Source organism: Pseudomonas sp. Irchel s3a12, assembly GCF_900187485.1.
In the GTDB taxonomy this organism is placed as follows: Bacteria; Pseudomonadota; Gammaproteobacteria; order Pseudomonadales; family Pseudomonadaceae; genus Aquipseudomonas; species Aquipseudomonas neuropathica.
Genome location: NZ_FYDN01000019.1, coordinates 56,893 through 114,563, shown reverse-complemented (window position 1 = coordinate 114,563; position 57,671 = coordinate 56,893). Strand labels below are relative to the sequence as shown.

The following is a 57,671-nucleotide window of genomic DNA, read 5'->3' as shown; positions in this document are numbered from 1 at the left end:
CCGAGCTTTTCGGTGGTGGTAGCTTTCACGTTCACTTGATCCAACTCAACTTGAAGATCCGCCGCGATCAGCGCGCGCATCGATTCGATATGCGGCGCCATTTTTGGCGCCTGGGCAACGACGGTGTTGTCGACGTTGCCGACTTTCCAGCCTTTGGCATGGATCAGCGCGACCACATGACGCAGTAGCACACGGCTGTCGGCGCCCTTGAATTGCGGGTCAGTGTCCGGGAAGTGTTTGCCGATATCACCCAGCGCCGCGGCGCCGAGCAAGGCATCGCTCAAGGCGTGCAGCAGGACATCACCGTCGGAATGAGCGAGCAGCCCGAAGCTGTGTGCGATGCGCACGCCGCCCAGAGTAATGAAATCGCCTTCAGCGAAACGGTGCACATCATAGCCGTGGCCAATACGCATAAAAAAACGCCCCGATTTTTGTCAGGGCGTGATTCTACCTGCATTAGTCCCGAAGGGCTTGTGCGTGATGCTGCAAGTGGTCGTCTATGAAGCTTGAGATGAAGAAATAGCTGTGGTCGTAGCCCGGTTGCAAGCGCAATGTCAGCGGATGACCCGCTTGTTTTGCCGCTTGTTGCAAAGCTTCGGGTTTGAGCTGGGTGGCGAGGAAGTCATCGCGATCCCCTTGATCGACCAGCAGCGGCAGTTTTTCATCCGCCTCGGCAATCAGTGCGCAGGCATCCCACTCTTTCCATTTGGAACGGTCTTCGCCCAGGTAGCGCGAAAAGGCTTTCTGACCCCACGGGCAATCCATCGGGTTGTTGATTGGCGAGAACGCCGACACCGATTGATAGCGTCCCGGGTTACGCAGCGCGCAGACCAGCGCACCGTGACCGCCCATGGAGTGACCGCTGATGCTGCGTTTGTCCGAGGCGGGGAAATGCGCTTCGACCAGTGCAGGCAACTCATGCACGACATAGTCATGCATCCGATAGTGGCGCGACCAAGGTTCCTGCGTGGCATTCAGATAGAAACCGGCACCGAGGCCGAAATCCCACGCGCCATCCGGATCACCCGGCACATCCGGCCCACGAGGGCTGGTGTCCGGCGCAACGATGATCAGACCCAGTTCGGCAGCCATACGCATCGCGCCGGCCTTTTGCATGAAATTCTCGTCGGTGCAGGTCAGGCCTGACAGCCAGTACACCACCGGCAACTTGCCGCCCTGTTCCGCCTGCGGCGGCAGGTATACGGCGAACACCATGTCGCAACCGAGCACGTCTGAGCGATGGCGATAACGCTTGTGCCAACCGCCGAAACTCTTCTGACAGGAGATGTTTTCCAGACTCATGGGATTCTCCCAGCTGCAAGTGGCAAGCTTCGAGCTTCAAGAAAGGGCAAAAGCGCCTTTGCTTGCAGCTTGAAGCTTGTACTTGGCGCTGCTTTTAGAAATGAATGACGGTACGGATGCTCTTGCCTTCGTGCATCAGGTCGAAGGCCTTGTTGATGTCTTCCAGGCCCATGGTGTGGGTGATGAACGTATCCAGCGGGATCTCACCGCTCTGAGCCATGTCGACATAGCTTGGCAATTCGGTACGACCGCGCACGCCACCGAATGCCGAACCGCGCCAGACGCGACCGGTCACCAACTGGAATGGACGGGTAGCGATTTCCTGACCGGCACCGGCAACACCGATGATGACCGACTCGCCCCAACCTTTGTGGCAGCACTCAAGGGCGGCGCGCATCAATTGCACGTTGCCGATGCACTCGAAGGAGAAGTCGACACCGCCATCGGTCATGTCGACGATCACTTCCTGGATCGGACGATCGAAATCTTTCGGGTTTACGCAGTCGGTAGCGCCGAGTTGTTTGGCGATCTCGAACTTGGCCGGGTTGATGTCGATGGCGATGATTCGCGCAGCCTTGGCTTTCACCGCGCCAATGACTGCGGACAAACCAATGCCGCCCAGACCGAAGATGGCCACGGTGTCACCGGGTTTGACCTTGGCAGTGTTGAGTACCGCACCGATACCGGTGGTGACGCCGCAGCCCAGCAGGCAAACCTTTTCCAGCGGCGCATCTTTGGAGATCCTGGCCACGGAGATTTCCGGTAACACGGTGTATTCCGAGAATGTCGAAGTACCCATGTAGTGGAAAATGGTTTCGCCCTTGTAGGAAAAACGCGAAGTGCCGTCCGGCATCAAACCCTTGCCCTGAGTCGCGCGAATCGCCTGACACAGGTTGGTCTTACCCGACTTGCAGAATTTGCACTGGCCGCATTCCGGGGTGTACAGCGGAATGACGTGATCGCCCACCGCAACCGAGGTCACGCCTTCGCCGATCGCTTCGACGATGGCGCCGCCTTCGTGGCCGAGGATCGACGGGAAGATGCCTTCCGGGTCTGCACCGGACAGGGTGTAAGCGTCTGTGTGGCAAACCCCGGAAGCCACTACGCGCAGCAGGACTTCACCGGCCTTGGGCATGGCGACATCGACTTCTACGATTTCCAGCGGCTTCTTGGCCTCGAAGGCAACGGCGGCGCGCGACTTGATCATGCTGACTCTCCAGTGAATCCAATGAATAAAAAACCAGACAAGGAGTGTAATACATGGCTTTACGATGAATAATCAGGACAAAAGCAAAACATTATTGCCACACAGGGATAATCCCGATGTCCGAAAATCGCTGGGAAGGCATCGACGAGTTCGTCGCCGTCGCTGAATGCAGCCAGTTCACTGCAGCTGCCGAGCGTCTTGGAGTTTCGTCCTCGCACATCAGCCGACAAATCGTACGGCTGGAAGAAAGACTTCAGACGCGCCTGCTATATCGCAGCACACGCCGGGTGACGCTGACCGAGGCCGGGCAGACCTTTCTGCAACATTGCCAACGCTTGCAGGACGGTCGCGAGGAAGCATTGCGCGCCGTCGGCGATCTGACCAGCGAACCGAAAGGCATGCTGCGCATGACCTGCGCAGTAGCCTACGGCGAGCGTTTCATCGTGCCGCTGGTGACGCGGTTTATGGGCCTTTATCCGCAGTTGCGCATCGATATCGAATTGAGCAATCGCCAGCTCGATCTGGTGCATGAAGGCCTGGATCTGGCGATTCGCCTGGGTCGTTTGCAGGACTCGCGATTGGTCGCAACACGCCTGGCGCCACGGCGAATGTATCTGTGTGCGTCACCGTCCTACGTCGAGCGGTACGGTCGCCCACATAGCCTGTCGGAATTGAGTCGGCACAATTGCCTGATTGGCAGCTCGGACATCTGGCAGCTTGAGCAAAACGGACGGGAGTTTTCCCAGCGCGTGCAGGGCAACTGGCGCTGCAACAGCGGGCAAGCGGTGCTGGATGCGGCGTTGCAGGGGGTTGGGCTGTGTCAATTGCCGGATTATTACGTGCTGGAGCATTTGCACAGCGGCGCGCTAATTTCGTTGCTGGAGGCGCATCAGCCACCAAATACGGCGGTGTGGGCGCTATACCCGCAACAGCGGCACTTGTCGCCGAAGGTGCGCAAGTTGGTGGATTTTCTCAAGGAAGGATTGGCTGAGCGGCCGGAGTATCAGGAATGAGTGTTGCGTTGGCTGTAAATGCGCTATCGCGAGCAGGCTCACTCCTACAGGGGAACGCATTTCAAAATGTAGGAGTGAGCCTGCTCGCGATGGCGATTCAACAGGCACCACAAAAATTCAGCGGCGATTCGCCCAACGCTGACGCAACCACTCCAGATCTTCCGGCCGGGTCACCTTGAGGTTATCCGCCCGCCCTTCAATCAGACGAGGCTTAAGCCCCGCCCACTCCATCGCCGAAGCTTCATCAGTGATCACAGCATCCGCCACCAGACTGTCCGCCAACGCCCGATGCAACGCGCCGAGGCGAAACATCTGCGGCGTATACGCCTGCCAGATCACGCTGCGATCCACGGTCTCCAGCACACGACCGTGCTTGTCGACTCGCTTCAAGGTGTCGCGCGCCGGAACGGCGAGCAGGCCGCCGACCGGATCGTCCGCCAGTTCATCCAGTAACCTGTCGAGATCTTCGCGACTCAGATTCGGTCGTGCCGCATCGTGCACCAGCACCCAATCCTCATCATCGGCACCCTGCGCATGCAAATGCAGCAAAGCATTGAGCACCGAGCCGGAACGCTCGGCGCCGCCCTCGACGCGCTGAATACGCGAATCGCCAGCGCACGCCAGGTTCGGCCAATAAGGATCATCAACAGCAAGACTGACCACCAGGCCCTTAAGGCTTGGGTGATCGAGGAAACAGCCGAGGCTGTGTTCGAGAATTGTGCGTCCGCCCAGTTGCAGGTATTGCTTGGGACGGTCCGCGGCCATTCGGGCACCGATGCCCGCAGCAGGAATCACGGCCCAGAAGGCCGGCAGGGAATTGATCATTGGGCCAACTGGTAAAGGGTTTCGCCGTCCTTGACCATGCCCAGTTCGTGACGAGCCCGCTCTTCAACGGTCTCCATGCCCTTTTTCAACTCGCTGACTTCAGCGTCCATCACGCGATTGCGCTCCAGCAAACCTTCGTTCTCGGCGTGTTGATCAGCTATCTGCTGATTCAGCTCGGCGACTTGCGCCAGACTGCCATTGCCCACCCACAGGCGGTACTGCAAACCGGCCAGTAGCAAGAGCAAAACGAGAAACAACCAGTAAGGACTGCGCATCGAATATCAGGTATCCAGTGAAAAAAGACAGCCACGCCAAAACTTTGAAACATCTGATAGCACGAAGCCTGGAAGACCCAGGCTTGTGCTGTTAAGGCATCAGATTAGTGGCAAATCCATCGCTGTCACGACTTTTTCGACACAATCCGGTGTCCTTCCATCGATTTGTACTTAGCCGCGGAACTCGCTGCGACCGTTGTACTTGGCCTTGCCATTCAACTGCTCTTCGATACGCAGCAGTTGGTTGTACTTGGAAACGCGGTCGGAACGGCACAGGGAACCGGTCTTGATCTGGCCAGCCGAGGTGCCCACAGCCAGGTCGGCAATGGTCGAATCTTCGGTTTCGCCCGAACGGTGCGAGATCACTGCGGTGTAACCGGCAGCCTTGGCCATCTGGATGGCTTCCAGGGTTTCGGTCAGGGTGCCGATCTGGTTGAACTTGATCAGGATCGAGTTGGCGATCTTTTTATCGATGCCTTCTTTCAGGATCTTGGTGTTGGTTACGAACAGGTCGTCGCCCACCAGCTGAGTCTTCTCGCCGATCTTGTCGGTGAGGATCTTCCAGCCAGCCCAGTCGGACTCGTCCAGACCGTCTTCGATCGAGATGATCGGATAACGTTCGGTCAGGCCTTTGAGGTAATCGGCGAAACCTTCAGCGGTGAACACCTGGCCTTCGCCGGACAGGTTGTACTTGCCGTCTTCGTAGAATTCGCTAGCCGCGCAGTCCAGCGCCAGGGTCACGTCGGTGCCCAGCTTGTAACCGGCGTTGGCCACAGCTTCCGAGATCACTTTCAGCGCGTCTTCGTTGGACGCCAGGTTCGGTGCGAAACCGCCTTCGTCGCCAACGGCAGTGCTCAGGCCACGGGCCTTCAGCACAGCTTTCAAGTGATGGAAAATCTCGGTGCCCATGCGCAGACCTTCCGAGAACGACTTGGCGCCAACCGGCTGCACCATGAATTCCTGGATGTCGACGTTGTTATCGGCGTGCTCGCCACCGTTGATGATGTTCATCATCGGTACCGGCATCGAGTAAACACCCGGAGTGCCGTTGAGGTTGGCGATGTGTGCGTACAGCGGCAGGTCCTGATCCTGTGCAGCAGCCTTGGCCGCAGCCAGGGACACGGCGAGGATGGCGTTGGCGCCCAGGGTTGCCTTGTTTTCGGTACCGTCGAGCTTGATCATCGCGTGATCCAGGGCTTTCTGGTCACTTGGGTCGGTGCCCAGCAACAGATCGCGGATCGGACCGTTGATGTTGGCTACCGCTTTGAGCACGCCCTTGCCCAGGTAACGGCTCTTGTCGCCATCACGCAGCTCGAGTGCTTCACGCGAGCCAGTGGATGCACCGGACGGCGCGCAAGCGCTGCCGATGATGCCGTTGTCGAGAAGCACGTCCGCTTCCACGGTGGGATTGCCACGGGAGTCGAGAACTTCACGACCTTTGATGTCGACGATTTTTGCCATTGTTGTAAACACTCCAAAGTTGACGAAAACGACGCAGCTAGAGGAAATCTTTTTACCGTCGGCAAGGGGTGTGCAGCGGGCAGGCTTGCAGACGATAACGCTCATGCCCGAGGGCATGAGCGACAAATCGTGCGGTACTTTACCGGAGAATTGAGTGTTACGCGGTTTCTACCGTCGGAAAACTCTTCACCAGTTCGTCCAAAGCCTTGAGCTGGGCCAGGAATGGCTCCAGTTTGTCCAGACGCAAGGCGCAAGGGCCGTCGCATTTGGCATTGTCCGGATCCGGGTGCGCTTCGAGGAACAGACCTGCCAACGACTGGCTCATGCCCGCCTTGGCCAGATCCAGAACCTGGGCACGGCGACCGCCAGCGGAGTCGGCACGACCGCCAGGCATTTGCAGCGCGTGGGTCACGTCGAAGAATACCGGGTACTCGAACTGCTTCATGATGCCGAAGCCGAGCATGTCGACCACGAGGTTGTTGTAGCCGAAGCTCGAACCACGCTCGCAGAGGATCAATTGATCGTTACCCGCTTCCACGCACTTGTTCAGGATGTGTTTCATTTCCTGAGGCGCGAGGAACTGGGCTTTCTTGATGTTGATCACTGCATTGGTCTTGGCCATCGCGACGACCAGATCGGTCTGGCGCGACAGGAAGGCCGGCAGTTGAATGATGTCGCAGACCTCAGCGACGACCGCGGCCTGATCAGGCTCGTGGACGTCGGTGATGATCGGCACGCCAAAGGCTTGTTTGATGTCCTGGAAGATGCGCATGCCCTCTTCCAGGCCAGGACCACGATAAGAGGCCACAGAAGAACGGTTAGCCTTGTCGAAACTGGCCTTGAACACGTAAGGGATACCGAGTTTTTCGGTGACCTTTACGTACTCTTCGCAAACCTGCATGGCCATGTCACGGCTTTCCAGCACGTTCATGCCGCCGAACAGCACCATGGGTTTGTCGTTGGCAATTTCAATGTCGCCGACGCGGATGATCTTCTGTGCCATCGGGGTTACGCCTTTTTCTGGTGTTGAGCCAACGCTGCTTTGACAAAACCGCTGAACAGCGGATGGCCATCACGTGGTGTCGAGGTGAACTCAGGGTGGAACTGGCAAGCAACGAACCATGGGTGATCGGCCGCTTCAACCACTTCAACCAGCGCCGCATCAGCGGAGCGACCGGAAATTTTCAGGCCAGCTTCGATCAGCTGTGGCAGCAGGTTGTTGTTCACTTCGTAACGGTGACGGTGACGCTCGACGATCACGTCCTTGCCGTAGCAGTCGTGGACCTTGGAACCGGCTTCAAGCAGGCAGTCCTGAGCGCCAAGGCGCATGGTGCCGCCCAGGTCGGACGATTCGGTACGTACTTCAACGGCACCGGTCGCGTCTTCCCACTCGGTGATCAGACCGACCACCGGATGGCCGCTGGCGCGATCGAACTCGGTGGAGTTGGCGTCTTTCCAGCCCATCACGTTACGGGCGAACTCGATGACCGCCACTTGCATACCGAGGCAGATACCCAGGTATGGAACCTTGTTTTCGCGAGCGTACTGAACGGCAGTAATCTTGCCTTCCACGCCACGCAGACCGAAGCCGCCCGGTACGAGGATCGCGTCAACACCTTCGAGCAGCGCAGTGCCCTGGTTTTCGATATCTTCGGAATCGATGTAACGCAGGTTGACCTTGGTGCGGTTGCTGATGCCGGCGTGACTCATCGCTTCGATCAACGACTTGTAAGCGTCCAGCAGCTCCATGTACTTGCCGACCATGGCGATGGTCACTTCGTGTTCCGGATTCAGCTTGGCGTCAACCACCGCGTCCCACTCGGACAGATCCGCGCTGCCGCATTGCAGGCCGAAACGCTCAACGACGAAATCGTCCAGACCCTGCGAGTGCAGGATGCCCGGGATCTTGTAGATGGTGTCGGCGTCTTCCAGTGCGATCACCGCACGCTCTTCAACGTTGGTGAACTGAGCGATCTTGCGACGCGACGAGATGTCGATCGGGTGATCGGAACGGCACACCAGCACGTCTGGCTGCAGGCCGATCGAACGCAGTTCTTTTACCGAGTGCTGGGTTGGTTTGGTCTTGGTTTCGCCAGCGGTGGCGATGTACGGTACCAGTGTCAGGTGCATCAGCATCGCGCGCTTGGCGCCGACTTCGAAACGCAGTTGACGGATGGCTTCGAGGAACGGTTGCGACTCGATGTCACCGACGGTGCCACCGATTTCAACCATCGCCACGTCAGCGTCACCGGCACCCTTGATGATGCGGCGCTTGATTTCGTCGGTGATGTGCGGGATCACCTGGATGGTTGCACCCAGGTAGTCACCACGGCGCTCTTTGCGCAGCACGTGCTCGTAGACACGACCGGTGGTGAAGTTGTTGTTCTGGGTCATGGTCGTGCGGATGAACCGCTCGTAGTGCCCCAGGTCCAGGTCGGTCTCGGCGCCGTCGTGGGTGACGAACACTTCACCGTGCTGGAACGGGCTCATGGTGCCCGGATCGACGTTGATGTACGGATCCAGCTTCAGCATGGTGACCTTAAGTCCCCGCGCCTCCAGGATGGCTGCCAATGAAGCCGATGCAATGCCTTTCCCCAATGAAGAAACAACACCGCCCGTGACGAATATGTAGCGCGTCATGAAAAACCCTAGAAGTCTGCGTTAAAGCGGTACGAGCCGCCGGGGAAAGCGAAGGAAGGCCGAAGCCCCCGATCACCTGCATTAATCACAGTGCACCTTTCAAAAAAACCGCCGCGTTGGGACAGACCGGCAGGTGAAACACCGGTACGTTGCTCGCTACACATTTTTTGGAATCGCCCAGCAAAGACTGCTTGGTAATCGGCAACTCCTGCAATTCAGGCGAATCCACAGAAGTTGTATCAAGAAGGGAGCGTAGTCTACCGGAATGCTCCTTTCAGCTCAAACCTTGATCTTCGTCTGTTGGCAGCCAATGCAATTTCCAGCCGTCCTGTGCATGACCATCAAGTCCCGGCAGGTTCGCCACCGCGAGCAATTCATCGCCGCGAAACAGCAGCGGCAATCTGCCACGCATGAAGCCCGGGACCGCGCGCTCATTGAGCAGGCGCTTGAGGTCACGGTGGCCGCGATCCGCCAGTTGCATGACTTCACCGCCCTGACGATAGGCAATGCGCAAAGGCCCGACGGGAGTCTGCCCGCTGAACGTGACATGTCCGTTATCGGCCAAGCGTAGCGCTGACGCCGGACTCTGCCACTCGACGCCGATCATCGGCGTGCGTAGCCAGTTGCCACTCAGCCACCACAGACGCCCGGCGCTGCGATGAAGCTCGCCATCGGCCAGACGCCATACTGGTGAAGCATCGTGAGCGGCGTCGCACAGATTTTTCCAACCCGACCAGTGGTCGGTATCTGGCAGTTGCGTGAAGGGTTCGAGCCAATGGCTGATCGCGTTTCGTTGCCGGGCAGCAGACAGTGCGGCGAGCGGCGCCAGTTCCAGCGACGGTAAAACCAGCCATTCATAATCATGAGCAGTCGCGGCTTGCGCCAGATCGATCTGCGCCAACTCATCGAGCAGCCCCTGAGCTTCACGCAGATGCGCGGCGCTGCGGGCCATGTTCGCCTGCGCTTGCGGCCAGCGCTCGCTCAGCACCGGCATGACCTGATGGCGCAGGTAATTGCGCGAGAACTGTCGATCCTGATTTGACGGATCTTCGATCCAGCTTAACGAGTGAGCCTGCGCGTAACGTTCCAGCTCGGCTCGAGTGACATCCAGCAACGGGCGAATCAACATGCCCTGCCCCACTGGCCTTTGCTGCGGCATTCCCGACAATCCGCGCACTCCCGCACCACGCAGCAGCCGGAACAGCAGTGTTTCCGCCTGATCATCACGGTGCTGACCAGTGATTAACGCCTCATTAGCTTGGGTCAGCGCACTGAACACGGCGTAACGCGCATCCCGCGCCGCCCGCTCCAAACTCGCGCCTGGTTGCACCGTCACCTGCTCGATCAGCAACGGCACTCCCAGCGCATCACACACGGACTGGCAATGTTGCGGCCACGCATCAGCCGCAGCCTGAAGGCCGTGATGGATATGGATAGCGCTTAGCGCGGGGATGGATTCGGTTTTTGCCAGATCGGCAAGCAGGTGCAGCAGGACGGTGGAATCGAGACCACCGGAAAACGCGATACGCCAATGAGCGGCATTGCGCCAAGGCTCAAGGTTGTGCAAAAGCCGTGAAGGCAAATCAATCATGGACTGCCCCATATTTAACTCTTTGCCCCAAAACAAATGTAGGAGTGAGCCTGCTCGCGATAGCGGTGTGACAGCCAACACATTGGTTGAATGTTACGCCCTCATCGCGAGCAGGCTCACTCCTACAGGGGTATTGCGCTCGACTTAGAGACCGTAGCTCATCAGTCGATCATAACGGCGCTTCAGCAACGCTTCGTTATCGAACTTCTTCAGCATCGCCAGTTGCGAGCTCAGCTCGGCACGGATCGATGCAGCCGCAGCCGCCGGATCACGGTGCGCGCCGCCCAGAGGCTCGCCAATCACCTTGTCGACAATGCCCAGGCCTTTCAGACGCTCGGCGGTGATGCCCATTGCTTCAGCAGCATCCGGCGCTTTTTCGGCGGTTTTCCACAGAATCGAAGCGCAACCTTCCGGCGAGATTACCGCGTAGGTCGAGTACTGCAGCATGTTTAGCTGGTCGCAGACGCCAATGGCCAGTGCACCACCGGAACCACCCTCACCGATAACGGTGGCGATGATCGGGGTCTTCAGGCGCGACATCACGCGCAGGTTCCAGGCGATCGCTTCGCTCTGGTTACGCTCTTCAGCGTCGATGCCAGGATAGGCACCCGGGGTGTCGATGAAGGTCAGGATCGGCATTTTAAAACGCTCGGCCATCTCCATCAGACGGCAAGCCTTGCGGTAGCCTTCCGGACGCGGCATGCCGAAGTTACGGCGTACCTTCTCACGGACTTCACGACCCTTCTGGTGACCGATGATCATCACCGGCTGGTCTTCCAGACGGGCGATACCGCCAACGATGGCCGCGTCGTCAGAGAAGTGACGGTCACCGTGCAGTTCGTCGAACTCGGTGAAGATATGCTCGATGTAGTCGAGGGTGTACGGGCGTTTCGGGTGACGCGCCAGGCGTGCGATCTGCCAGCTGGTCAGCTTGCCGAAGATGTCTTCGGTCAGCGTTTTGCTCTTGTCCTGCAGGCGGGAGATCTCATCGCCGATATTCAGCGAATTGTCATTACCGACCAAGCGCAACTCTTCGATCTTGGCTTGCAGGTCGGCGATCGGCTGTTCGAAATCTAGAAAATTCGGGTTCATAGGCGTCCGTCTTGGGTCGTGTCCCAAATGAGCTTGGGCCGGCCGGTTGTCTATTCGCGCCCTACCTTAAGGGAGAGGCGCGCTGAGGTCGAGATTAAAAATTCAGGTTGCGGGCAAGCGCCATGATGGCACTTGCCGGTCAACGGTATTGGAGGAAGACGTTGTCTCGCCCGAACTGGTCACGCAGGGCTTGAATCAACGCATCCGCCGGATCGATCCGCCAGGTCTCGCCGAACTGCAGCAAGGTCTTCGCATCCGGGCTCGTGTACTCCATGGTGATCGGGCACGCGCCGCGATGACGCTTGAGCAAATCCCCCAACCAGCGTAGCTGATCGCCTTTCAGATCCTGGGTTTGCAGCTTCAGGCGCAGGCTTTCGGCCAGATTGGTGCGCGCGTCTTCCATGCTCATCACACGTTTGACCCGCAGGCGCAGGCCACCGGAGAAGTCATCGTTGCTGACTTCGCCTTCGACCACCACCATCGCGTCGGTCTGCAACAACGACTGCGCAGAATGGAACGCATCGGCAAACAGCGACGCCTCAATCCGCCCCGAACGGTCGTCGAGGGTGATGAAACCCATCTTGTCGCCCTTCTTGTTCTTCATCACCCGCAGGGCAATGATCATCCCCGCCACGGTTTGCGTATCGCGCGCCGGCTTCAGGTCGATGATGCGCTGACGGGCGAAACGGCGGATCTCGCCTTCGTATTCGTCGATCGGGTGACCGGTCAGGTACAGGCCCAAGGTGTCTTTCTCACCTTTGAGGCGCTCCTTGAGAGTCAGCTCCTTGGCCTTGCGGTGCGACGCATAAACGTCGGCGTCTTCCTCGACAAACAGCCCGCCAAACAGGTCGGCGTGACCAGAGTCGTGGGTACGCGCGGTCTGCTCGGCCGCCTTGATCGCCTCTTCCATCGCTGCCAGCAGCACGGCGCGGTTGCGGTCGATGTTGGCCTGATAAGCCTTCTGTTCGTCATGGAAGTACGGCCCCAGACGATCCAGCGCACCGCTGCGGATCAAGCCGTCGAGGGTACGTTTGTTGATGCGCTTGAGGTCGACCCGCGCGCAGAAATCGAACAGATCCTTGAACGGACCTTCCTGACGCGCCTCGGTGATCGCCTCAACCGGGCCTTCACCAACACCTTTGATCGCGCCCAGGCCGTAAACGATGCGGCCGTCGTCGTTCACCGTGAACTTGAACTCCGAAGTGTTCACGTCCGGCGCATCGAGGCGCAGCTTCATCGTGCGCACTTCCTCGATCAAGGTCACGACCTTGTCGGTGTTGTGCATGTCCGCAGAAAGTACCGCTGCCATGAACGGCGCCGGGTAGTGAGCTTTCAGCCACGCAGTCTGGTACGAGACCAGGCCGTAGGCGGCGGAGTGGGATTTGTTGAAGCCGTAACCGGCGAATTTTTCTACCAGGTCGAAAATGTTACCGGCAAGGTCGGCGTCGATGTTGTTGGTCGCGCAACCTTCAATGAAACCGCCGCGCTGCTTGGCCATTTCTTCGGGTTTTTTCTTACCCATCGCCCGACGGAGCATGTCCGCACCGCCAAGGGTGTAACCGGCCATGACCTGAGCAATCTGCATCACCTGTTCCTGATACAGGATGATGCCGTAAGTCGGTGCCAGAACCGGTTTCAAACCTTCGTACTGGTAATCCGAGTGCGGATACGCCAGTTCGGCGCGGCCGTGCTTACGGTTGATGAAGTCGTCCACCATGCCGGACTGCAGCGGGCCCGGACGGAACAGGGCCACCAGTGCGATCAAGTCTTCCAGGCAGTCGGGCTTGAGCTTTTTGATCAGCTCTTTCATGCCGCGCGATTCAAGCTGGAACACCGCGGTGGTTTCAGCTTTCTGCAACAGCGAGTACGTCGGTTTGTCGTCCAGCGGGATAAACGCGATATCCAGCGGCGGCTCGTTGACCTTGGCGCGATCACGGTTGATGGTTTTCAGCGCCCAGTCGATGATCGTCAGGGTCCGCAGACCGAGGAAGTCGAACTTCACCAGACCGGCCGCTTCAACGTCGTCCTTGTCGAACTGGGTCACCAGACCGTCACCGGCCTCATCGCAATAGATTGGCGAGAAGTCAGTCAGTTTGGTCGGCGCAATAACCACACCACCGGCGTGTTTACCAACGTTACGCACAACGCCTTCGAGCTTGCGCGCCATTTCCCAGATTTCCGCAGCTTCTTCATCAACCTTGATGAAGTCACGGAGGATTTCTTCCTGCTCGTAGGCTTTCTCCAGGGTCATGCCGACTTCGAACGGAATCATCTTCGACAGACGATCCGCCAGGCCGTAGGACTTGCCCTGCACCCGCGCTACGTCACGCACCACCGCTTTTGCGGCCATGGAACCGAAAGTGATGATCTGGCTTACCGCGTTGCGGCCGTACTTCTCGGCCACGTAGTCGATCACCCGGTCGCGACCGTCCATGCAGAAGTCGACGTCGAAGTCGGGCATGGATACCCGTTCCGGGTTAAGGAAACGTTCGAACAGCAGGTCGTATTCCAGCGGATCGAGGTCGGTGATCTTCTGTACATAAGCCACCAACGAACCGGCACCCGACCCACGGCCCGGACCTACCGGCACGCCGTTGTTCTTGGCCCACTGGATAAAGTCCATAACGATGAGGAAGTAACCGGGGAAACCCATCTGGATAATGATATCCAGCTCAAAATTCAGTCGGTCGACGTAGACCTGACGCTTGGCTTCGTAGTCTTCGGTGGTGTCCTTGGGCAGCAGCACCGACAAGCGTTCCTCCAGACCGTCGAAGGAGACTTTGCGGAAATACTCGTCGATGGTCATGCCATCGGGAATCGGGAAGTTGGGCAGGAAGTGAGTGCCCAGTTTCACTTCAATGTTGCAGCGCTTGGCGATCTCGACGGTGTTTTCAATCGCGTCGGGAATATCGCTGAACAGCTCGATCATTTCCTCGGCGCTTTTCAGGTATTGCTGATCGCTGTAATTCTTCGAGCGCCGTGGATCGTCGAGGGCACGGCCCTCACCGATGCACACGCGGGTTTCGTGGGCGGCGAAGTCTTCCTGCTTGATGAAACGCACATCGTTGGTCGCCACCAGCGGCGCGCCGAGCTTGTCGGCGAGGGCGACGGCGCCGTGCAATTGTTCTTCATCGTTGGGACGGTTGGTGCGCTGGATTTCCAGATAGAAACGATCCGGGAATACCGCCATCCATTCGCGCGCCAACGCTTCAGCTTCAGCCGGGTTGCCGCCGATCATGGCCATGCCGATCTCGCCTTCTTTGGCGGCGGACAGCATGATCAGGCCTTCGTTGGCTTCAGCAACCCACTCGCGCTCGACGATGATCATGCCGTTGCGCTGGCCTTCGATGAAGCCGCGCGAGATCAACTCGGTGAGGTTGCGATAGCCCTTGGCGTTCATCACCAACAGGCTGAGCCGGCTCAGCGGTGCGTCCGGGTCCTTGTTCGACAGCCACAGGTCGGCGCCGCAGATCGGCTTGATGCCCGCGCCCATGGTGTTTTTGTAGAATTTGACCAGGGAACACATGTTGTTCTGGTCGGTGACCGCGACCGCCGGCATGTTCATGGCCGTCAGTGCCTTGACCAGCGGCTTGATCCGCACCAGCCCGTCGACCAGGGAGTATTCAGTGTGCAGGCGTAGATGAACGAATGAAGCCGGCATAGTGATCCTGTCCAGTTACATAGAGACAACAAGGCCCGGATTGTACCGGGCCTCGAACAAAACATCAGCCTTGCGACTAAACCTGCGTCAGACCTTCCAGCGCTTCGTAAGCCAGACGCACCGGGGCGAACGAGCGCCGGTGAATCGGCGTCGGGCCAAGACGCGACAAGGCTTCCAGATGAACGGGCGTCGGGTAGCCTTTATGGCCACCGATGCCGTAACCCGGATAGATCAATTCGAAGGCAGCCATTTCGCGGTCGCGGCTGACCTTGGCCAGAATCGACGCAGCAGCAATCGCCGGCACCTTGCCGTCGCCCTGCACCACCGCTTCGGCGCGCATCGGCAGTTGCGGGCAGCGGTTGCCGTCGATCATCGCCAGTTTCGGCTGAATGTGCAGGCCGGCCACCGCGCGCTGCATGGCCAGCATGGTCGCGTGCAAGATGTTCAGCTCGTCGATTTCTTCGACTTCGGCGCGCGCAATACACCAGCTCAAGGACTTTTCGATGATTTCGTCGTAAAGCTTTTCGCGCTTGGCCTCAGTGAGTTTCTTCGAGTCGTTGAGACCGAGGATCGGCCGGTTCGGATCGAGGATCACCGCCGCCGTCACCACCGCACCGCACAACGGGCCACGACCGACTTCATCAACGCCGGCCACCAGCTCTTCAACTTCGGCGACCAGGGTGAAATCCAGGCCCATCTGCATGCTTGTCTTGCTCATCGCGTTTGACCGATCAGGTTAAGGACGGCGTCCGCCGCCTGATTGGAGGCATCCAGCCGTAACGTGCGGTGGATCTCGTCGAAACCACGGGTCTGTTCTTCGCCACCTTCGATCAGTGGCGACAGGGTCTGTGCCAGCGCGTCGACTGTCGCATCATCCTGCAACAATTCCGGGACCAGCAGGCGCTGGGCCAGAAGATTCGGCAAGGACACGTAAGGGCTCTTGACCATGCGTTTGAGAATCCAGAACGTCAACGGCGCCAAATGGTACGCCACCACCATCGGCCGCTTGTACAACAGCGCTTCGAGAGTGGCGGTGCCGGAGGCGATCAACACGGCATTGCACGCTGCCAAGGCCAGATGGGATTTGCCGTCGAGCAAGGTCACCGGCAGATCACGCCCAACGAGCAGTTCTTCAAGTTGCGCACGGCGTTCAGGATTGGCGCACGGGATGACGAAGCGCAAACCCGGGCGCATCGCACGCAGACGTTCGGCGGTGTCGAGGAACAATGCCCCCAGACGGGAGACTTCGCCGCCGCGACTGCCGGGCATCAACGCCACCAGCGGGCCGTCGGGCAGGCCCAGCTCGGCACGCGCCGCAGCGCGATCAGCTTCCAGCGGAATGGTATCGGCGAGGGTGTGACCGACGAACCGAACCGGCACGCCCTTTTCTTCGTAAAATTTTGCTTCGAACGGCAGCAACGTCAACATCAAGTCGCAGCCTTCGCGAATCTTCAGCACACGCTTCTGCCGCCACGCCCACACCGACGGGCTGACGTAATGCACGGTCTTGATCCCGGCCTGACGCAGCTTGAGTTCGATATTGAGGTTGAAGTCCGGCGCGTCGATACCGATGAAGACATCCGGTTTCTCGGCGACCAGCGTGGCGATCAGATCCTTGCGACGCTTGAGCAACTCACGCAAACGGCCGAGAACCTCCACCAGGCCCATGACCGACAAACGTTCCATGGGAAAGTAGGACATCAGACCTTCAGCCTGCATCAACGGGCCACCGACGCCGATGAACTCGACGGCCGGATGCTGAGCCTTGAGCGCGCGCATGAGGCCGGCACCGAGAATGTCACCGGAAGCTTCACCCGCCACCAGCGCAATACGCAGATTGGCCATGATCAGCGCGTGATACCGCGAGTCGACGACTGGATGGAGTCGCGGAATATCGCAACTTCCGGGTATTGCGCAGCAGGTTCAGCCAGTTCGGCCAGCGCCTGCTCAACCGTCAAACCTTGGCGATAGACGGTTTTGTAAGCGCGACGCAGGGTATGAATCGCGTCTTCGCTGAAACCACGACGGCGCATGCCTTCGAAGTTCATGCTGCGCGCTTCTGCGGGATTGCCGAACACGGTGACGAACGCAGGAACGTCCTTGCCGATCGCAGTGCCCATACCGGAAAAGCTGTGAGCGCCGATGTGGCAATACTGGTGAACCAGGGTGAATCCGGAAAGGATCGCCCAGTCATCCACGTGCACATGCCCGGCCAACGCGGTGTTGTTGACCAGAATGCAGTGATTGCCGATGACGCTGTCATGCCCGATGTGGGCATAAGCCATGATCAGGTTGTGATCGCCCAGCGTGGTTTCCGAACGGTCCTGCACGGTGCCACGGTGAATGGTCACGCCTTCACGGATGACATTGTGGTCACCGATCACCAGGCGAGTTTCTTCGCCTTTGTACTTCAGATCGGGCGTGTCTTCGCCTACCGAGGAAAACTGGTAGATGCGATTGTGCTTGCCGATGCGGGTCGGGCCTTTGAGGATTACATGCGGCCCGATCACGGTACCCTCGCCGATTTCCACACCTGCGCCGATGATCGACCACGGGCCGACCTCGACGCCATCAGCCAGAACGGCCGACGGATCGATGATTGCGCGAGGGTCAATCAAACTCATAGCTTGCGTTCCGCGCAGATGATTTCAGCCGAGCAGACCGGCTTGCCATCAACCGAGGCCTGGCATTCGAACTTCCAGATCTGACGCTTGCAGCTGATGAACTTGGCTTCGAGGATCAGTTGATCGCCCGGCAACACAGGCTGGCGGAAGCGCAGCTTGTCGGAACCGACGAAGTAGTAAAGCGTGCCGTCGGCAGGCTTCACATCAAGCATTTTGAAACCGAGGATCCCGGCAGCCTGAGCCATCGCTTCGATGATCAGTACGCCCGGCATGATTGGATGCGCAGGGAAGTGACCATTGAAGAACGGTTCATTGATGCTGACATTCTTGTAGGCGCGAATGCGCTTGCCCTCAGTGTCCAGTTCCACCACCCGGTCCACCAGCAGGAACGGGTAACGGTGAGGCAGGTATTCGCGAATCTCGTTGATGTCCATCATTTCGGGGGGAAGCCTATGTAAAGATTGGGAGCGCGACTGACGCGCACTCCTCTAGCAAATCAAGGAGGCAGTCTAGAGGCTGTGCACACTTGATATGGAAATGGTATCAGCCATCAGATGAAGCATTGCCGTCAGGGGTCACTTCCCCTACGCGCTTTTCCAGCTGTTTCAAACGCCGCGCGATGTCATCGAGCTGACGGATGCGGGCCGCGCTTTTGCGCCATTCGGCCGCCGGTTGCATGGCTGTGCCGGAAGAATAGGCACCCGGCTCGGTAATCGAGTGAGTCACCATGGTCATCCCGGTCAGGAAAACGTTGTCGCAAATATCAATATGGCCGACCAGGCCAACACCGCCGGCCAGCATACAATGCTTGCCGATTTTGGTGCTGCCGGAGATCCCGACGCAGGCCGCCATGGCAGTGTGATCACCGACCTGAACGTTGTGGGCGATCTGGATCTGGTTGTCGAGCTTCACGCCATTGCCAATGACGGTATCGGCCAGCGCGCCGCGATCGATGGCGGTATTCACGCCAATCTCGACATCGTCACCGATGGTCACGCCACCGATCTGGGCAATCTTCTGCCAGATGCCTTTTTCGTTGGCAAAGCCGAAGCCTTCACCACCGAGCACCGCACCGGACTGGATCACAACACGCTTGCCGATGCGCACGTCGTGATACAGCGTCACGCGTGGGGCGAGCCAGCCGCCTTCACCGATTTCGCTGCGGGCACCAACAACGCAATGTGCACCCAGTGTCACCTGCGCGCCAATTCGCGCACCGGCTTCGATCACCACAAAAGGGCCAATGCTGGCGCTTGGATCAACCACCGCGTCCGCCGCAATCACCGCTGACGGATGGATACCCGCAGAGGCTTTTGGCTTGGGATCGAACAGGTGGGAGATACGCGCGTAAGCCAGGTAAGGATCAGGCACCACCAACGCATTACCGGCAAAACCTTCGGCATCGGCCTCTTTGAGCAACAGTGCTGCCGCCTGCGAGCCCGTCAGGTATTTGCGATATTGAGGATTTGCCAGAAAGCTCAACTGAGCTGGGCCAGCCTCTTGCAAAGTGGCTAGCCCAGTAATTTGCTTCTCAGGGTCGCCACGCAGGGTGGCGCCGAGGAACTCGGCCAACTGGCCGAGCTTGATAGTCACGGTCATGGGTTACTTCAGCTGATTCATGCGCTCGATTACCTGGCGCGTGATGTCGTACTGAGGCTTGACATCGATCACTGCGCCACGCTCGAACACCAGGTCAAAACCACCTTTCTTGATGACTTCTTCCACTGCGCTATCCAGTTTCGGCTTCAGTTGCTTGAGCATTTCGCGGTCGGCAACGGCCTTGGCTTCGTTCAGTTCCTTGGACTGGAACTGGAAGTCACGGGCCTTTTGCTTGAATTCCAGCTCCAGACGCTCGCGCTCACCTTGCTGCATTTTGTCACCACCGGCCATCAGACGGTCCTGAATGCCCTTGGCGCTGCTTTCCAGCGTCTTCAGCTTGGTCAGTTGCGGACCGAACTTCTTCTCGGCATCAACGGCGTATTTCTTGGCCGCATCGGATTCGAGCAAGGCCATCTGATAGTTCAGAACAGCGATTTTCATGTCGGCAAATGCCGGGCCTGCCACCATCAAGGAGGCCAGGAGAACCAATTGAGTCAACTTACGCACGATGCACTCCTACAAAATCCATTGTCGTTATCTTGGGTCAGACGCTTAGAACGTCTGGCCGAGGGAGAATTGGAACACTTGAGTTTCAGCCTCATCCGGCTTCTTGATCGGCATGGCCAACGCGAAGCTCAGAGGACCCAGTGCGGTGACCCAGGTCACACCCACACCCACGGAACTGGCCATGTTGCTCAGGCTGATGTCGTTGCACTTGGTGTTCGACGTCGAGCCGTTCGCATTGGTAGTGTCCTTGCACTGCGAGTCAAATACGTTACCCACATCCCAGAATACCGAAGTACGCAGGGAGCGCTGATCTTTTACGAATGGCAGCGGGAACAGAACCTCGACACCACCCTGGATCAGGACGTTACCACCGAACGGCAGCGGATCCTGGTCGGGGTCAGCCAGCGTGCCCGGGTTGGTACCACGGCTCGGCGTACTGCGTGGGCCGAGGGTGCTGTCCTTGAAGCCACGAACCGAGTTGAAACCACCAGCATAGTAGTTTTCATAGAACGGCAAGCCGTCAGTCCCGCCGTAACCGTCGCCATAACCCAATTCGGTGTGCAGACGCAGGGTGTAGTTCTCGCTGATCGGCTGGAACAGCTGACCGCGGTAATCAAGTTTGTAGAACGACAGGTCACTGCCCGGAATGGTGGATTCCAGAGTCAGGCTCTGGGAACGGCCACGGGTCGGCAATACACCTTTGTTCAGGGTGGACTCGGACCAGCCGGCCGACGCCTTGAAGTTCAGGTACTTGTCGCCTTCCTTGTTAACGAAGTCGAAAATCTCGTCAACGGTGTAGGTACCGGTCTTGATCTCGTCCTGTTGAACCGACAGGCCAAAGGTCAGACGCGAAGTTTCGCTGATCGGGTAGCCAACGTTGACGCCGGCACCCAGGCTGTCTACCGCATAGCTAGCTACATCGACGTCGAGGTCTTTGTAGTCAGTGGTGCGATAGAACGCGTTGTAACCCAGGCTCACGCCATCGGCGGTCCAGTACGGGTCAACGTAGCCGAAGTTGTAGCGGCTCTGGTATTCGCTGCGAGTCAGGCCGATGCTGACGCGGTTACCGGTACCGAGGAAGTTGTTCTGGGTGATCGAACCACCGAGGATCAGACCGGCGCTCTGGGCGAAACCGACGCTTGCGGTAATCGAACCGGAAGCCTGCTCTTCAACGCTGTAGTTAACATCTACCTGGTCGTCGACACCCGGAACAGCCGGGGTTTCAACGTTGACCTCTTTAAAGAAGCCCAGACGCTCAAGACGGGTCTTGGACTGGTCGATCAGGTAAGTCGAAGCCCAGCCGCCTTCCATCTGACGCATTTCACGACGCAGCACTTCGTCTTCGGACTTGGTGTTGCCACGGAAGTTGATGCGGTTGACGTAGGCACGCTTGCCCGGATCAACAGCGAACAGGATATCGACGGTGTGATCTTCATCGTGCGGCTGAGGTACGCCGTTGACGTTGGCGAAGGTGTAACCCTCGTTACCCAGACGACGGGTGATCAGCTCGGACGTGGTGGTCATCAGTTTGCGCGAGAACACCTGCCCCTTCTGCACGAGCAGCAGGGACTTGACCTGATCTTCAGGGACTTTCAGATCACCACTGAGCTTGACGTCACGAACGGTGTACTTCTCGCCTTCGGTAACGTTGACAGTGATGTAGACGTGCTTCTTGTCCGGGGTGATCGACACCTGGGTCGAAGCGATATCCATGTTGATATAGCCACGATCCAGGTAGTAGGAACGCAGACGCTCCAGGTCACCGGACAGTTTTTCACGGGCGTACTTATCATCGTTCTTGAAGAACGACAGCCAGTTGGTGGTCTTCAGTTCGAACAGGTCGGTCAGGTCTTCCTCAGGGAAAACCGTGTTGCCCACCACGTTGATGTGCTGAATCGCCGCAACGGTGCCTTCGTTGATCTTTACCTTCAGACCCACGCGGTTACGCGGTTGCGAGACCACTTCGGTATCAACGGTAGCCGAGTAGCGACCTTGCGCGACGTACTGACGCTGCAGTTCGTTACGCACGCCCTCAAGGGTGGCACGCTGGAAGATCTCGCCTTCGGCCAGACCGGACTGTTTGAGACCTTTCATCAAGTCTTCAGTGGAGATCGCCTTGTTGCCTTCGATCTCGATACTGGCGACCGACGGGCGTTCAACGACCGTGATTACCAGAACGTTGCCTTCGCGGCCCAGCTGGATATCTTGAAAGAAACCGGTTTTGAACAACGCACGAGTGGATTCCACCAGGCGACGATCATCCGCCTGCTCACCGACGTTCAACGGCAAGGCACCAAAGACGCTACCCGCGGAGACCCGCTGGAGGCCATTGACGCGAATATCAGAGATAGTGAAGGACTCGGCGTGAACTTCGGCGATCATCAATACGGTGAGAACCGCAGTTAGCAGCAGACGTTTCATGAAGTCCTTTCTTATTCCAACTGGCAATAAACAAACTGCCGCAAAATGCGGCAGATTCGCAATTCAGCGAAGCGTTACAGACGACCCAGATCGTTGACCAGAGCAAGCAACATCACCCCGACCACCAAACTGATACCGATCTGTATCCCCCAACCTTGCACCCGATCCGACAAGGGGCGACCACGCGCCCACTCGATCAGATAAAACAACAAATGCCCCCCATCCAGTACAGGAATGGGCAGCAAATTCAGAACGCCCAGGCTAATACTCAGATAAGCAAGGAAATTCAGGAAATCAGCGACGCCCGACTGGGCAGAAGCGCCCGCCACTTTAGCAATGGTTATCGGTCCACTCAAGTTTTTTACCGAGAGCTCGCCGAACAGCATTTTCTTCAGAGAATCGAGCGTCAGAATGCTCATGGTCCAAGTGCGACGGGCACCCTCACCAATCGCGGCCAACGGACCATAACTGACTTCGCGAATCATCTCCGGTGGCCAGTCGACAGCTTTTACGCCAGCCCCCAGATATCCGCTGGGCGATTTGCTCTCACCGCGCGCCGCAAGGGTCACAGGGACGTCGATTTGAGCATTGTCGCGCTCAATGCGCAGCATGATTTTGGTATCAGGGCGCGTACGTACCGTATCAACCACTTGCTGCCAGTCATTGAGCACCTGACCGTCGAGCGCCAACAGACGATCGCCGGTCTTTAGGCCGGCCGCCTGGGCCGGGCCTTTCGGATCAAGCTCGGCAAGCACCGGCGGCAAGGCCGGGCGCCATGGACGAATCCCCAGAGAGCGAATCGGATCCGGTTCATCTGCGCCTTTGAGCCAGTTATCCAGCTTCAGTTCTCGTGGTGAATCGACAGTCGTGCCCTGTTCGCGCACCAGCAACTGCAGGGAACCGCTTTCACCAAGGCGCCGGACCAATTGCAGATTGACGGCAGCCCAACCGGTAGTCGGCTCACCATCGACAGCAACAATTTCCTGACCAGCGTTCAAACCGGCACTGGCGGCGATACTGCCGGACTCAACTGCACCAATGACCGGGCGAATCTGCTCGCTGCCGAGCATGGCCAATACCCAAAAGAACACCAACGCCAACAGGAAGTTGGCAATGGGCCCGGCGGCAACAATGGCGATACGTTGACGCACGGATTTGCGGTTGAACGACTGGTCAAGCTGATCGACTGGCACTTCGCCTTCGCGCTCATCGAGCATCTTGACGTAGCCACCCAACGGTATCGCCGCGATTACAAATTCGGTGCCTTGCTTGTCATGCCAGCGCAGCAACGGCATGCCGAAGCCTACGGAAAAGCGCAGAACCTTGACGCCACAGCGACGCGCGACCCAGAAATGGCCGAATTCGTGAAAGGTGACCAGCACACCCAAGGCGATCAGGGTGCCGGCAATCATATAGAGCGCGCTCATCTACTTTCTCCGCAATCCTGTTCAGTGCCGCGTGTAGCCATTGTGTTGCAAATTTTATCGAGCGTGACGCTTCAACCATTGCTCAGCCAGGACTCGCGCCTTGGCATCAGCCGTAAACACGGCCTCGAGATCTGCCAATGCAACAACCGGCTCGAGGTTCAAGACTTCCTCGATGATACTCGCGATTTCCAGGTAACGGACCCGTCCGTCGAGAAACGCCGCCACCGCCACTTCATTGGCCGCATTGAGCATCGCCGGAGCGCTGTCGCCAGCCTCGGCAGCTTGCCGCGCCAGACGCAGGCAAGGGAAGCGCTCTTCATCCGGCGCCTCGAAATCCAGACGCGCGACGGCGAACAGATCCAGCGGTGCTACACCGGAATCAATGCGCTCCGGCCAGGCCAGGGCATTGGCAATCGGCGTACGCATATCGGGATTGCCCAACTGCGCCAGTACCGAACCGTCGACATAATCGACCAGCGAGTGAATCACGCTCTGCGGGTGAATCACCACCTCGACCTGCGAAGGCTTTGCATCAAACAACCAACAAGCCTCGATCAGTTCAAGACCTTTATTCATCATGCTGGCCGAATCGACCGAAATCTTGCGCCCCATGGACCAGTTAGGGTGCGCACACGCCTGATCAGGTGAAACATGCGCCAATTCACTCATGGGCGTCTGTCGGAACGGACCACCAGAGGCCGTGAGTAAAATCCGACGGACACCGACCGAGCTCAATCCACGAGCAAAATCCTGTGGCATGCACTGGAAAATCGCGTTGTGTTCGCTGTCGATCGGCAGCAGTACTGAACCGCTCTTGCGCACCGCTTGCATGAACAAGGCGCCGGACATCACCAGCGCCTCTTTATTGGCCAGAAGAATCTTCTTGCCCGCTTCAACGGCCGCCAAGGTCGGACGCAGCCCTGCTGCACCAACGATTGCTGCCATCACCGCGTCGACTTCCGGAGCAGCAGCGACCTGACACAGGCCCTCCTCCCCTACTAATACGCGGGTCGGCAAACCGGCGGCACGCAAATCGTCCTGCAAACTGCGCGCGGCAGTTGCCTCGGGCACCACAGCGAATTGCGGCACGTGGCGCACGCACAAGGCGAAAAGCTCGCTCAAACGCGTGAAACCACTCAACGCGAAAACCTGATAACGCTCAGGATGACGAGCAATGACATCGAGCGTGCTCAGGCCGATCGAGCCCGTCGCACCCAAAACGGTAATCTGTTGTGGGCGACTCACGGTGCAGCCATCCACAGCAGCACGGCGAAGACCGGAATGGCCGCGGTCAGACTGTCGATACGATCAAGCACGCCGCCATGACCGGGCAACAGATTACTGCTGTCCTTGATACCGGACTGACGCTTGAACATGCTTTCGGTCAGATCGCCAACCACGGAGATGAAGACGATCAGCGCAGCGCCAATCAAGCCTTTAAGCAACTCGGCGACGGTCCAGTCGCGGACAAACGCGACAATGGCGGTAATCAGCAGACTCAGCACCAGACCACCGTACACGCCTTCCCAGCTTTTACCCGGACTGACTTGCGGGGCGAGCTTGCGCTTGCCGAATTTGCGCCCGGAGAAGTAAGCACCAATATCGGCACCCCAGACCAACACCATCACCGCCATGATCAGCCAGTTACCTAGCGGGTACTGCTTGATCTGCACCAAACCCTGCCAGGCCGGCAACAGAATCAGCAAGCCAATGACCAGTTTGGTGGCAGCCGTGGACCAATGCTCGCTGGAACGCGGATACGTCAGCACAAGGTAAGTCGCCACCGCCCACCAGAGCACCGAAGCCCCCAGCACCCACGGTGCCAGGCCCGGCAGTACATACATGACGAACAACATCAATGCGACGACCGCAGCATACCCGACGCGGAACGATTGAGCGGTAAATCCCGCCAGACGCGCCCATTCCCAAGCCCCCAGACTCACGACCAGACCGATGAACAGGGCAAAACCCGAACCTTCGAGCAAGAAAAAACCGCACAAGGCGATCGGCAGCAGGATCAGCGCAGTGATGATTCGTTGTTTAAGCATTAAACCCGGGCTCCAGCTTCGACCTGTTCGCTCGTTTTACCGAAGCGACGCTGGCGCGAAGCGAAATCGGCCAGCGCATTACGCATGGCATCGTGTTTGAAGTCCGGCCAGAACAGGTCGGAGAAGTACAACTCGGCGTAAGCCAGTTGCCACAGCAAGAAGTTGCTGATGCGGTGTTCGCCACCGGTACGGATGCACAGGTCCGGCAATGGCAGATCGCCGGTCGCCAGACAGGTTTGCAGCAGATCCGGGGTGATGTCTTCCGGGCGCAGGTGCCCAGCCTGAACTTCACGCGCCAGACGCTGGGCAGCCTGTGCAATATCCCACTGACCGCCGTAATTGGCGGCGATTTGCAGGATGAAACGGTTGGCACCCGCCGTCATCGCTTCAGCTTCACGCATTGCTGCCTGAAGCTCCGGATGAAAGCGTGAACGATCGCCAATGATGCGCAGGCTAATGTTGTTGTCGTTGAGGCGCTTGGCCTCACGACGCAATGCCTTGAAGAACAGATCCATCAAGGCACTGACTTCATCGGCCGGGCGCTGCCAGTTTTCACTGGAAAACGCGAACAGGGTGAGCACCTCGACCTTGGCCTCGGCGCACACCTCGATGACGGCCCGCACAGCATCCACACCCGCTTTATGCCCGGCGACACCCGGCATAAAGCGTTTTTTCGCCCAGCGATTGTTGCCATCCATGATGATCGCGACATGGCGCGGCACCGCGGACGGCGCAGTCTGCTTGGTCTTGTCCATTAAAAGCTCGAACCTTATACGGCCATCAGATCCGCTTCTTTTTGCTTGGTAGCCGCGTCGATATCAGCTTCAGCCTTGTCGGTGATTTTCTGAATATCGGCAGCAGCACGACGTTCTTCGTCTTCGCTGATTTCTTTGTCCTTGACCAGTTTCTTCAGCTCACCCAAAGCGTCACGACGAATGTTGCGCACGGCAACACGCGCGTCTTCGGCAGCACTGCGCGCCTGCTTGGTGAAGCCCTTGCGGGTTTCTTCAGTCAGGGCAGGCATGGAGATCAGCAACAACTCGCCCAGGTTGGTCGGGTTGAGGTTCAGACCAGCGCTCTGGATTGCCTTGTCGACTGCGGCGAGCATGTTGCGCTCGAAGGCAACGACTTGCAGGGTGCGCGAGTCTTTTACAGTGATATTGGCCACTTGGGTGATGGAAGTGTCTGCGCCGTAGTACGGCACCATCACGCTACCCAGAATGCTTGGGTGAGCCTTGCCGGTACGAATCTGACCAAAGGCGTGGATCAGAGAGTCCAGGGATTTCTGCATGCGCTCTTGAGCGTCTTTTTTGATTTCGTTGATCATTGTTGACCTTCCTCGATCAGGGTGCCTTCAGCGCCGCCATGGACGATGTTCAGCAGGGCACCGGGCTTGTTCATGTTGAATACGCGCAGCGGCATTTTGTGGTCGCGGCACAGGCAAATAGCGGTCAGATCCATAACGCCCAGCTTGCGATCCAGTACTTCATCATAAGTCAGATGATCGAACTTCTCGGCATGCGGGTCTTTGAACGGGTCAGCGGTGTAGACGCCATCGACCTTGGTCGCCTTGAGCACGACATCGGCATCGATTTCGATTGCACGCAGGCAGGCTGCCGAATCCGTGGTGAAGAACGGGTTGCCGGTACCGGCAGCGAAGATCACGACGTCTTTGGAGTTCAGGTGACGCATGGCTTTGCGGCGATCGTAGTGATCGGTCACACCCACCATGGAAATCGCCGACATCACGATGGCCGAGATGTTGGCACGTTCCAGCGCATCGCGCATGGCCAGGGCGTTCATCACAGTGGCCAGCATGCCCATGTGGTCACCCGTCACCCGATCCATACCGGCTTTGCTCAGGGCTTCGCCACGGAACAGGTTGCCACCGCCGATCACCAGACCGACCTGTACGCCGATGCCGACCAGTTGGCCGACTTCCAGCGCCATCCGATCCAGCACTTTTGGATCGATCCCGAACTCTTCCGAGCCCATCAGGGCCTCGCCGCTAAGCTTGAGTAGAATGCGTTTATAGCGAGCCTGATAACCACTGCCCTGCTGAGCCATTGCGAATCTCTCCTGCGGCGTATTTAAAAATTCTTTGCGAGCTGTTTACAGCTGGCGTTCACTCTAGCTTGGCGCTGCTTCAGCGCCATCGGAACATGGCTTTGTAAGTCAGTTCCAAGTGGAAACCAATTAAAAATTGGCAACCCCATCTGAAAAGAGGCTGCGCGCGTAAGCGGGCAGCCTCTTTCGGGCGACAGTTGAAAAACCGTCTTATTGCTTGGCGGCAGCCAGCTGGGCAGCAACTTCTTCAGCGAAGTTGTCGACCGGCTTCTCGATGCCTTCGCCTACTTTGTAGTAAGTGAAGGAAACGATTTCTGCGCCGCCTTTCTTGGCCAGCTCGCCAACCTTGATTTCAGGGTTCTTGACGAACGCCTGCTCAACCAGGCTTGCTTCTGCCAGGAACTTGCTGATACGGCCTTTGACCATGTTCTCAACAATGTTTTCTGGCTTGCCTTTGATCTTCTCTTCGTTCAGCTGCAGGAACACAGCTTTTTCACGCTCGATCGCTTCAGCCGAAACTTGCGAAGGCAGCAGGAACTCAGGGTTGCTAGCAGCGACGTGCATCGCGATGTCTTTGGCCAGCTCGACGTCACCGCCTTTCAGAGCCACAACAACACCGATCTTGTTGCCGTGCAGGTACGAACCTACAACGTCACCTTCGATACGGGTCAGACGACGGATGTTGACGTTCTCGCCTACTTTGGCAACCAGCGCTTCACGAGCAGCTTCTTGCGAAGCGATCAGCGGAGCAGCGTCGGTCAGCTTGTCAGCGAAGGCTTTTTCAACGCTGGCAGCAACGAAGTTTTTGAAGTCGTCTTGCAGGGCCAGGAAGTCGGTCTGCGAGTTCACTTCCAGGATAACGGCAGCTTTACCGTCGTCCTTGATTGCGATTGCGCCTTCAGCGGCAACGTTGCCAGCCTTTTTCGCAGCCTTGATCGCGCCCGAAGCACGCATGTCATCAATGGCTTTTTCGATGTCGCCGTCAGCCTTTTCCAGGGCTTTCTTGCAGTCCATCATGCCTTCGCCGGTACGCTCGCGCAGTTCTTTAACCAACGCTGCAGTAATTGCTGCCATTTTCAAATTCCTCTTGGATAGGTTTTCAACCATTCCACCCGATCGAACGGGCGTTCAATTCTTCCCGAGCCCCACCTTGTAGCTGCTGCACGTTACAGGAGCTGTAGCTGCGCTGCCGACAAATGGTTTTCGAGGTGGCAAAAAGGGGGCCAAGCCCCCTTTTTGCTTACTGAGTTAACGCCAGGGCGCTAATTACTCAGCTGCAGCCTGAGTTTCTTCAGCTGCGAATTCTACAGTGCCGCCAGCAACATTGTTGCGACCACGGATCACTGCGTCAGCCATCGAACCCATGTACAGCTGGATAGCGCGGATTGCGTCATCGTTGCCTGGGATGATGTAGTCAACGCCTTCCGGGCTGCTGTTGGTGTCGACAACGCCGATTACCGGGATGCCCAGCTTGTTGGCTTCGGTGATCGCGATGCGCTCGTGGTCAACGTCGATCACGAACAGTGCGTCTGGCAGACCGCCCATGTCCTTGATGCCGCCCAGCGAACGATCCAGCTTTTCCAGGTCACGGGAGCGCATCAGCGCTTCTTTCTTGGTCAGCTTGGCGAAAGTACCGTCTTCGGCTTGAACTTCAAGGTCACGCAGACGCTTGATGGAAGCACGAATGGTTTTGAAGTTGGTCAGCATGCCGCCCAACCAGCGGTGATCGACGTACGGCGAACCGCAACGTGCTGCTTCTTCAGCAACGATCTTGCCAGCGGAACGCTTGGTGCCGACGAACAGAATCTTGTTTTTGCCCTGGGCCAGACGCTCTACGAAAGTCAGAGCTTCGTTGAACATTGGCAGGGTTTTTTCAAGGTTGATGATGTGAATCTTGTTACGCGCGCCGAAAATGTACTTACCCATTTTCGGATTCCAGTAACGGGTTTGGTGACCGAAGTGCACACCGGCCTTCAGCATATCGCGCATATTGACTTGGGACATGATAGTTCCTTAATAAGTCGGGTTTGGCCTCCACGTATCCCAATGACCAACCAATGGCATAAAGCCAAAAGCACCCAGGTCATCGTGTCGACACGTGTGTGGATTTAAGCTTTTCGGGGTATCCCCGGAAAGCGGCGCATTTTATACCACAGGGTGCGCAGAAACGGAACCCGGAATCTGTATTCGCACCAAGGACATGGGCGCAGCCCCCTTGGAATCGGCCCCGAACGCACCATTGTATAGAGAGAAGCGATACACGCGGGCGCTGAATTGCGCCGTGCGTCTGTTAGAATCGCGTTTTTCAGGGTCGCCAATCGAACACTCGCCACCCTATTCGTATCAGCAAGCGCCGCCGAGCGCAGAGAGAGCCTGTATGACCGTCAACCTCAAAACTCCCGAGGACATCGCTGGCATGCGTGTCGCCGGCAAACTGGCCGCCGATGTGCTGGAAATGATTGCCGAACATGTCAAGCCGGGCGTCACCACCGATGAGCTGAACCAGATCTGCCACGACTACATCGTCAACGTGCAGCAAGCCATCCCTGCCCCGCTCAACTACAAGGGCTACCCGAAGTCGATCTGCACCTCGATCAACCACGTGGTCTGCCATGGCATCCCGAACGACAAGCCGCTGAAAAACGGCGACACCCTGAATATCGACGTTACCGTGATCAAAGACGGCTACCACGGCGACACCAGCCGCATGTTCCACGTCGGCGAAGTGCCAGTCTGGGCCGAGCGTCTGTCGCAGATCACCCAGGAATGCATGTACAAGGCGATCGAGATCGTCAAACCCGGCTGCCGCCTCGGCGACATCGGCGAAGTGATCCAGAAGCACGCCGAGAAGAACGGTTTCTCGGTGGTTCGCGAGTTCTGCGGTCACGGCATCGGCAAGGTCTTCCACGAAGAGCCGCAGATCCTCCACTACGGCCGCGCGGGCACCGGCATGGAACTGAAGGCCGGCATGACCTTCACCATCGAGCCAATGATCAACCAGGGCAAGGCCGACACCAAAGTACTGGGCGACGGCTGGACCGCGATCACCAAGGACCGCAAGCTCTCGGCACAGTGGGAACACACCCTGCTGGTCACCGACACCGGTTACGAGATCTTCACCCTGCGCGCCGACGACACCATCCCGCGCGTCTCGGCCTGATCCAGACAACGCTCCCAGCCTTATAGAAGGAAAGCCAATCGATGCCGCAGGTGGATCCCGAACTCTTCGACCGCGGCCAGTTCCAGGCTGAACTGGCCCTGAAAGCGAGTCCTATCGCGGCGTTCAAGAAGGCGATCCGCCAGGCTCGCGAGGTGCTCGACACGCGTTTTCGCAATGGCCGCGATATTCGCCGCCTGATCGAAGACCGTGCCTGGTTCGTCGACAACATCCTGCAAAAGGCCTGGGAGCAGTTCAACTGGAGCGAAGACGCCGACATCGCGCTGGTCGCGGTCGGCGGCTACGGTCGCGGTGAGCTGCACCCGTATTCCGACATCGACTTGCTGATTCTGCTGGACAGCGCCGACCACGAAGTTTTCCGCGACTCCATCGAGCGCTTTCTGACGCTGCTGTGGGACATCGGCCTGGAAGTCGGTCAGAGCGTGCGCTCGGTCGACGAATGCGCCGAAGAGGCCCGCGCTGACCTGACCGTCGTCACCAACCTGATGGAAAGCCGCACCATCTGCGGTCCCGAGCGTCTGCGCCAGCGCATGCTCGATGTCACCAGCACCGCACACATGTGGCCGGCCAAAGAGTTCTTCCTGGCCAAGCGCGCCGAGCAAAAAGCCCGTCACCACAAATACAACGACACCGAATACAACCTGGAACCCAACGTCAAAGGCTCGCCCGGTGGCCTGCGGGATATCCAGACGATTCTGTGGGTGGCCCGGCGTCAGTACGGCACCCTGAACCTGCGCGCCCTCGCCGGCGAAGGCTTCCTGGTCGAAAGCGAAAACGCCCTGCTCGCCTCCTCTCAGGAATTCCTCTGGAAAGTGCGCTACGCCCTGCACATGCTGGCGGGCCGCTCGGAAGACCGCTTGCTGTTCGATCATCAGCGCACCATCGCCGGGCTGCTCGGCTTTGAAGGCGACGATGCCAAACAGGCCGTCGAAAACTTCATGCAGCAATATTTCCGTGTGGTGATGAGCATTGCCCAACTCAGCGACCTGATCATCCAGCATTTCGAGGAAGTCATTCTCGCGCCGGAAGACGAAGCTGCGCCGCAGCCGATCAACTCACGCTTCCAGTTGCACGACGGTTATATCGAGGCACGCAACGACAACGTGTTCCGCCGCACGCCATTCGCCATGCTCGAGATCTTCGTGCTGATGGCCCAGCAGCCGGAAATCAAAGGCGTGCGTGCCGACACTATTCGATTGCTGCGGGAAAACCGTCACCTGATCGACGACAACTTCCGCAACGATATTCGCAACACCAGCCTGTTCATCGAGCTGTTCAAGTGCAAGATCGGCATCCACCGCAACCTGCGCCGGATGAACCGTTACGGCATTCTCGGGCGTTATCTGCCCGAATTCGGCTTTATCGTCGGGCAGATGCAGCACGACCTGTTTCACATCTATACGGTCGATGCGCATACGCTGAACCTGATCAAGCACCTGCGCAAATTGCAGTACACCCAGGTCTCGGAGAAATTTCCGCTGGCCGCCAAACTCATGGCCAAACTGCCTAAGCCCGAACTGATCTACATGGCGGGCCTGTACCACGACATCGGTAAAGGCCGGCATGGCGATCACTCGGAGATCGGCGCAGTCGATGCCGAGGCGTTCTGCCAGCGTCATCAGTTACCGGTGTGGGATAGCCGTCTGATTGTCTGGCTGGTGCAGAACCATCTGGTGATGTCGACCACCGCCCAGCGCAAGGACTTGTCCGACCCGCAGGTGATCCACGATTTTGCCTTGGCGGTTGGCGATGAAACCCGCCTCGACTATCTCTACGTGCTGACCGTGGCCGACATCAACGCGACCAACCCGACGCTGTGGAACTCGTGGCGCGCCAGCCTGTTGCGCCAGCTCTACACCGAGACCAAGCGCGCCTTGCGCCGTGGCCTGGAAAACCCGGTGGACCGCGAAGAGCAGATCCGCCAGACCCAAAGCGCCGCGCTGGATATTCTGGTGCGTGGTGGCACCGACCCGGACGACGTCGAGCAGTTGTGGGCGCAATTGGGCGATGACTATTTCCTGCGCCACACCGCCGGCGACGTGGCCTGGCACAGCGATGCGATCCTGCAGCAACCGGTCGATGGCGGGCCGCTCGTACTGATCAAGGAAACCACCCAGCGCGAGTTCGAGGGCGGCACGCAAATCTTCATTTATGCACCGGACCAGCACGACTTTTTCGCCGTGACCGTGGCGGCGATGGATCAGCTCAACCTGAACATTCACGACGCCCGGGTCATCACTTCGAGCAGCCAGTTCACCCTCGACACCTACATTGTGCTCGACAACGAAGGCGAATCCATCGGCGACAACCCGGCACGGGTCAAGCAGATCCGCGAAGGCCTGACCGAAGCCCTGCGCAACCCAGACGATTACCCGACGATCATCCAGCGCCGCGTGCCGCGCCAGCTCAAGCATTTCGCCTTTGCGCCGCAGGTCACCATCCACAACGATGCGCAGCGTCCGGTGACCGTGCTGGAGTTGACCGCCCCTGATCGCCCGGGCCTGCTGGCACGGATCGGCGGGATTTTCCTCGAGTTCGACCTGTCGCTGCAGAACGCCAAGATTGCGACCCTCGGCGAGCGGGTGGAAGACGTCTTCTTCATCACCGACGCCCACAACCAACCGTTGTCCGACCCGTTGCTGTGCAGCCGTTTGCAGGATGCGATCGTTGAGCAACTGAGCGTCAATCAGGAACCCGATATCAAACTGTCGCGCCTCAGTATTTGATGGCGCCCCGGATTCAAATGGCTTTGCACGAGACCCAGCCCCAATGAACAACGCTCTGAACCAGCTCCAGCCGTACCCGTTCGAAAAGCTCCGCGCCCTGCTCGGCACCGTCACGCCGAACCCGGACAAACGCCCGATCGCCCTGTCGATCGGCGAGCCGAAACATCGCTCGCCAAGCTTTGTCGCCGAAGCGCTGGCCAACAGTCTGGATCAGATGGCCGTCTACCCGACCACCCTCGGTATCCCCGCCCTGCGCGAGGCCATTGCCGGCTGGTGCGAGCGTCGTTTCGGCGTGCCAAGCGGCTGGATCGATCCGGCGCGCAACGTGCTGCCGGTCAATGGCACCCGTGAAGCGCTGTTCGCGTTCACCCAGACCGTAGTCAACCGTGGCGATGATGCGTTGGTGGTCAGCCCGAACCCGTTCTACCAGATCTACGAAGGCGCCGCGTTCCTCGCCGGGGCCAAGCCGCACTACCTGCCGTGCCTGGACGAGAACGGCTTCAACCCGGATTTCGATGCCGTTTCGCCGGACATCTGGAAACGTTGCCAGATCCTGTTCCTCTGCTCGCCGGGCAACCCGACCGGCGCGCTGATCCCGGTCGACGCCCTGAAAAAACTGATCGCTTTGGCCGACGAGTACGACTTCGTGATCGCCGCCGACGAGTGCTACAGCGAGTTGTACTTCGACGAGCAAACGCCGCCGCCGGGCTTGCTGACGGCCTGCGTTGAATTGGGTCGCAAGGACTTCAAACGCTGCGTGGTGTTCCACAGCCTGTCCAAGCGTTCCAACTTGCCAGGCCTGCGCTCCGGCTTTGTGGCGGGCGACGCCGATATCCTCAAAGGCTTCCTGCTGTATCGCACCTACCACGGCTGCGCAATGCCGGTACAAACCCAACTGGCCAGCGTTGCCGCGTGGAACGACGAGGTCCACGTGCGCGCCAACCGCGCTCTGTACCGGGAAAAATTCGATGCCGTGCTGGAAATTCTCAGCCCGGTGATGGACGTGCAGCGTCCGGATGGCAGCTTCTATCTGTGGCCGAACGTGCAAGGTGATGACGCCGCATTCTGCCGCGACCTGTTTGAGCAAGAGCACGTGACCGTGGTGCCGGGTTCGTACCTGTCCCGTGATGTCGATGGCGTCAACCCGGGCGCAGGCCGTGTGCGCATGGCGCTGGTTGCCCCCCTGGCCGAATGCGTCGAAGCCGCCGAACGGATTCGCGCCTTCATCACTCGCCAGCAGTAATCATCAAGAGTCCGCACCAGGCATCTGGTGCGGACTCTTGATGGGTTATTTGACCTTCCCCAGATTGGCCTCACTCAAATCCAGATCGGCCAACACTTCTCTGAGGACGTCATCACCTATCTGGTGATGACGACTGAGGCTATAGAGTTCCAGACGCTGTGCCCTGAGCGCTTTCAGGCGCATGCGCCGCTCGAGTAAATCCATCTGAAACGCGAGGGCCTGCGCTTCGGCGGAATCGTTGAAAACGTCCAGTTGATGGCGATATTCGGACATGATCCGCGCCTTCAACTCGGCGGACAAAGCGGCCTGAGCAGCGTCCTGCGGAGTGGCTTCCTCGGTCTCGAGCGCATGAATCGCCGCTTCCGCGGTTTTGCGCCAGGCATCGCGCACTTCCTGGCGTCGCTTGTCGTCCGGGCTTTTTTCAATCCCGCGCAACAACAGCGGCAGCGCGATGCATGCCGAAATCAGCGACAGCAGAATCACCCCGGCGGCGATGAAGATCAGCAGGTCACGCTCAGGAAACGTATCCGCGCCCATCAACATCGGCACCGACATCACGCCGGCCAGCGTTACTGCACCGCGCACACCGCCGACAGTCAGCAGCCAGCAGGAGCGCGCGGTCGGGACTTGCGTCAGCTCGCCCTTGCCGCGCAAGCGGCGCAACAGCACCGATAAACGCCAGATGCTCTGCACCCAGATAAACCGCAACAAAACCAGCGCAAGAAAAATCGCCACGACATCGAGGCAGCGATAGAACAACGTCGGCCACAACGTCGGCTCGTGACTGACCACGGCTTTGATGATGTCCGGCAATTGCAGGCCGAGCAGGAGGAAAATCAAACCATTGAAAGCGAACTCCAGCAACGACCAGACGCTGCGATTGAGCAATCGGGTGCTGGTCTGCCTTGGCAACAGATCGAGCCAGCTCTGCATCATCCCCGCCGCCACGGCCGAGAGAATGCCCGAGACGCCAAGACGTTCCGCCAGCACATAAGCCGCGAACGGCAGCAACAACATGAACACCACATGAGTCGCCGGATCATCCCAGCCACGGGCAATCATCCACGCCCGCAAGCGCCCGACCAGCCAGCTCAAGGCCACACCGACCGCCAACCCGCCGAGCGCCACCAGGACGAAAGTCAGGCTGGCGTTGGTCAGCGAGAACACGCCTGTGATGGCCGCCACCAGGGCGAACTTGAAGGTCACCAGACCGGAGGCATCGTTCATCAGCGCCTCGCCCTGCAATATATGCATCAACGGGGTCGGCAAGCGGTTTTGCGAAATGGCCGACACCGCCACAGCGTCGGTGGGCGACAACACCGCCGCCAAGGCGAACGCTACCGGCAGTGGAATGGACGGCAACAGCCAATGAATGAAGTACCCGGCGCCGACCACAGTGAACAACACCAGCCCCACCGCCAGCGTGAGGATCGGCCCGCGCAAATGCCAGAACTCGCGCTTGGGCATGCGCCAGCCATCGGAAAACAGCAGGGGCGGCAGGAACAGAAACAGGAACAATTCGGGATCGAGGGCCACATGCAGACCCAAGGTCGGCCAGGCGAGCAAGGCGCCGGCGGCAATCTGGACCAGTGGCAGAGGCAGCGGAATGACCCGCCCGACCAGACGCGAAACGCTAACCAGCATCAGCAGGATCAGGACGGTGTAAGCAGTTTGCATATAGCGGAAATCTCAGACAGTCGACAGCGTTGAACTGCCATATTAGCCGCTTAGGATGCGTCTGACCGTTGCACCTATGTCGCACGCACCAAAGCCAAACCTGTAGGAGCTGCGGCACGCTGCGATCGTTTGATCTTTGAAACAAAATCAAAAGATCGCAGCCTCGTTTCACTCGACAGCTCCTACAGGGATTTATGCAAGGAAATGAAGCCGGGCGCCCGAAACCGTTCGGTCATGGCATAATCCGACACCATTTTTCTCCAGCACCTGTAAAGGGGGCGATTCCTTGACCGTTTCAAGTAAAACGTTGCACCTTTTCGGCATCAAAGCCTGCGACACCATGAAGAAGGCGCGCACCTGGCTCGATGAACACGCTGTCAGCTACGACTTTCACGATTACAAAACCGCCGGCATCGACCGTGAGCACCTGACCCAATGGTGTGACGAACATGGCTGGCAAACGGTGTTGAACCGTGCAGGCACGACCTTTCGCAAACTCGACGACGAACGCAAAGCCGATCTCGACCAGTCGAAAGCCATCGAACTGATGCTCGCTCAACCCTCGATGATCAAGCGCCCGGTGCTCGATCTCGGTGACCGAACCCTGATTGGCTTCAAGCCAGATATCTACGCGGCCGCTCTGAAGTAAGCAGCCCGTCACTCTTTGTAGAGGTGTATTTACATGTCCAATTCCCTGTTCAGCATCGCCTTTGGTGTCGGCACTCAGAACCGTCAAGGCGCGTGGCTGGAAGTGTTCTACGCACAGCCACTGCTCAACCCTTCGGCCGAACTGGTCGCGGCGGTTGCGCCGATCCTCGGTTACACCGAAGGCAATCAGGCCATCACCTTCACCACCGCGCAGGCTGCGCAACTGGCTGAAGCCGTGAAAGGCATCGACGCCGTACAAGGCAAGCTGCTGACCCGTCTGGCGGAAAGCCACAAGCCGCTGGTCGCCACCCTGCTGGCCGAAGACGCGCAACTGACCTCGACACCTGAGGCTTACCTCAAGCTGCACCTGCTGTCGCACCGTCTGGTCAAGCCGCACGGCGTGAGCCTGGCCGGGATCTTCCCGCTGCTGCCGAACGTAGCGTGGACCAGCCAAGGCGCCATCGACCTGAGCGAACTGGCGGAAATGCAACTGGAGGCCCGTCTGCGTGGCGAGCTGCTGGAAGTGTTCTCGGTGGACAAGTTCCCGAAAATGACCGACTACGTGGTACCGGCTGGCGTGCGCATCGCTGACGCCGCGCGTCTGCGTCTGGGTGCTTACGTGGGCGAAGGCACCACCGTGATGCACGAAGGCTTCATCAACTTCAACGCCGGCACCGAAGGCCCGGGCATGATCGAAGGCCGCGTTTCCGCTGGCGTATTCGTCGGCAAGGGCTCGGACCTGGGCGGCGGTTGCTCGACCATGGGCACCCTGTCGGGCGGCGGCAACATCGTGATCAAGGTCGGCGAAGGCTGCCTGATCGGCGCCAACGCCGGTATCGGTATCCCGTTGGGCGACCGCAACACCGTTGAGTCGGGCCTGTACGTGACGGCCGGTACCAAGGTTGCGCTGCTCGACGAGCACAACAATCTGGTTAAAGTCGTGAAAGCGCGTGAGCTGGCCGGTCAGACTGACCTGCTGTTCCGTCGCAATTCGGAAACCGGTGCTGTGGAGTGCAAAACCCACAAATCGGCGATCGAACTGAACGAAGCGCTGCACGCTCACAACTAAGTGCTTGAATAATCCATTGTAGGAGTGAGCCTGCTCGCGATGCTTTTAGCGCCCTCACGGACGCCATCGCGAGCAGGCTCACTCCTACAGGATTTGGCGTACATCCCGCCCCTCTTCACCAGGGCTAAAAACTGTGATGATTCCCTCCCCGTGGCGTGCCGATTTCCCGGCCATCGCCGCGCTGCAACGGCAAGACCAGACCTATCTGGACAACGCCGCCACCACGCAAAAACCCCAAGCCCTGCTCGACGCACTGACGCATTACTACGCCAACGGCGCAGCCAATGTGCATCGTGCGCAACACCTGCCCGGCGCTCATGCCACGCAGGCGTTCGAGGACAGTCGGCTGAAGGTGGCCCAGTGGCTGAATGCCGGTGACAGCGGGCAGATCATCTTTACTCACGGCGCCACCAGTGCGCTGAACCTCCTGGCCTATGGCCTCGAACATCTTTTTCAACCGGGCGATGAAATTGTCATCAGCGCCCTGGAGCATCACGCCAACCTGCTGCCATGGCAGCAACTGGCACAACGGCGCAATCTGAAGCTGGTGATTCTGCCGCTGGATGCCGACGGCCTGATCGACCTCGCTGCCGCTGTGCATCTGATTGGCCCGCGCACGCGATTGCTGGCAGTCAGTCAGTTGTCCAACGTGCTCGGCGCCTGGCAGCCGTTGCCGGCATTACTCGGCATGGCCAAGGCGCAGAACGCGCTGACCGTGGTCGATGGCGCGCAAGGCGTGGTGCATGGTCGGCATGACGTGCAGGCGCTGGGTTGCGACTTCTACGTGTTTTCCAGCCACAAGCTGTATGGGCCGGATGGTTTAGGCGTTCTGTTCGGGCTCAATGCAGCGCTTGAACAACTGAAGCCTTGGCAGTTTGGCGGCGAAATGGTGCTGGAAGCCAACTACCACGACGCGCGCTTCCGCCCTGCTCCGCTGGGTTTTGAAGCGGGCACACCGCCGATTGCCAGTGTGATCGGCCTAGGTGCGACGCTGGATTATCTGGCCGGTCTGGATCAGGACGCGGTGTCCGCCCACGAGGCTGCGCTGCATGACTATCTGCTGCGTGGCCTTGCCGCCCGTAACGGCATTCGTTTGCTCGGCAAGCCGCAATTGGCGCTGGCGAGTTTTGTTGTCGAGGGTGTGCATAACGCCGATCTCGCGCATCTTTTGACTGAGCAAGGTATTGCCGTGCGCGCCGGGCATCACTGCGCGATGCCGCTGCTGAAAAGCTTCGAACTGGCTGGGGCGATTCGGGTGTCGCTGGCGCTGTACAACGATTCCGAGGATCTGGAACGCTTCTTTGAAGCGCTGGATCAGGCGCTGGAGTTGTTGCGATGAGTTTGCCGGTTGAGGCCGCCGAGGCGCTGCAGACTTTTCAGAATGCAGCGGGCTGGGAACAACGGGCGCGGTTGTTGATGCAGTTTGGTGATCGTTTGCCGCCACTAAGTGACGCCGACAAGTGTGACGCTAACCGGGTGCATGGCTGTGAGAGTCAGGTCTGGCTGGTTGGTGAACTGCACGACGGTCACTGGCAATTCAGCGCCAGCAGCGATGCACGGATGATTCGTGGGTTGGTGGCGTTGTTGCTGTTGCGGGTTAACGGTTTGTCGGCCACTGAATTGCACCAGGTTGATTTACCGGACTGGTTCAATCAGCTAGGGCTTTCGCGACAACTATCGCCATCGCGCAGTAATGGCCTCAATGCCGTGCTCCAGCGAATGAATGATCTGGCGCGCTAACTGATCGTTCCCATGCTCTGCGTGGGAATGCCTCATCGGACGCTCCGCGTTCGGCTCTGGATGGGACGCGGAGCGTCCCGGGCTGCATTCCCACGCGGAGCGTGGGAACGATCAAGGCCTCACCGATCAAACCTGAGGTTTGACTCGGTCAGCCGGGCGCCGAACACCCGCGACAATCTTGTCCACAGCCTTGGTCGCCGCAACCATGCCGAACGTCGCTGTGACCATCATCACCGCACCAAACCCGCCGGCGCAGTCGAGCTTCACGCCATCGCCGACAAAACTCTTCTGCAAACAAATACTGCCATCCGGTTTCGGGTAGCGCAGCTGTTCCGTGGAAAACACACACGGCACACTGTAATGGCGGGTCACGGTGCGCGAAAAACCATAATCACGACGCAACGTCGAACGCACTTTCGAGGCCAACGGGTCGTTGAACGTGCGGTTGAGATCGCACACCTGAATCAGCGTCGGATCGATCTGCCCGCCCGCACCGCCGGTAGTGATGATCTGGATCTTGCGGCGCTTGCACCAGGCAATCAGCGCAGCCTTGGCGTTGACCGCGTCGATGCAGTCGATCACGCAGTCGATGTTCGGCGTGATGTATTCGGCCATGGTCTCGCGGGTGACGAAATCCGCCACGGCGTGCACGGTGCAATCCGGGTTGATCCCGCGCAGACGCTCGGCCATCACTTCGACCTTGGGCTTGCCGACGGTGCTGTCCAGCGCGTGCAACTGGCGGTTGGCGTTGCTGACGCAAACGTCATCAAGGTCGAACAGCGAAATCTCGCCAACGCCACAACGGGCCATGGCTTCCGCCGCCCAGGAACCGACGCCACCGACGCCAACGATCGCCACATGGGCCGCGCGCAGGCGCTCCAGGCCTTCAATGCCATACAAACGGGCGATGCCTGCAAACCGCGGATCTTCTGTACTCATGACCATTACCCCAAAAACCGGCGCGCATTATAGGGCTACACAGCGACAAGTTTTAAGCTTCGAACTACAAGTGTAAGAACTTAAGTCAAAGTCGGCTGCCCAATGTCGGGCATTTCCCTGTCTGATGTACGACTTGCGAACTGCCGGTGTAGGATGCGCGCCCCTCGGGCGTATAGCCGACCGATCCTCCGTTCCACAGCCTTTGGAACCCGAAATAGCTATGTCATCGCGTAAATTTGGACTCAACCTGGTGGTGGTTCTGGCAATCGCCGCCCTGTTCACCGGTTTCTGGGCGCTGATCAATCGTCCGGTTTCCGCGCCGAACTGGCCGGAGCAGATCTCCGGTTTCTCCTATTCGCCATTCCAGCAGGGCCAATACCCCCAGAAGGATCAATATCCGTCTGACGAAGAGATGCGCCGCGACCTGGAGATCATGAGCAAGCTGACGGACAACATCCGCATCTACTCGGTCGACGGCTCGTTGCAAGACATCCCGAAACTGGCTGAAGAATTCGGCCTGCGCGTGACATTGGGGATCTGGATCAGCCCCGATCAGGAACGCAACGAACGGGAAATCACCCGAGCCATCGAACTGGCCAACACTTCACGCAGCGTGGTTCGCGTGGTGGTCGGTAACGAAGCGATCTTCCGCAAGGAAATCACCGCCCAAGAGCTGAGCGTGCTGCTCGATCGCGTGCGCGCGGCGGTGAAAGTGCCGGTGACCACCTCCGAGCAATGGCACGTCTGGGAAGAACACCCGGAACTGGCCAAGCACGTTGACCTGATCGCTGCGCACGTTCTGCCGTACTGGGAATTCATCCCGGTCGACAAGGCCGGGCAGTTCGTTTTCGACCGCGCCCGCGATCTGAAAAAGATGTTCCCGAAAAAACCGCTGCTGCTCTCCGAAGTCGGCTGGCCGAGCAACGGTCGCATGCGCGGTGGCGCCGATGCGTCGCCGGCGGATCAGGCGATCTACCTGCGCACACTGGTCAACAAGCTCAACCGCCAAGGCTTCAACTACTTCGTGATCGAAGCGTTTGACCAGCCGTGGAAGGCCAGCGACGAAGGCTCGGTCGGCGCGTACTGGGGCGTGTTCAACGCTGCGCGTCAGCAGAAATTCAACTTCGAAGGCCCGGTGGTCGCGATCCCGCAATGGCGAGTGCTGGCAGTCGGTTCGGTGGTATTGGCGTTGCTGTCGCTGACCCTGCTGATGATCGACGGCTCGGCGCTGCGTCAGCGTGGGCGGATCTTCCTGACCTTTATCGCCTTCCTCTGTGGTTCGGTGCTGGTGTGGATCGGTTACGACTACAGCCTGCAATACAGCACGTGGTTCAGTTTGACGGTCGGCTTCCTCTTGGCACTGGGTGCGCTCGGAGTGTTTATCGTCTTGCTGACGGAAGCCCATGAACTGGCCGAAGCGGTTTGGATTCACAAGCGGCGGCGTGAGTTCCTGCCGGTCGAGGGCGACTCCAGCTATCGCCCGAAAGTCTCGATCCATGTGCCGTGCTACAACGAGCCGCCGGACATGGTCAAACAGACCCTCGACGCCCTCGCCGCCCTCGATTATCCGGACTACGAAGTCCTGATCATCGACAACAACACCAAGGACCCGGCGGTGTGGGAACCGGTGCGCGACTACTGCGCAACCCTCGGTCCGCGCTTCAAGTTCTTCCACGTCTCGCCCCTGGCCGGTTTCAAGGGTGGCGCGCTGAACTACCTGATTCCGCACACCGCCAAGGATGCCGAAGTGATCGCGGTGATCGACTCCGATTACTGCGTGCATCCGAACTGGCTCAAGCACATGGTGCCGCACTTCGCTGACCCGAAAATCGCCGTGGTGCAGTCGCCGCAGGATTACCGCGATCAGAACGAAAGCACCTTCAAGAAGCTCTGCTACGCCGAATACAAAGGCTTCTTCCATATCGGCATGGTCACTCGTAACGACCGTGACGCAATCATCCAGCACGGCACCATGACCATGACCCGCCGCTCGGTGCTGGAAGAATTGGGCTGGGCCGACTGGTGCATCTGTGAAGACGCCGAACTCGGTCTGCGCGTGTTCGAAAAAGGCTTGTCGGCGGCGTATTACCACGACAGCTACGGCAAGGGCCTGATGCCGGATACGTTTATCGACTTCAAGAAACAGCGTTTCCGCTGGGCCTACGGTGCGATTCAGATCATCAAACGCCACACCGGCAGTCTGCTGCGTGGCAAGGACACCGAGCTGACCCGTGGCCAGCGTTACCACTTCCTCGCGGGCTGGTTGCCGTGGGTCGCGGACGGCATGAACATCTTCTTCACCGTCGGCGCGCTGTTGTGGTCGGCGGCAATGATCATCGTGCCGCAACGGGTCGATCCGCCGCTGCTGATCTTCGCGATCCCGCCACTGGCGCTGTTCGTGTTCAAGGTCGGCAAGATCATCTTCCTCTACCGTCGCGCGGTCGGCGTGAACCTGAAAGATGCGTTTTGCGCGGCACTGGCCGGGCTGGCGTTGTCGCACACCATCGCCAAAGCGGTGTTGTACGGTTTCTTCACCAGCAGCATTCCGTTCTTCCGCACGCCGAAAAACGCCGACAACCATGGTTTCTGGGTGGCGATTTCCGAAGCGCGCGAAGAGCTGTTCATCATGCTGCTGTTGTGGGGCGCGGCGCTGGGGATCTTCCTGGTCAACGGCATGCCGAGCAACGACATGCGTTTCTGGGTGGTGATGTTGCTGGTGCAGTCGCTGCCGTATCTGGCGGCGCTGATCATGGCGTTCCTGTCGTCGCTGCCTAAACCGGCCACGACGCCTGAGCCGGCAACAGCATAATCAGTAACGGATACGTCAAACGGCGGCCTTCGGGCCGCCGTTTTGCTTTAGAATGACCGCCTTTTTCAATGCCAACAAACTCGGTAGGAGCTGCCGAAGGCTGCGATCTTTTGATCTTGCTGTTGATTTTAAAAAACAAAATCAAAAGATCGCAGCCTGCGGCAGCTCCTACAGGTTTACCGTGCGCACCCGGAGTTATTACATGACGGCCCACGCCGACCTTTCGCCGACCCTCCAACTCGCCATCGACCTGATCCGCCGTCCGTCCGTGACGCCGGTCGACGCCGATTGCCAGAAGCAGATGATGCAGCGCCTGGGCGATGCCGGTTTCAGCCTCGAGCCGATGCGCATCGAAGATGTGGATAACTTCTGGGCGACCCACGGCAACAACGACGGCCCGGTGCTGTGCTTCGCCGGCCACACCGACGTGGTGCCGACCGGCCCGGTCACGGCGTGGCAGATCGACCCGTTCAACGCGCTGATCGACGAACACGGCATGCTCTGCGGCCGTGGCGCGGCGGACATGAAAGGCAGCCTGGCGTCGATGACCGTCGCCGCCGAGCGCTTTGTCGCTGACTACCCGAACCACAAGGGCAAGGTCGCGTTCCTGATCACCAGCGACGAAGAAGGCCCGGCGCACCACGGCACCAAGGCTGTGGTCGAGCGTCTGGCTGCACGTAACGAGCGTCTGGACTGGTGCATCGTCGGCGAACCGTCGAGCACCACCCTGGTTGGCGACGTGGTGAAAAACGGCCGTCGTGGCTCGCTGGGCGCCAAGCTCACGGTCAAAGGCATTCAGGGTCACGTCGCCTATCCGCACCTGGCGAAGAATCCGATCCACCTCGCCGCTCCGGCGCTGGCCGAACTGGCCGCCGAGCACTGGGATCACGGCAACGATTTCTTCCCGCCGACCAGTTTCCAGATCTCCAACGTCAACTCCGGCACCGGCGCGACCAACGTGATTCCGGGGGATCTGGTGGCGGTATTCAACTTCCGCTTCTCCACCGAATCGACCGTCGAAGGCCTGCAGAAACGCGTGGCCGATATTCTCGACAAGCACGATCTGGACTGGCACATCGACTGGGCACTGTCCGGCCTGCCGTTCCTCACCGAACCAGGCGCACTGCTCGACGCGGTGTCGGCGAGCATCAAGGACATCACCGGTCGCGAGACTAAAGCGTCCACCAGCGGCGGAACGTCCGACGGCCGTTTCATCGCGACCATGGGCACGCAAGTGGTTGAACTGGGCCCGGTCAACGCGACCATCCACCAGGTCAACGAACGCGTACTGGCAGCCGATCTCGACGTACTGACCGAGATCTACTACCAGACCCTGATCAAGTTGCTCGCCTGATGCTCGCTTGCCCCATCTGCAGTGAACCGCTGAATGCGGTGGACAACGGCGTGGTCTGCCCCGCCGGCCATCGCTTCGACCGTGCGCGCCAGGGTTACCTGAACCTGTTGCCGGTGCAGCACAAAAACAGCCGCGACCCTGGCGACAACCAGGCCATGGTCGAAGCACGCCGGGACTTCTTGAACGCAGGGCATTACGCGCCGGTGGCCAAGCGTCTGGCCGAGCTGGCGGCGAGTTATGCGCCAGATCGCTGGGTCGATATCGGTTGTGGCGAGGGTTACTACACCGCGCAGATCGCCGAGGCCTTGCCGAACGCTGACGGCTACGCACTGGACATTTCCCGCGAAGCGGTCAAACGTGCCTGCAAGCGTAATCCGGCGATCACTTGGTTGATCGCCAGCATGGCCCGCGTGCCGTTGGCGTCGGGCAGTTGCCAGTTTCTCGCCAGCGTTTTCAGTCCTCTGGACTGGGAAGAAGCCAAGCGGCTGCTCAGTGTCGGCGGCGGTCTGATGAAAGTCGGCCCGACCAGCGGCCACCTGATGGAGTTGCGCGAACGTCTTTATGACGAAGTGCGCGAATACACCGACGACAAGCATCTGGCCCTGGTGCCGGAAGGCATGACGCTGGCGCACAGTGAAACCCTGGAATTCAAGCTGACGCTGGACAAGCCCGAGGATCGCGCCAACCTGTTGGCGATGACACCTCACGGCTGGCGCGCCAGTGCCGAGCGTCGTGCGGCGGTGATCGAACAGGCTGAGCCGTTCGTGACCACCGTGTCGATGCGCTACGATTATTTCGTTCTTCAATAACTTTTGGTCTCGGGCGAGTGCCCGGGGCCGGCTAAATCCGCGAATGGATTTTTCAGACCCGCAGTGAGGACATCCATGCGCCAACCGGACATCGAGATTTACCTGAAAGACGCCGACGTCGACCACAAGGCCATTTCGGCCTGGCTGGGCGAAGCGTTGGGCCCGTGCAGTGACTGGGTACAGAAAGGCCAGACCTACAAATGCAAGGCCGGCAACGTGCCGGTGACCTGGCTGCCGAAAGCCGTGGGCAAGTGGAACAGCCTGTACCTCGAAAGCGACCAGACCCCATGGGACGACGACATCGCCTGCGCCCGCGCCGCGTTTGCTGCGCTGAACGTGGAAGTGCGTTGCGCGCCGGGGACGTGGGTTGAAGAAGAAGGTGAAGAGACGGCGGATCGCTGGATGCGTATCAGCGCAGACGGTGAAGAAGAAATCACCTGGAAAACCGCTTAAAAGCAAAAGATCGTCCGATCGCGGCCCGAGCCTTCGGCAGCTCTTACAGGGTTATGTGTACAGCTGTAGGAGCTGCCGAAGGCTGCGATCTTTGATCGTTCCCACGCTCCGCGTGGGAATGCAGTCCGGGACGCTCTGCGTCCCAAAGCGAACGCGGAGCGTCCGTTGAGGCATTCCCACGCAGAGCGTGGGAACGATCATTACAGGCCTACAACATCCTCAGCCTGCAAACCCTTCTCGCCAGTAATCACTGCGTATTCAACCTGCTGGCCTTCAGTCAGCGACCGATGCCCTTCGCCGCGAATCGCGCGGTAGTGCACGAACACGTCTACCCCGTCTTCGCGCTGGATAAAGCCGTAGCCCTTGGCGTCGTTGAACCACTTCACGTTGCCGGTTTCGCGTGTTGCCATCTGTTCATACTCCTTTTTTATTATTGGACAGGCTTTTCGCAGGAAAGCCTTTGCGGAACGTCAGCCTGCGTCCGACGTCCATAAAAGGCCCCCGGCGACAGACCGCCGAGTATATGACAGGTGCGGAAAGTCTCAACAGGAGATTACTTCGCCGCTTTTTTGCCGATTTTCGGTGAATACGGCAAACTGTCGCCCTCCCGAGCAACCGCTCGGTTTATCCACTCACGCAGAAGCCGTATGACCCGTTCCCCGTTCCGCCGTCTAGTGTTTGGCACCTTGCGCCGACTGTTGTACCTCTGGGTTCGCTCGGAGACGATCAACCAGTCGTCGCTCACCCTCAACCTCGACCGCAGTCGTCCGGTGTTCTACGTCCTGCAAAACCCTTCGCTGACCGATCTGGCCGTGGTCGATACCGAGTGCACCAAGGCCGGCCTGCCGCGTCCGGTGCTGCCGGTGTCGGTGGGTTCGCTGATCGAACCGGCGGCGTTTTTCTACCTGACGCCGGATCCGGACTGGCTCGGTCGCCAGGACAAGCGCGGCGCACCGCCGACCCTGACTCGCCTTGTCAGCGCACTGACGCAGAACGCTGCTGAAGACGCGCAGATCATTCCGGTCAGCGTGTTCTGGGGCCAGTCGCCGGACAGCGAAAACAGTCCTTGGAAATTGTTGTTCGCCGACAGCTGGGCGGTCACCGGGCGTTTACGTCGGCTGCTGAGCATCATCGTCCTCGGGCGCAAAACCCGCGTGCAGTTCTCCGCACCGATTCACCTGCGCGAGCTGATCGAGCACAACAAGGGCCACGAACGCACCGTGCGCATGGCCCAGCGCATCCTGCGCGTACACTTCCGTAACCTGAAAGCAGCGGTCATCGGCCCGGACATTTCGCACCGTCGCAACCTGGTCAAAGGCCTGCTCAACCAGCCATTGGTCAAGCAAGCAATCCTCGACGAAGCCGAGCGCGAAAACATCTCCGCGGAAAAAGCCAAGGCCCAGGCCTTGCGCTACGGCAACGAGATTGCCTCGGACTACACCTACACGGCGATCCGCTTCCTTGAAGTGGTGTTGAGCTGGTTCTGGAACAAGATCTACGACGGCATCAAGGTCAACCACATCGAAGGCGTGCAAAAGGTCGCCCAGGGTCACGAAGTGATCTACGTGCCGTGCCACCGCAGCCACATCGACTACCTGCTGCTCTCGTATTTGCTGTTTCGCAACGGCCTGACCCCGCCGCACATCGCCGCCGGGATCAATCTGAACATGCCGGTGATCGGCAGCCTGCTGCGCCGTGGCGGTGCGTTCTTCATGCGTCGCACGTTCAAGGGCAATCCGCTGTACACCTCGGTGTTCAACGAATATCTGCACACGCTGTTCACCAAAGGCTTCCCGGTCGAGTACTTCGTCGAGGGCGGCCGCTCGCGCACCGGGCGCATGCTGCAACCAAAAACCGGCATGCTCGCGATCACCATGCGCAGCTTCCTGCGTTCGTCGCGCATGCCGATCGTGTTTGTGCCGGTGTACATCGGCTATGAGCGCGTGCTGGAAGGTCGTACCTATCTCGGCGAACTACGCGGCGCGAGCAAGAAGAAAGAATCGATCTTCGACATTTTCAAAGTCATCGGCGCGCTCAAGCAGCGTTTCGGTCAGGTCGCCGTCAACTTCGGTGAGCCGATCAAACTCGCAGAATTCCTCGACGCCGAGCAACCGGACTGGCGCCAGCAGGAACTCGGCCCGCAGTACAAACCAGCGTGGCTCAACGAAACCACCAATCGCCTCGGCGAAAAAGTCGCGCAGCATTTGAACGAAGCGGCGGCGATCAACCCGGTCAACCTGGTGGCGCTGGCGCTGCTGTCGACCACACGTCTGGCGCTGGACGATCGCGCCATGGCGCGAGTACTGGATCTGTACCTGGCGCTGCTGCGCAAAGTCCCGTATTCGCCGCACACCACGCTGCCGGAAGGCGACGGCCGTGCGCTGATCGAGCATGTGAAAGACATGGACCTGCTCGCCGAGCAGAACGATGCCTTGGGCAAAATTCTCTATCTGGACGAGCAGAATGCCGTCCTGATGACCTACTACCGCAACAACGTGCTGCACATCTTCGCGTTGCCTGCACTGCTGGCGAGCTTCTTCCAGAGCGCTTCGCGCATGAGCCGCGAACAGATCCTGCGCTACACCCGCGCGCTGTATCCGTACCTGCAATCGGAGCTGTTCATTCGCTGGACGCTGGACGAACTGGACGGTGTGGTCGATCAGTGGCTGGAAGCGTTCGTAGAACAAGGCCTGTTGCGTTTCGAGAAAGACGTCTATCTGCGTCCGGCGCCAAGTTCGCGGCATTTCGTGCTGCTGACGCTACTGTCGAAGAGCATCGCCCAGACCTTGCAGCGTTTCTACATGACCGTGTCCTTGCTGCTCAACAGCGGCCAGAACAGCATCAGCGCCGAAGAGCTGGAAGATCTCTGCACGGTCATGGCCCAGCGCCTGTCGATCCTCCACGGCCTCAACGCCCCGGAGTTCTTCGACAAGAGCCTGTTCCGTCACTTCATCCAGACAATGCTCGACCTCGACGTGCTGCGCCGCGACGAGGCCGGCAAACTGAGTTATCACGAACTGCTTGGCGAGCTCGCCGAAGGTGCAGCCAAACGCGTATTGCCGGCGGAAATTCGCTTGTCGATTCGCCAGGTCGCGCTGCATCGCAGTGAGGATGCTGCCGATCAGGTCGTCGCCCAACCCGAGACCTGATGCAAACCTGGTGGGAGTGAGTTTGCTCGCGAAGACGGAGTGTCAGACAACTGAAATGTTGAATGCTAAACCGCTATCGCGAGCAGGCTCGCTCCTACAATTGAATGGAGAACACCATGAAAAAACTGACTCTGCTCGCCGCCGCTACACTGCTCAGCGCCTGCCAGTCGACCACACCTGCCGGCAAGGTAGGCCTCGACGGTGAAGTGTTCTACCTGCAGCGCATCGCCCTGCCTCCGAGCGCGACCCTCAGCGTCAGCCTGCAAGACGTTTCGTTGGCCGATGCGCCAGCCGTAGTACTGGACGAGCAAAAAGGTCCGGTCAAAGGCCAGGTGCCACTGCCCTTCCACTTGAGCTACGATCCAGCGCAGATCAAACCTGGCCACCGTTACTCGGTCAGCGCGCGCATTGAAGTCAACGGTGAGTTGATGTTCATCACCACCGAAAACCACGCCGTGCAACTCGACGGCAACGACCCGCAGCCGCTGAAAATCCGCGTCGACGCCGTTCGTTAATTCATTTTCCGCAACCCTTTTCCGCAACAAGGAAGCCGCCATGCTCCGCCCTACCCTTCGCTTCGCTGGCCTGTGCGCAGGCCTGATGATCTCCGCCAGCGCGCTGGCCCTGTCGCTCAGTGACCTGTCGCAAAAAGACGCCACCGGCGGCCTCAAGGATGCCCTGACCCAAGGCGCGCAAATCGCCGTCAAGCAACTGGGTACACCCGGCGGCTTCAGCAACAACCCCGACGTGAAGATCGAGCTGCCGGGCAAACTCGGCAAGGCCGCGAGCAAGATGAAAGCCTTCGGCATGGGCGCTCAGGTTGAAGAACTGGAAACCGCGATGAACAAAGCGGCGGAAAGCGCTGTAACTCAAGCCCAGCCCATCCTCGTCGACGCCGTGAAGAAAATGAGCGTGGCAGACGCCAAAGGCATCCTCAGCGGCGGCAAGGACTCGGCCACGCAATACCTCGACAAATCCAGCCGCGAACAGATCCGCGCCAAGTTCCTGCCGATCGTCAAACAGGCGACCGACAAGGTTGGCGTAGCACAGAAGTACAACTCGTTCGCTGGTCAGGCTGCTGCGTTTGGCGTTGTCGATGCGAAGAGCGCCAACGTTGAAAACTACGTGACCGAGCAAGCGCTGAATGGCTTGTTCGAGATGATCGGCAAACAGGAAGAAACCATCCGCCAGAACCCGGCCGCTGCGGCGACCAGTCTGGCGAAGAAGGTGTTCGGCACGTTGTAATGTGCTGAACGACAAAAAGCCCGCTGACCTTTACCGGTTCAGCGGGCTTTTTTGTGGGCGTCAGTTTTGCGGATCGACTTGATCGAGGACGCGATTCACCGACAGCTCAGCGAGGGAAATCATCTGCTGAATACCCAGAAGCTGACTACACGTCGGGCCATTCAGGGTGAACGCCAGTTCGCTGGCCATGATGTTGGCTGACGCCAGGGTTTCACAGGCGTGAGCGAGTAATGTTTCGGAATCGACTTCGGGAAGGACGGTGAAAATTGTGCTGGGATGGCTGACGGCTTTGGGGGGATTTGGTGTGGGTTTGAACATGGCGAAATCTCCTGAAGTAGTGGAGCCGCCACCGTTCGCTGCGAAACGAAAGTTAGGTGGCAGCTGTACGCAGGTTCGCAGACCGGGACTTCAGGCACCCGGCATACCCGAAGGTATCCCGCGCACAACCGCCATGACACAGGCATAAAAAAGCGCCCGCTTTCGGATGGTGGACGCTGTGCGTCTGAAGTTTAACCGGGCTGCGAAACCCGGTCGCTGATTTTTGCAGCGACAGACCTAGCCTAGAGATCGCGCTTCCGACGGACAACCTGAAAACCTTGTGGGAAGGTTCTGTGTTTTCGCAACACGGTTAAACAATTTTGCCTGTCCGATCGTCATCGCCAGCAGGCTGGCTCCCACAGGTTGGAAGGAGTCCATGCAGAGAGAAACTGGACAGCTGGCGGGCCGTCATCGCGAGCAGGCTCACTCCTACAGAAGAGCAAGAGCAGACCGCTTCTGCTCCTCACCACTCAACAGGATGAGCGTTAGCTCGGCTGCAGCTTTTGATCTTGATCTGAAGGCCCGTCGGCAGGCTGAGTGGAGGGATTGATCCGGGGGTGGGAGCGCAGCGACCGTTCGACGAAGTCGAACACATCGAGAGGAGGTGCAGCGAAGCAAACCGTAGGCGATGCCCCCGGATCGATCCCGGAGCGAAGGAACCCCGAGCCCCAGCGAGCGGGCCGAACGTCAGGGCAAAGCCTTTTGGGTTACCTTTTCGGCGTTTGGAAAAGGTGACTCGCCGTAAGGGCGAAACCGCCAGCGGCAGCACCCACAAAAACGGATATTCACCCAAAACCCCAAGCACATGGTCGGCCCGAAGGCCGCCACGTCACAAAAGAATCAAGCGTCCTTACGCACCCGGAACCAAGCCGCATACAACGCCGGCAAAAACAACAGCGTCAGCGCAGTAGCAACAATCAACCCGCCCATGATCGCCACCGCCATCGGCCCGAAAAACACACTCCGCGACAACGGAATCATCGCCAGCACCGCCGCCAGCGCCGTCAACACAATCGGCCTGAAGCGTCGAACCGTAGCCTCGATAATCGCCTGCCAAGGCTTAAGCCCCGAGGCAATATCCTGCTCGATCTGATCCACCAGAATCACCGAATTACGCATGATCATCCCGGACAACGCAATCGTCCCCAGCATCGCCACAAACCCGAACGGCTGGCGGAACACCATCAAAAACAGCGTCACCCCGATCAACCCCAGCGGCGCCGTCAAAAACACCATCACCGTGCGCGAAAAACTGCGTAACTGCACCATCAGCAAGGTCAGCACCACCACGATGAACATCGGCACCCCGGCATTCACCGACTTCTGCCCACGCTCGGAATCCTCCACCGTACCGCCGACATCCAACAGATAACCATCGGGCAACTCGGCGCGAATCGAATCCAGCGTCGGCATGATCTGCTTCACCAACGTCGCCGGCTGCTCCTTGCCATAAATATCCGCGCGCACGGTCACGTTCGGCAGGCGATTACGATGCCAGATAATCCCCTCCTCAAAGCCGTATTCCAGCGTGGCAATCTGCGACAACGCCACACTGCGGCCGTTGTCCGTCGGCACCGCCAGACTCGGCAACAAGGACAATTCAGTGCGCTCATGCACCGTGCCGCGCAGCAGAATCTCGATCAATTCGTTGTCTTCGCGATACTGACTGACACTCGACCCGGTCAACGAACTCTGCAGGAATTTCGCCAGATTGGCCGTGCTTACACCCAATGCTCGCGCGCGATCCTGATCGATGTTCAGGTACACGACCTTGCTCGGTTCTTCCCAATCCAGATGCACATTGACCACATGCGGATTCTCGCGAACCTTGGCCGCGACCTTGCGCGCCAACGCCCGGACTTCTTCGATATGTTCACCGGTGACGCGGAACTGCACCGGATAGCCAACCGGAGGACCGTTCTCCAGACGCGTAACCCGCGAACGCAGGGCCGGGAATTGCTCGTTAAGCGTCTCGATCAACCAACTGCGCAGCGCTTCACGCTCCTCAATGGTTTTCGCCAACACCACAAACTGCGCAAAACTGGCCGCCGGCAACTGTTGATCCAAAGGCAGATAAAAACGCGGCGATCCGGTGCCGACATACGCCACATAATTATCAATACCGGCGTGACCCTTGAGCATCGCCTCCAGACGTTTGACCTCGCCAGTGGTATTGGCCAACGACGCGCCTTCAGCCAGTTTCAGATCAACCATCAACTCCAGTCGATTCGAGGCCGGGAAAAACTGCTGCGGGACGAAACGGAACAACATCACAGAGGCGATAAACAGCCCCACCGTCAGCACGATCACGGTCTTGCGGTGCGACACGCACCACTCCACCAAGCGCCGAACGCGCTGATAAAACGGCGTGCCATACGGATCAGCCTGACCATCGGCGGTACCGTGTTTGGCCGCATGGATTTTCGCCAGATCCGGCAGGAGTTTTTCCCCCAGATACGGTACGAACATCACCGCCGCGACCCAAGACGCGAGCAAGGCGATGGTCACCACCTGGAAGATCGAACGTGTGTATTCGCCAGTGCCGGATTGCGCCGTGGCAATCGGCAGAAACCCGGCGGCGGTGATCAAAGTACCGGTGAGCATAGGGAACGCGGTGCTGGTCCAGGCATAGCTCGCCGCGCGGATACGGTCAAAGCCCTGCTCCATTTTGATCGCCATCATTTCCACGGCGATGATCGCGTCATCCACCAGCAAGCCCAACGCCAGCACCAACGCGCCAAGGGAGATCTTGTGCAGGCCGATGCCGAAGTAATACATGCAGGCGAAGGTCATCGCCAGCACCAGCGGAATGGTCAGCGCCACGACCATGCCGGTGCGCACGCCGAGGGAGAAGAAGCTCACCAGCAAGACAATCGCCAGTGCCTCGACCAGCACCTGGACGAACTCGCCGACCCCGGTTTTCACCGCCGCCGGCTGATCGGAAACCTTACGCAATTGCATGCCGGCCGGGAGGTTTTTCTGGATGCGCGAGAACTCGCCTTCCAGCGCCTTGCCGAGCACCAGAATGTCGCCGCCATCCTTCATCGCCACCGCGAGACCAATCGCATCTTCGCCCATGAAGCGCATACGCGGCGCCGGTGGATCGTTGAAACCGCGACGCACGTCGGCGACATCGGAGATGCGGAACGTACGATCGCCGACGCGGATCGGGAAGTTTTTTATCTCATCGACCGTCTGAAAATTCCCCGAGACCCGCAGTTGCAGACGCTCGCTACCGGTTTCAAAGAACCCGGCGGTGGACACCGCGTTCTGCTCTTGCAGCGCTTGTTGCACCGCCGACAGCGGCAAGCCAAGGGTCGCCAGCTTGACGTTGGACAGCTCGACCCAGATTTTCTCGTCCTGCAAACCGAGCAGGTCGACCTTGCCGACATCCTTGACCCGTTGCAGCTGGATCTGGATGCGATCGGCGTAATCCTTGAGCACCGCGTAATCGAAACCGTCCCCGGTCAGCGCATAGATATTGCCGAACGTGGTGCCGAACTCATCGTTGAAAAACGGCCCCTGAATATCCGGCGGCAAGGTCTGGCGAATATCACTGACCTTCTTGCGCACCTGATACCAGAGGTCGGGGATTTGCTTGGAATGCATCGAGTCGCGGGCAATGAACGTGACCTGCGATTCGCCGGGGCGCGAGAACGACACGATGCGCTCGTACTCGCCGGTTTCCATCAGTTTCTTTTCAATACGCTCGGTGACCTGCCGCGAGACTTCCTGCGCGGTCGCCCCCGGCCAACGGGTTTGAATCACCATGGCTTTGAACGTGAACGGCGGGTCTTCACTCTGGCCGAGTTTGGTGTAGGACAACGCACCGACGATGGCCAGCAAAAGCATCAGGAACAGTACGATCTGGCGATTACGCAGCGCCCATTCAGAAAGGTTGAAGCGCATCGGGACTTACTCCTTGTTCGCCAGATTGACGACGCGATTGGAGCGATCCACCGGACGCACCTGCTGCCCTTCGAGCAACACATGCACGCCAGCAGCCACCACCCAGTCACTGGCGTTCAAGCCTTCGAGCACCGGCACGGTTTTCTCGCCGAACGGGCCGATACGCACCGGGGTTTTCTTCAAGGTGTTATTGGCGCTGACGACCCAGACGTAGGTCGCGTCGTTTTCGGCGGTGAGTGCCGAGAGCGGCACCGACAGGGAAACGCTGTCGGCCGATTGCACGAACACTCGGGCGCTCTGGCCCAGTTCGGCCGGGACTTTGCCGCTCACGAAAGAAATGCGCGCAGCGAAAGTGCGCGAGCGTGGATCGGCGGCGGGCGACAGTTCGCGGATTTGCCCGGCGAAGCGCTGGTTCTGTTGCGTCCACAGTTCGACGGTCACAGGCTGACCGACCTTGAAGCGCCCGAAGCTCTGCTCCGGCAGGCTGATCAGTACTTCGCGCTCGCCATCAGTGGCAAGGGTAAACACCGTTTGCCCGGCGGCAACCACCTGCCCTACCTCGACCGAACGCTTGGCCACCACGCCATCCTGCGGCGCACGCAACACGGCGTAACTGGCCTGATTGGTCGAAACGTTGAATTCAGCTTTGATTTGTTTGAGACGGGCCTCACCGGAGCGGTAAAGGTTTTCGGCGTTGTCGTAGGCCGAGCGGCTGACCATCTGCCGATCCATCAGGGTCTTGTAGCGATCACGTTCGGCGCGGACCAGATTGAGATTGGCTTCGGCGGCAGCCACCTGGGCGCGAGTGGCTTCCAGTTGCAGGCGCACGTCCTGCGGATCGAGTTCGGCGAGTGGCTGATCAGCCTTCACGCGCTGACCTTCATCGACCAGTCGTCGGCTGACTTTGCCGCCAATGCGGAATGCCAGATCCGGTTCATAACGGGCGCGCACCTCGCCCGGATAACTTTCCATCGCCTGTGCCGAAGGCTCTGGCTGCACCACCATGGCTGGTCGCACGGCGACTTGCGTCGCCTCTTCCTGACCGCATGCTGACAAAAGGAACGCCAGACTCACTGGCAACGCGAGGGACAACGCATGGCGGAACATGGTGACGGACCTTTCGCTAATGGTGCTTGGAATAATTATACTGGCGGGTATGTTATTAATAGCAAACTCACCAGTCCAGTATTAAAAGCGAAGAATGTCGAACAATCTTTCAGCTCCAAACGGCCCGGGCCGCCCCAAGGATCTGGCCAAGCGCCAAGCGATCCTCGACGCGGCGAAAATTCTGTTTCTGAGTCATGGCTACGCCAACACCAGCATGGACGCGGTCGCAAGCGAGGCCGGCGTGTCGAAGCTGACGGTCTACAGCCATTTCAACGACAAGGAGACGCTGTTCTCCGCTGCCGTGGTGGCCAAATGCGAGGAGCAATTACCGCCGCTGTTCTTCGAATTGCCCGAAGGCATCGCCGTGGAAAATGTGTTGCTGAACATTGCGCGAGGCTTTCATCACCTGATCAACAGCGATGAATCGGTGAATCTGCACCGTTTGATCATGGCGCTCGGCAGTCAGGATCCGAAGCTGTCGCTGATCTTCTTCGAGGCGGGTCCGCAGCGCATGGTGCAGGGCATGGAACGGCTGTTGACGCGCATTCACGAGACAGGCGCGCTGAGCATTGATCTGCCGCGCAATGCTGCTGAGCATTTCTTTTGCCTGATCAAGGGTGCGGGGAATTTTCGGCTGTTGTATGGCTGTGGGGAGCCGTTGACTGAAGAGGCAGCGGAAAGCCATGTGCAGGAAGTGGTGGGGTTGTTTATGCGGGCGTACAAAGCCTGATTTCTGCGGTGTCGGCACTGACGCCATCGCTGGCAAGCCAGCTCCCACAGGGTTTGGTGGTGTGTACACGATTTGTGATCACACCCAAATCCTTGTGGGAGCTGGCTTGCCAGCGATGAGCGCGACTCGGTATCAAGCCTTGAGCGCTTTCTTCGGATAAATGTCATAGCGGCTCGATTTGCCATCCAGCGCATGACTCGGCTTCGGCCCCGCAATGCACGGCGCCTTGCGCGGTCGCTTGACCACCACCCGGTGCGTCGCCAGTGCCAACGCGGCTTCGAGCAACGCCGGCGCATCCGGATCATCGCCCACCAGCGGCCGGAACAGACGCATCTCCTTTTTCACCAGCGCGGTCTTCTCTCGGTGCGGAAACATCGGGTCGAGGTAGATCACCTGCGGCGCCTCACCCTCCCAGTTCTGCATGACTTCAATGGAGTTGCCCTTGAGCAATTTCATCCGCGCCACGATCGGCGCGACATCGAAATCTTCCGCGCCCCGCGCCAGGCCATCCTCCAGCAGCGCGCCAATCAGCGGCTGGCGCTCGATCAGGCTCATCTCGCAACCGAGACTCGCCAGCACAAACGCATCCTTGCCCAACCCCGCCGTGGCATCCAGCACCCGTGGGCGCACGCCCTGAGCGATGCCGACAGCCTTGGCGATCATCTGCCCGCTGCCGCCGCCGTATAGCCGACGATGCGCCGCGCCACCCTCAACAAAGTCGACCCGCACCGGCCCCGGTGCGTCCGGGCCGAGCTGTTGCAGTTGCAAACCCTGCTCGCCGACCTGCAAGGCGAACTCGCCGTCCGGC

At 59.1% G+C, this 57,671-nt stretch carries 49 protein-coding genes (2 of these 49 only partly in view); 16 read left to right on the top strand and 33 right to left on the bottom strand.

The annotated features are described in order from the left end of the window. The 3 genes from ispF to CKW14_RS26885 form a co-directional block, all read right to left on the bottom strand. Nucleotides 1-413, bottom strand: the 5' portion of a protein-coding gene (gene ispF / locus CKW14_RS26895; protein ID WP_053159558.1) for a 2-C-methyl-D-erythritol 2,4-cyclodiphosphate synthase. 61 nt of this gene lie to the left of the window's left edge; only the first 413 of its 474 coding nucleotides appear in the window; it begins with the start codon at nucleotides 411-413; its stop codon lies beyond the left edge, outside the window. A gap of 43 nt (nucleotides 414-456) precedes the next feature. Continuing rightward, nucleotides 457-1,302, bottom strand: coding sequence for an S-formylglutathione hydrolase (fghA, locus tag CKW14_RS26890; RefSeq protein ID WP_095050409.1), 846 nt, complete (start codon nucleotides 1,300-1,302; stop codon nucleotides 457-459). 94 nt (nucleotides 1,303-1,396) lie between these two features. Further along, entirely contained in the window at nucleotides 1,397-2,509 is a 1,113-nt protein-coding gene (locus tag CKW14_RS26885; protein WP_093436558.1) for an S-(hydroxymethyl)glutathione dehydrogenase/class III alcohol dehydrogenase, read from the bottom strand. A 116-nt stretch (nucleotides 2,510-2,625) separates the two neighbouring features. Between CKW14_RS26885 and CKW14_RS26880 the strand changes: the two genes are divergently transcribed. Further along, nucleotides 2,626-3,522, top strand: a complete 897-nt coding sequence (locus tag CKW14_RS26880; protein ID WP_095050408.1) for a LysR substrate-binding domain-containing protein — start codon at nucleotides 2,626-2,628, stop codon at nucleotides 3,520-3,522. A 117-nt stretch (nucleotides 3,523-3,639) separates the two neighbouring features. On the opposite strand, the gene ispD is transcribed toward CKW14_RS26880, so the two are convergent. The 23 genes from ispD to rpsB all read right to left on the bottom strand — a co-directional run bounded on the left by ispD (nucleotide 3,640) and on the right by rpsB (nucleotide 29,764). Then, on the bottom strand, nucleotides 3,640-4,347 hold the full coding sequence (gene ispD, locus CKW14_RS26875; protein ID WP_095126488.1) for a 2-C-methyl-D-erythritol 4-phosphate cytidylyltransferase: 708 nt from the start codon (nucleotides 4,345-4,347) through the stop codon (nucleotides 3,640-3,642). Beyond that, nucleotides 4,344-4,622, bottom strand: coding sequence for a cell division protein FtsB (gene ftsB, locus CKW14_RS26870; protein WP_007908838.1), 279 nt, complete (start codon nucleotides 4,620-4,622; stop codon nucleotides 4,344-4,346). The genes ispD and ftsB overlap by 4 nt, the downstream gene beginning before the upstream one ends. Before the next feature lie 171 nt (nucleotides 4,623-4,793). Next, nucleotides 4,794-6,083: a phosphopyruvate hydratase gene (gene eno, locus CKW14_RS26865; RefSeq protein ID WP_093436567.1), complete on the bottom strand. Its 1,290-nt coding sequence runs from the start codon at nucleotides 6,081-6,083 to the stop codon at nucleotides 4,794-4,796. 157 nt (nucleotides 6,084-6,240) lie between these two features. Further along, entirely contained in the window at nucleotides 6,241-7,086 is an 846-nt protein-coding gene (kdsA, locus tag CKW14_RS26860) for a 3-deoxy-8-phosphooctulonate synthase (protein ID WP_095050406.1), read from the bottom strand. A gap of 5 nt (nucleotides 7,087-7,091) precedes the next feature. After that, nucleotides 7,092-8,723 (bottom strand): CTP synthase, encoded by a 1,632-nt coding sequence (locus tag CKW14_RS26855; RefSeq protein WP_093436570.1) that lies wholly within the window; start codon nucleotides 8,721-8,723, stop codon nucleotides 7,092-7,094. Between the two features lie 274 nt (nucleotides 8,724-8,997). After that, nucleotides 8,998-10,326, bottom strand: coding sequence for a tRNA lysidine(34) synthetase TilS (gene tilS / locus CKW14_RS26850; RefSeq protein ID WP_095050405.1), 1,329 nt, complete (start codon nucleotides 10,324-10,326; stop codon nucleotides 8,998-9,000). Between the two features lie 132 nt (nucleotides 10,327-10,458). Beyond that, nucleotides 10,459-11,406, bottom strand: a complete 948-nt coding sequence (locus tag CKW14_RS26845; protein WP_038357918.1) for an acetyl-CoA carboxylase carboxyltransferase subunit alpha — start codon at nucleotides 11,404-11,406, stop codon at nucleotides 10,459-10,461. 139 nt (nucleotides 11,407-11,545) lie between these two features. After that, a complete protein-coding gene (gene dnaE / locus CKW14_RS26840) occupies nucleotides 11,546-15,067 on the bottom strand; it encodes a DNA polymerase III subunit alpha (RefSeq protein ID WP_038357916.1) in 3,522 nt (1,173 codons plus the stop codon). A gap of 76 nt (nucleotides 15,068-15,143) precedes the next feature. After that, on the bottom strand, nucleotides 15,144-15,770 hold the full coding sequence (rnhB, locus tag CKW14_RS26835) for a ribonuclease HII (protein WP_093436573.1): 627 nt from the start codon (nucleotides 15,768-15,770) through the stop codon (nucleotides 15,144-15,146). A gap of 11 nt (nucleotides 15,771-15,781) precedes the next feature. Further along, complete coding sequence (lpxB, locus tag CKW14_RS26830) at nucleotides 15,782-16,912, bottom strand: lipid-A-disaccharide synthase (RefSeq protein ID WP_095050404.1); 1,131 nt, start codon at nucleotides 16,910-16,912, stop codon at nucleotides 15,782-15,784. Nucleotides 16,913-16,914: 2 nt separating this feature from the next. Next, nucleotides 16,915-17,691 carry an acyl-ACP--UDP-N-acetylglucosamine O-acyltransferase gene (gene lpxA / locus CKW14_RS26825; protein WP_038357910.1) on the bottom strand — a complete coding sequence of 259 codons (777 nt, stop codon included), beginning with the start codon at nucleotides 17,689-17,691 and terminating at the stop codon, nucleotides 16,915-16,917. After that, nucleotides 17,688-18,128 carry a 3-hydroxyacyl-ACP dehydratase FabZ gene (gene fabZ / locus CKW14_RS26820; protein WP_003222142.1) on the bottom strand — a complete coding sequence of 147 codons (441 nt, stop codon included), beginning with the start codon at nucleotides 18,126-18,128 and terminating at the stop codon, nucleotides 17,688-17,690. Before fabZ ends, lpxA begins: the two co-directional genes overlap by 4 nt. Before the next feature lie 106 nt (nucleotides 18,129-18,234). After that, complete coding sequence (gene lpxD / locus CKW14_RS26815; RefSeq protein ID WP_095050403.1) at nucleotides 18,235-19,290, bottom strand: UDP-3-O-(3-hydroxymyristoyl)glucosamine N-acyltransferase; 1,056 nt, start codon at nucleotides 19,288-19,290, stop codon at nucleotides 18,235-18,237. Between the two features lie 3 nt (nucleotides 19,291-19,293). Next, nucleotides 19,294-19,797, bottom strand: a complete 504-nt coding sequence (locus tag CKW14_RS26810; RefSeq protein WP_007908849.1) for an OmpH family outer membrane protein — start codon at nucleotides 19,795-19,797, stop codon at nucleotides 19,294-19,296. A gap of 45 nt (nucleotides 19,798-19,842) precedes the next feature. Continuing rightward, complete coding sequence (bamA, locus tag CKW14_RS26805) at nucleotides 19,843-22,218, bottom strand: outer membrane protein assembly factor BamA (RefSeq protein ID WP_095050402.1); 2,376 nt, start codon at nucleotides 22,216-22,218, stop codon at nucleotides 19,843-19,845. A gap of 74 nt (nucleotides 22,219-22,292) precedes the next feature. Continuing rightward, entirely contained in the window at nucleotides 22,293-23,645 is a 1,353-nt protein-coding gene (rseP, locus tag CKW14_RS26800; protein ID WP_095050401.1) for a sigma E protease regulator RseP, read from the bottom strand. 54 nt (nucleotides 23,646-23,699) lie between these two features. Further along, complete coding sequence (gene ispC / locus CKW14_RS26795; RefSeq protein ID WP_095050400.1) at nucleotides 23,700-24,890, bottom strand: 1-deoxy-D-xylulose-5-phosphate reductoisomerase; 1,191 nt, start codon at nucleotides 24,888-24,890, stop codon at nucleotides 23,700-23,702. Next, a complete protein-coding gene (locus tag CKW14_RS26790) occupies nucleotides 24,887-25,693 on the bottom strand; it encodes a phosphatidate cytidylyltransferase (protein WP_093436592.1) in 807 nt (268 codons plus the stop codon). The genes ispC and CKW14_RS26790 overlap by 4 nt, the downstream gene beginning before the upstream one ends. Beyond that, entirely contained in the window at nucleotides 25,693-26,448 is a 756-nt protein-coding gene (gene uppS / locus CKW14_RS26785; RefSeq protein ID WP_007908854.1) for a polyprenyl diphosphate synthase, read from the bottom strand. Before uppS ends, CKW14_RS26790 begins: the two co-directional genes overlap by 1 nt. 14 nt (nucleotides 26,449-26,462) lie before the next feature. Next, complete coding sequence (frr, locus tag CKW14_RS26780) at nucleotides 26,463-27,020, bottom strand: ribosome recycling factor (protein ID WP_095050399.1); 558 nt, start codon at nucleotides 27,018-27,020, stop codon at nucleotides 26,463-26,465. Beyond that, nucleotides 27,017-27,760, bottom strand: coding sequence for a UMP kinase (gene pyrH, locus CKW14_RS26775; RefSeq protein ID WP_003222124.1), 744 nt, complete (start codon nucleotides 27,758-27,760; stop codon nucleotides 27,017-27,019). The genes frr and pyrH overlap by 4 nt, the downstream gene beginning before the upstream one ends. Nucleotides 27,761-27,970: 210 nt before the next feature. Beyond that, entirely contained in the window at nucleotides 27,971-28,834 is an 864-nt protein-coding gene (gene tsf / locus CKW14_RS26770; RefSeq protein ID WP_093436595.1) for a translation elongation factor Ts, read from the bottom strand. Nucleotides 28,835-29,026: 192 nt separating this feature from the next. Further along, a complete protein-coding gene (rpsB, locus tag CKW14_RS26765) occupies nucleotides 29,027-29,764 on the bottom strand; it encodes a 30S ribosomal protein S2 (protein ID WP_003222119.1) in 738 nt (245 codons plus the stop codon). Between the two features lie 373 nt (nucleotides 29,765-30,137). Here rpsB and map point away from each other — a divergent pair, with 373 nt between their 5' ends. From map to dapC, 3 genes are read left to right on the top strand one after another with little or no spacing between them, the layout of a single operon-like run. Beyond that, nucleotides 30,138-30,920 carry a type I methionyl aminopeptidase gene (map, locus tag CKW14_RS26760; RefSeq protein WP_007908857.1) on the top strand — a complete coding sequence of 261 codons (783 nt, stop codon included), beginning with the start codon at nucleotides 30,138-30,140 and terminating at the stop codon, nucleotides 30,918-30,920. A gap of 41 nt (nucleotides 30,921-30,961) precedes the next feature. After that, complete coding sequence (locus CKW14_RS26755; RefSeq protein ID WP_093436598.1) at nucleotides 30,962-33,664, top strand: [protein-PII] uridylyltransferase; 2,703 nt, start codon at nucleotides 30,962-30,964, stop codon at nucleotides 33,662-33,664. A 43-nt stretch (nucleotides 33,665-33,707) separates the two neighbouring features. Continuing rightward, nucleotides 33,708-34,907, top strand: a complete 1,200-nt coding sequence (gene dapC, locus CKW14_RS26750; RefSeq protein WP_095126487.1) for a succinyldiaminopimelate transaminase — start codon at nucleotides 33,708-33,710, stop codon at nucleotides 34,905-34,907. Between the two features lie 45 nt (nucleotides 34,908-34,952). Here dapC and CKW14_RS26745 read toward each other — a convergent pair whose 3' ends face one another. Beyond that, nucleotides 34,953-36,584, bottom strand: coding sequence for a Na+/H+ antiporter (locus tag CKW14_RS26745; protein WP_095126486.1), 1,632 nt, complete (start codon nucleotides 36,582-36,584; stop codon nucleotides 34,953-34,955). Nucleotides 36,585-36,870: 286 nt separating this feature from the next. On the opposite strand from CKW14_RS26745, the gene CKW14_RS26740 reads away from it, so the two are divergent. From CKW14_RS26740 to CKW14_RS26725, 4 genes are all read left to right on the top strand, one after another. Continuing rightward, a complete protein-coding gene (locus tag CKW14_RS26740; protein ID WP_003222107.1) occupies nucleotides 36,871-37,233 on the top strand; it encodes an ArsC family reductase in 363 nt (120 codons plus the stop codon). Between the two features lie 33 nt (nucleotides 37,234-37,266). Beyond that, nucleotides 37,267-38,301: a 2,3,4,5-tetrahydropyridine-2,6-dicarboxylate N-succinyltransferase gene (dapD, locus tag CKW14_RS26735; protein WP_003222105.1), complete on the top strand. Its 1,035-nt coding sequence runs from the start codon at nucleotides 37,267-37,269 to the stop codon at nucleotides 38,299-38,301. 133 nt (nucleotides 38,302-38,434) lie between these two features. Then, nucleotides 38,435-39,640: an aminotransferase class V-fold PLP-dependent enzyme gene (locus tag CKW14_RS26730; protein ID WP_095126485.1), complete on the top strand. Its 1,206-nt coding sequence runs from the start codon at nucleotides 38,435-38,437 to the stop codon at nucleotides 39,638-39,640. Continuing rightward, nucleotides 39,637-40,041, top strand: a complete 405-nt coding sequence (locus tag CKW14_RS26725) for a SufE family protein (RefSeq protein ID WP_095126484.1) — start codon at nucleotides 39,637-39,639, stop codon at nucleotides 40,039-40,041. The genes CKW14_RS26730 and CKW14_RS26725 overlap by 4 nt, the downstream gene beginning before the upstream one ends. A gap of 126 nt (nucleotides 40,042-40,167) precedes the next feature. Here CKW14_RS26725 and tcdA read toward each other — a convergent pair whose 3' ends face one another. Continuing rightward, nucleotides 40,168-40,980, bottom strand: a complete 813-nt coding sequence (tcdA, locus tag CKW14_RS26720) for a tRNA cyclic N6-threonylcarbamoyladenosine(37) synthase TcdA (protein ID WP_371857765.1) — start codon at nucleotides 40,978-40,980, stop codon at nucleotides 40,168-40,170. Between the two features lie 220 nt (nucleotides 40,981-41,200). Between tcdA and CKW14_RS26715 the strand changes: the two genes are divergently transcribed. From CKW14_RS26715 to CKW14_RS26700, 4 genes are all read left to right on the top strand, one after another. After that, nucleotides 41,201-43,789 carry a glycosyltransferase gene (locus CKW14_RS26715; RefSeq protein ID WP_095126482.1) on the top strand — a complete coding sequence of 863 codons (2,589 nt, stop codon included), beginning with the start codon at nucleotides 41,201-41,203 and terminating at the stop codon, nucleotides 43,787-43,789. Between the two features lie 202 nt (nucleotides 43,790-43,991). Continuing rightward, nucleotides 43,992-45,143, top strand: a complete 1,152-nt coding sequence (gene dapE / locus CKW14_RS26710) for a succinyl-diaminopimelate desuccinylase (RefSeq protein ID WP_095050390.1) — start codon at nucleotides 43,992-43,994, stop codon at nucleotides 45,141-45,143. After that, the gene (locus CKW14_RS26705; RefSeq protein ID WP_095126481.1) at nucleotides 45,143-45,952 is read left to right on the top strand and encodes a putative RNA methyltransferase; all 810 of its coding nucleotides are present in this window, start codon (nucleotides 45,143-45,145) and stop codon (nucleotides 45,950-45,952) included. The genes dapE and CKW14_RS26705 overlap by 1 nt, the downstream gene beginning before the upstream one ends. 75 nt (nucleotides 45,953-46,027) lie before the next feature. Continuing rightward, entirely contained in the window at nucleotides 46,028-46,405 is a 378-nt protein-coding gene (locus CKW14_RS26700) for a hypothetical protein (RefSeq protein WP_064120729.1), read from the top strand. Nucleotides 46,406-46,605: 200 nt separating this feature from the next. Here the strand turns inward: CKW14_RS26700 and CKW14_RS26695 are convergent, their stop codons facing one another. Beyond that, entirely contained in the window at nucleotides 46,606-46,815 is a 210-nt protein-coding gene (locus tag CKW14_RS26695; protein ID WP_007908870.1) for a cold-shock protein, read from the bottom strand. A gap of 237 nt (nucleotides 46,816-47,052) precedes the next feature. Here CKW14_RS26695 and plsB point away from each other — a divergent pair, with 237 nt between their 5' ends. The 3 genes from plsB (at nucleotide 47,053) to CKW14_RS26680 (ending at nucleotide 50,799) form a co-directional block, all read left to right on the top strand. Further along, entirely contained in the window at nucleotides 47,053-49,554 is a 2,502-nt protein-coding gene (gene plsB, locus CKW14_RS26690; protein WP_095050388.1) for a glycerol-3-phosphate 1-O-acyltransferase PlsB, read from the top strand. Between the two features lie 116 nt (nucleotides 49,555-49,670). Next, the gene (locus CKW14_RS26685; protein WP_093436640.1) at nucleotides 49,671-50,069 is read left to right on the top strand and encodes a YbaY family lipoprotein; all 399 of its coding nucleotides are present in this window, start codon (nucleotides 49,671-49,673) and stop codon (nucleotides 50,067-50,069) included. A gap of 40 nt (nucleotides 50,070-50,109) precedes the next feature. After that, a complete protein-coding gene (locus CKW14_RS26680) occupies nucleotides 50,110-50,799 on the top strand; it encodes a DUF4197 domain-containing protein (protein WP_007908873.1) in 690 nt (229 codons plus the stop codon). Nucleotides 50,800-50,859: 60 nt separating this feature from the next. Here CKW14_RS26680 and CKW14_RS26675 read toward each other — a convergent pair whose 3' ends face one another. From CKW14_RS26675 to CKW14_RS26665, 3 genes are all read right to left on the bottom strand, one after another. Beyond that, nucleotides 50,860-51,117 carry a DUF6124 family protein gene (locus tag CKW14_RS26675; RefSeq protein ID WP_095050387.1) on the bottom strand — a complete coding sequence of 86 codons (258 nt, stop codon included), beginning with the start codon at nucleotides 51,115-51,117 and terminating at the stop codon, nucleotides 50,860-50,862. A gap of 840 nt (nucleotides 51,118-51,957) precedes the next feature. Continuing rightward, nucleotides 51,958-55,026 carry an efflux RND transporter permease subunit gene (locus CKW14_RS26670; RefSeq protein WP_095050386.1) on the bottom strand — a complete coding sequence of 1,023 codons (3,069 nt, stop codon included), beginning with the start codon at nucleotides 55,024-55,026 and terminating at the stop codon, nucleotides 51,958-51,960. Nucleotides 55,027-55,032: 6 nt separating this feature from the next. Next, nucleotides 55,033-56,133 carry an efflux RND transporter periplasmic adaptor subunit gene (locus tag CKW14_RS26665; protein ID WP_095126480.1) on the bottom strand — a complete coding sequence of 367 codons (1,101 nt, stop codon included), beginning with the start codon at nucleotides 56,131-56,133 and terminating at the stop codon, nucleotides 55,033-55,035. A 94-nt stretch (nucleotides 56,134-56,227) separates the two neighbouring features. Here CKW14_RS26665 and CKW14_RS26660 point away from each other — a divergent pair, with 94 nt between their 5' ends. Beyond that, nucleotides 56,228-56,863 (top strand): TetR/AcrR family transcriptional regulator, encoded by a 636-nt coding sequence (locus CKW14_RS26660; protein ID WP_007908881.1) that lies wholly within the window; start codon nucleotides 56,228-56,230, stop codon nucleotides 56,861-56,863. A 132-nt stretch (nucleotides 56,864-56,995) separates the two neighbouring features. On the opposite strand, the gene CKW14_RS26655 is transcribed toward CKW14_RS26660, so the two are convergent. Next, nucleotides 56,996-57,671 carry the 3' portion of a class I SAM-dependent methyltransferase gene (locus tag CKW14_RS26655; RefSeq protein ID WP_095050449.1) on the bottom strand. 107 nt of this gene lie beyond the right edge of the window, so only the last 676 of its 783 coding nucleotides appear in the window; its start codon lies beyond the right edge, outside the window — the gene reads right to left on this strand; it ends in the stop codon at nucleotides 56,996-56,998.

Bases quoted from the DNA above. Each gene is read 5' to 3' on its own strand.
- fghA (WP_095050409.1), bottom strand. From the start codon at position 1,302: ATGAGTCTGGAAAACATCTCCTGTCAGAAGAGTTTCGGCGGTTGGCAC.
- CKW14_RS26885 (WP_093436558.1), bottom strand. From the start codon at position 2,509: ATGATCAAGTCGCGCGCCGCCGTTGCCTTCGAGGCCAAGAAGCCGCTG.
- CKW14_RS26880 (WP_095050408.1), top strand. From the start codon at position 2,626: ATGTCCGAAAATCGCTGGGAAGGCATCGACGAGTTCGTCGCCGTCGCT.
- ispD (WP_095126488.1), bottom strand. From the start codon at position 4,347: ATGATCAATTCCCTGCCGGCCTTCTGGGCCGTGATTCCTGCTGCGGGC.
- ftsB (WP_007908838.1), bottom strand. From the start codon at position 4,622: ATGCGCAGTCCTTACTGGTTGTTTCTCGTTTTGCTCTTGCTACTGGCC.
- eno (WP_093436567.1), bottom strand. From the start codon at position 6,083: ATGGCAAAAATCGTCGACATCAAAGGTCGTGAAGTTCTCGACTCCCGT.
- kdsA (WP_095050406.1), bottom strand. From the start codon at position 7,086: ATGGCACAGAAGATCATCCGCGTCGGCGACATTGAAATTGCCAACGAC.
- CKW14_RS26855 (WP_093436570.1), bottom strand. From the start codon at position 8,723: ATGACGCGCTACATATTCGTCACGGGCGGTGTTGTTTCTTCATTGGGG.
- tilS (WP_095050405.1), bottom strand. From the start codon at position 10,326: ATGGGGCAGTCCATGATTGATTTGCCTTCACGGCTTTTGCACAACCTT.
- CKW14_RS26845 (WP_038357918.1), bottom strand. From the start codon at position 11,406: ATGAACCCGAATTTTCTAGATTTCGAACAGCCGATCGCCGACCTGCAA.
- dnaE (WP_038357916.1), bottom strand. From the start codon at position 15,067: ATGCCGGCTTCATTCGTTCATCTACGCCTGCACACTGAATACTCCCTG.
- rnhB (WP_093436573.1), bottom strand. From the start codon at position 15,770: ATGCAGATGGGCCTGGATTTCACCCTGGTCGCCGAAGTTGAAGAGCTG.
- lpxB (WP_095050404.1), bottom strand. From the start codon at position 16,912: ATGGCCAATCTGCGTATTGCGCTGGTGGCGGGTGAAGCTTCCGGTGAC.
- lpxA (WP_038357910.1), bottom strand. From the start codon at position 17,691: ATGAGTTTGATTGACCCTCGCGCAATCATCGATCCGTCGGCCGTTCTG.
- fabZ (WP_003222142.1), bottom strand. From the start codon at position 18,128: ATGATGGACATCAACGAGATTCGCGAATACCTGCCTCACCGTTACCCG.
- lpxD (WP_095050403.1), bottom strand. From the start codon at position 19,290: ATGACCGTGACTATCAAGCTCGGCCAGTTGGCCGAGTTCCTCGGCGCC.
- bamA (WP_095050402.1), bottom strand. From the start codon at position 22,218: ATGAAACGTCTGCTGCTAACTGCGGTTCTCACCGTATTGATGATCGCC.
- rseP (WP_095050401.1), bottom strand. From the start codon at position 23,645: ATGAGCGCGCTCTATATGATTGCCGGCACCCTGATCGCCTTGGGTGTG.
- CKW14_RS26790 (WP_093436592.1), bottom strand. From the start codon at position 25,693: ATGCTTAAACAACGAATCATCACTGCGCTGATCCTGCTGCCGATCGCC.
- uppS (WP_007908854.1), bottom strand. From the start codon at position 26,448: ATGGACAAGACCAAGCAGACTGCGCCGTCCGCGGTGCCGCGCCATGTC.
- frr (WP_095050399.1), bottom strand. From the start codon at position 27,020: ATGATCAACGAAATCAAAAAAGACGCTCAAGAGCGCATGCAGAAATCC.
- pyrH (WP_003222124.1), bottom strand. From the start codon at position 27,760: ATGGCTCAGCAGGGCAGTGGTTATCAGGCTCGCTATAAACGCATTCTA.
- tsf (WP_093436595.1), bottom strand. From the start codon at position 28,834: ATGGCAGCAATTACTGCAGCGTTGGTTAAAGAACTGCGCGAGCGTACC.
- rpsB (WP_003222119.1), bottom strand. From the start codon at position 29,764: ATGTCCCAAGTCAATATGCGCGATATGCTGAAGGCCGGTGTGCACTTC.
- map (WP_007908857.1), top strand. From the start codon at position 30,138: ATGACCGTCAACCTCAAAACTCCCGAGGACATCGCTGGCATGCGTGTC.
- CKW14_RS26755 (WP_093436598.1), top strand. From the start codon at position 30,962: ATGCCGCAGGTGGATCCCGAACTCTTCGACCGCGGCCAGTTCCAGGCT.
- dapC (WP_095126487.1), top strand. From the start codon at position 33,708: ATGAACAACGCTCTGAACCAGCTCCAGCCGTACCCGTTCGAAAAGCTC.
- CKW14_RS26745 (WP_095126486.1), bottom strand. From the start codon at position 36,584: ATGCAAACTGCTTACACCGTCCTGATCCTGCTGATGCTGGTTAGCGTT.
- dapD (WP_003222105.1), top strand. From the start codon at position 37,267: ATGTCCAATTCCCTGTTCAGCATCGCCTTTGGTGTCGGCACTCAGAAC.
- CKW14_RS26725 (WP_095126484.1), top strand. From the start codon at position 39,637: ATGAGTTTGCCGGTTGAGGCCGCCGAGGCGCTGCAGACTTTTCAGAAT.
- tcdA (WP_371857765.1), bottom strand. From the start codon at position 40,980: ATGAGTACAGAAGATCCGCGGTTTGCAGGCATCGCCCGTTTGTATGGC.
- CKW14_RS26715 (WP_095126482.1), top strand. From the start codon at position 41,201: ATGTCATCGCGTAAATTTGGACTCAACCTGGTGGTGGTTCTGGCAATC.
- dapE (WP_095050390.1), top strand. From the start codon at position 43,992: ATGACGGCCCACGCCGACCTTTCGCCGACCCTCCAACTCGCCATCGAC.
- CKW14_RS26705 (WP_095126481.1), top strand. From the start codon at position 45,143: ATGCTCGCTTGCCCCATCTGCAGTGAACCGCTGAATGCGGTGGACAAC.
- CKW14_RS26700 (WP_064120729.1), top strand. From the start codon at position 46,028: ATGCGCCAACCGGACATCGAGATTTACCTGAAAGACGCCGACGTCGAC.
- CKW14_RS26695 (WP_007908870.1), bottom strand. From the start codon at position 46,815: ATGGCAACACGCGAAACCGGCAACGTGAAGTGGTTCAACGACGCCAAG.
- plsB (WP_095050388.1), top strand. From the start codon at position 47,053: ATGACCCGTTCCCCGTTCCGCCGTCTAGTGTTTGGCACCTTGCGCCGA.
- CKW14_RS26685 (WP_093436640.1), top strand. From the start codon at position 49,671: ATGAAAAAACTGACTCTGCTCGCCGCCGCTACACTGCTCAGCGCCTGC.
- CKW14_RS26680 (WP_007908873.1), top strand. From the start codon at position 50,110: ATGCTCCGCCCTACCCTTCGCTTCGCTGGCCTGTGCGCAGGCCTGATG.
- CKW14_RS26675 (WP_095050387.1), bottom strand. From the start codon at position 51,117: ATGTTCAAACCCACACCAAATCCCCCCAAAGCCGTCAGCCATCCCAGC.
- CKW14_RS26670 (WP_095050386.1), bottom strand. From the start codon at position 55,026: ATGCGCTTCAACCTTTCTGAATGGGCGCTGCGTAATCGCCAGATCGTA.
- CKW14_RS26665 (WP_095126480.1), bottom strand. From the start codon at position 56,133: ATGTTCCGCCATGCGTTGTCCCTCGCGTTGCCAGTGAGTCTGGCGTTC.
- CKW14_RS26660 (WP_007908881.1), top strand. From the start codon at position 56,228: ATGTCGAACAATCTTTCAGCTCCAAACGGCCCGGGCCGCCCCAAGGAT.